Origin of the sequence: Sphingomonas sp. NIBR02145, assembly GCF_027359115.1 — a bacterium.
Classification (GTDB): domain Bacteria; phylum Pseudomonadota; class Alphaproteobacteria; order Sphingomonadales; family Sphingomonadaceae; genus Sphingomonas; species Sphingomonas kyeonggiensis_A.
Genome location: NZ_CP114791.1, coordinates 4,564,782 through 4,620,610, shown reverse-complemented (window position 1 = coordinate 4,620,610; position 55,829 = coordinate 4,564,782). Strand labels below are relative to the sequence as shown.

Genomic DNA, 55,829 nt, shown 5'->3' with positions numbered 1-55,829 from the left:
TGCCCGCCCGCGTAGTCTGGCAGGGTGAGGGCCGCTGCGGCGTCGCCTTCGATCACAGTGCCGTCACCGTCGACGAATGGATCTCCGGCAACCGCATCGCCAGCTTCGACGGCTATCGCGGCCAGGCACGGGTCGACGCGATCCAGGATGCGGTGCGCAGCGGCGCCGCGCTGCCCGCCGAGCCCGCCCCGCCGCCGGCCGCGCCCGCCATGGCCGATCTCGGCCAGCGGCTGGTCGAGGAAGTCTTCCATGTCCGCGAGCTGCTCGACAGCCTGGGCGGACGGCTGGTCGAGGACCCCCACGTCATCGCCCAGCATCTCGAGGCGCTGCAGAATCTCGATCGCGCCAGCCAGATCCTCGAGCATCTCGGCTCGATCCTCAGCGCCGAAGACCCCGGCGCCGCGGCCCAGGCGGTGGCGATGCAGGACCTGCGCGCCCGCCTGATGCGCCCGTCGAGCGCGAACGACGGCTAACAACCACCTTGGTTCCCCGGCGAAAGCCGGGGCCCAAGGTCACAAGCGACACGACAGAGAAACCCTGGGCCCCGGCTTTCGCCGGGGAACACCATTGTCAGGGAAACGACGCGCCGACGCGCGCCCTACTTCTTCCGCTTGAAATCCACCGAGACGACGTTCGAGCCGTCCTCGACCGGCTTTGCCGCCGGGCCGTCATTCTCCGCTTCCTCATGCTGCGGATCGGGCTCGTCGCCATTTTCGGCCGCCTGGAAGCGCAGCTCGAAGTTCACCGCCGGATCGTGGAAGCCGGTGATCGCCGAGAAGGGGATGTTGAGCATCGCCGGGATCTGATTGAAGCTCAGCCCCACCGAGAACTTGTTGTCGTCCACCTTCAGGTCCCAGAATCGGTGCTGCAGGACGATGGTCATCTCGTCCGGGAACCGATCGATCAGCCGCTGCGGGATGTCGACACCCGGCGCATGCGTCTTGAAGGTGATGTAGAAATGATGCCCGCCGGGCAGGTTGCCGCCCGAATCGGCAACCGAGCCGAGCACGCGGCCGACGACTGCGCGCAGGGCCTCCTGCACGATCTCATCATAGGGAATCAGGCTATCGGGCACGTTGCCGGTCATGCCCCTTGGGTAGCGCCTGCCGCCGCACGGTCAAGATTGCATGCGCGGCAAGCTTCGTTATGGGGGTCGCGATGCGCACCGCCACCGTAAGCCGCAAGACGAGCGAGACCGCCGTCGACGTCACCGTCAACCTGGACGGGACGGGAGCCTATTCCATCTCCACGGGAATCGGCTTCTTCGATCACATGCTCGAGCAGCTCAGCCGCCATTCGCTGATCGATCTCGACGTGAAGACGGTGGGCGACCTCCATATCGACCAGCACCACACGGTGGAGGATACCGGCCTCGCGATCGGCGAAGCGATCCTCAAGGCGCTCGGCGACAAGAAGGGCATCCGCCGCTACGCCGATGCGCTGTCGCCGATGGACGAGACGCTCACCCGCGTCGCTATCGACATTTCCGGCCGCCCTTATCTCGTCTGGAAGACCGAATTCTCGCAAAAGCGACTCGGCGAGATGGACACCGAGATGTTCGAGCACTGGTTCCACAGCTTCGCCCAGACCGCCGGCCTGACGCTGCACGTCGAGACGCTGTACGGCACCAACAACCACCATATCGCCGAAGCCGCATTCAAGGGCCTCGCCCGGGCGTTGCGCGAAGCGGTCGAGATCGATCCGCGCAAGGCAGGCGTGGTCCCTTCGACCAAGGGCGTACTGTGAGCGCCGTCGCGCTGATCGACTACGGCGCGGGCAATCTCTATTCCGTCCACAACGCGCTGAAGGCCGCCGGCGCGACCGATATCGCCGTCACCGCCGACCCCGAGGCCGTGCTGAACGCCGACCGCGTCGTGCTGCCCGGTGTCGGCGCCTTCGGGGCATGCGCGGCCGGGCTGCGCAACATCCCCGGCATGGTCGAGGCGCTGAACACCCGGGTCCGCGCCCAGGGCGCCCCCTTCCTCGGCGTCTGCGTCGGCATGCAGCTGATGGCGGACAAGGGCGAGGAAATGGGCACGCACCCAGGCCTCGGCTGGATCCCCGGCACCGTCCGCGCGATCGTGCCCGCGCCTGCCGTCCATGTCCCGCACATGGGCTGGAACGACGTGATCCCCGCCGCGCCGCACCCGCTGATCGAGCCGGGCGAGGCCTATTTCCTCCACAGCTTCGCCTTCACCGGCGAGGATGTGCTGGCCACCACCGATCATGGCGGCCCGGTCACCGCGGCGATCGGCCGCGACAACATGATCGGCGTCCAGTTCCACCCCGAAAAGAGCCAGCGCTACGGCATCGCGCTGGTCGAAAGGTTCCTGCAGTGGCGTCCGTAGACAATGGCCTGATCATCTTCCCCGCGATCGACCTCAAGGGCGGGCAGGTCGTCCGTCTGGCCGAAGGCGATATGGATCGCGCCACCGTCTATGGCGACAATCCCGCCGCCCAGGCCGAGCTCTTCGCCGAGGCCTGCGCCGAATGGCTGCATGTGGTGGACCTGGACGGCGCCTTTGCCGGCGAATCGGTCAACGGCGCTGCCGTCGCCTCGATCCTCGAGAGCGGCTTTGGCGGCCATATCCAGCTCGGCGGCGGCATCCGCAACCGCGAGTCGATCGACCGCTGGCTCGATCTCGGCGTGAAGCGCGTGGTGATCGGCACCGCGGCGCTGGAGAATCCCGAACTGGTCAAGGCAGCCGCCCGCGACAATCCCGGCCGCATCGTCGTCGCCGTCGACGCGCGCGACGGCATGGTCGCCACCCATGGCTGGGCCGATGTGTCGGATGTCTCGGTGGTCGATCTCGCCCGCCGCTTCGAGGATGCCGGCGTCGCCGCGCTCCTCTTCACCGATGTCGGCCGCGACGGCCTGCTCAAGGGCTGCAATGTAGAGGCGACCGTGGCGCTCGCCCGCGCCGTCGCGATCCCCGTGATCGCCAGCGGCGGCGTCACCGACATCGCCGACATCCACGCGCTCCGCCCCCACGTCGCGGACGGCGTCGAGGGCGTGATCACCGGTCGCGCGCTCTATGACGGCCGGCTCGACCTGAAATGGGCGATCGAGGTGGGCAAGGCATGACCGTCCGCGCCCGCGTCATTCCCTGTCTCGACGTCGCCAATGGCCGCGTGGTCAAGGGCGTCAACTTCGTCGACCTGGTCGATGCCGGCGATCCGGTGGAACAGGCCCGCGCCTATGACGCGGCCGGGGCCGACGAGCTCTGCTTCCTCGACATCACCGCATCCCACGAGGCCCGCGGCACGATCCTCGACGTGGTCCGCCGCACCGCCGAGGTCTGCTTCATGCCGCTTACCGTCGGCGGCGGCGTGCGCAGTGTCGAGGATGCCCGCGCGCTGCTCCTCGCCGGCGCCGACAAGGTCGCGGTCAACTCCGCCGCCGTCTCGCGCCCCGAAGTGGTGGCGGAGATCGCCGAGAAGATGGGCAGCCAGTGCGTCGTCGCCTCGGTCGATGCGCGCCGCACCGCGAATGGCTGGGAAGTCTTCACTCATGGGGGCCGCAAGCCGACCGGCATCGACGCGGTCACCCACGCCCTCGCCCTCGCCCATCTCGGCGCCGGCGAGCTGCTGATCACCTCGATGGACCGCGACGGCACCAAGGACGGCTACGACCTCGAGCTGATCCGCACGATCGCCGACCAGGTGACCGTGCCCGTGGTCGCAAGCGGAGGCGTCGGCAACCTCCAGCACCTGGTCGACGGCATCACCCAGGGCCATGCCAGCGCCGTGCTCGCCGCCTCGATCTTCCATTTCGGCGAGGCGAGCATCGCCGACGCGCATGCCGCGCTGGCCGCGGCGGGCATCCCCGTCCGGTCTTAATTTGTTAGCAATCTCGGCTAAACTCGCATCGCCCACCCCGGGCATGCGAGGAGATGCCGCATGTTCAAGCCTCTGTTCTTCGCCGCCGCCCGCCGGAACGAGACCGCGAAATACACGCTCACCGTGAGCGTGCGCTGATGCGGGCACTGGCCTTCACCGCCGCGTTGCCCCTGCTCTGGGCCAGCCCCGCGCTCGCCCAGGGGGCCAAGGCCAGCTCCCCCGTCGAGTTCGCCCGCGACGTCGCGCAGCTCAAGCCCGGCGAATGGGTCTGGGCGCCCGAAGTCGCGCCGGCCGGACCGATCCTCGTCTATGTCGATCTCTCCGCCCAGCGCGCTACCGTTTACCGCAACGGCGTCCGCATCGCGGTGAGCACCGTCTCCTCGGGCAAGGCGGGACACGAGACGCCCACCGGCGTGTTCACCGTGCTCCAGAAGGACGCGAAGCACCGCTCGAGCAAGTACAACAACGCCCCCATGCCCTTCACCCAGCGCCTGACCTGGGACGGCATCGCGCTGCACGCCGGGGGATTGCCCGGCTATCCCGAGAGCCATGGCTGCGTGCACCTGCCCTATGACTTCGCCAGGGCGCTGTTCGCCGAGACCAGCCTGGGCGTGACCGTGGTGGTCGAAGGCAATGCCGCAGACCATATCGAAACCACCGAGGCCAGCCTGCTCGCCCCGCTCGACGCGAAGGGCAAGCCCCTTGCCGGCCAGCCGCTCTCCGACAGCCAGCAATATCGCTGGCAGCCCGAGCGGTCGCCCGCCGGCCCGCTCACCATCATCGTCTCGAAGAGCGACCAGCGCATCGTCGTGCTGCGCGGCGGTGTCGAGATCGGCCGCAGCGCCGCCCATATCGACGACAGCGATCCCGGCTCGCACGTCATCACCCTCACCCATGGGCCAGACGGCGCGGATTATTGGGTCTATGTCGGCCTGCCCGGCCACAGCGAGGATGCCGGCCGCACTCTCGACGAAGCGACCCGCAACCGCGTGCGCATGCCCCGCGCCTTCTACGAGGCGGTGAAGGCCGAGCTCGTCCCAGGCGCCACTATCCTCGTCACCCAGTCCGGCGTCGGCGCCGAACCGGGCAAGCGGATCACGATCATGGACGCGGTGAACCCCGCGCCCTGATTAACATTCTGTCGGGACTTTTCTGCCAGTATCGCCGCATGCGCATCGCTCTCCTGCCCCTGGCCCTGCTCGCCGCGATCCCGGCGTTCGCCGCCGACGAGCCGCCGCACACCGGCCGCGCCGGCACGCGCTCGATGCCCGAGCTTTCGGACCTGGCGCTCGCCGCCTGCGCCGCCGGCGGCATCTGGTTCGTCCGCCGCCAGCTGCGCGCGCGCTTCCGCAAGACATCGCCCAAAGACTGACGGCGCAGGATTGACGTCTCAGGATTGACAGCAGCGCCTGCCTCCCGCAGCCGGAAACCATGGCCGATATGCTCGATACGCTGGAACAGACGATCCGCGCCCGCCGCGGCGCCGATCCCTCGACTTCCTATGTGGCGAAGCTCACCCATCGCGGCCGCGCCAAGATCGCGCAGAAGCTGGGCGAGGAAGCTACCGAGACGGTGATCGCCGCGATCCAGGATGATCGCGAGGAGCTGACCAAGGAAGCCGCCGACCTCGTCTTCCACCTGATCGTGCTGCTCGCCGATGCCGGCCTCGGCCTGGACGACGTCCGCGCCGAGCTCGCCCGCCGCGAAGGCGTGTCGGGTATCGAGGAAAAGGCGAGCCGCACCATCTAAGGTGAGAATACAGGCAAGCCCTGGAATACCGCCGTCATCCCCGCGAAGGCGGGGATCCATTCTGGCTGACCGTGATGAGTCCCATTCTCCGCAGCGGCAATGGATCTCCGCCTTCGCGAGGATGACGATGAGAAGATCGAGTCCCAACCGACCATCTTCCCGGCTTCCGCCGGCATGACGGTTTGCTATTTGGATAGGGAAAAGGAGCCGCGCATGCCCATCGACGCCACCCAGCCCTATGACGACCAGAACATCTTCGCGAAGATCCTGCGCGGCGAGATCCCGTCGAAGAAGGTCTTCGAGAACGAGTTCGCCCTCGCCTTCCACGACATCAATCCGCAGGCGCCGCACCATATCCTGGTGATCCCCAAGGGCCCGTACGTCTCGTGGGACGATTTCTCGGCCCGGGCGAGCGAGGCGGAGATCGCCGGCTTTGTCCGCGCGGTGGGCCAGGTCACGCGCGACGCCGGCTTCGTCGCGCCGGGCTACCGGCTGCTCGCCAATACCGGGCTCGACGCCCATCAGGAGGTGCCGCACCTCCATGTGCACATCTTCGCCGGCAAGCCGCTCGGCCCGATGCTGGCGCGCTGAGATGCGACGCACGGCGATACGGGTTCTCGCCGTGGTCGCCGTGCTGCTCGTCATTGCCGGCGGCGCGGCCGCGTTCACCTGGCCGGAGATCCGCTTCCTGCTCGTGTCGAAGCAGGATCAGCCTTTCGTCGATCTTACCTACCGGCGCGCGGGGAGCCTGGGCGGAGCGCCCTTCGGCACGCCTTCCAGCGGCAAGCCGGATCCGCGTTTCGAGGCCCGGTGGAGGGAAAGCCATTATCCGGTGGTTCGACGCGAGCTGGCTCAGGTCTGTGTCACCCTGCACGCAAGGCAATCGCTCGGCGCCCTCTACGAGTCCTGCTTCGACGCGCGCATCCGTGCGCCTCTGCGGGAAACGATAATCGCTTTCTAGCCCCACCACTCGCCGCTTTCGTGCGCGAAAGCTGGGCTTTGGTCTACTAAAGCATTGCCTCCCCCGGTTTTGCGGCTAGGCTCCGCGCTTTCATCCAAACGGGGCGGCGGGATCAGCCCGCCGTAGAGGGGACCATCCAATGATCTTCGGGCGCGTAAAGCCACTCGATGCCATCCTCGCCACCGCCGAGAAAAAATCGCTCCACCGTTCGCTGGGAGCTTTTCAGCTCACCATGCTCGGCATCGGCGCGGTGATCGGCACCGGCATTTTCGTTCTCACCGCCGAAGCCGCGCAAAAGGCCGGCCCTGGCATGATGGTTAGCTTCATCATCGCCGGCGTGGTCTGCGCCTTCGCAGCCCTTTGCTACGCCGAGATGGCGTCGATGGTCCCGGTCTCGGGTTCCGCCTACACCTATAGCTATGCCGTGATGGGCGAGCTGATCGCCTGGATGGTCGGCTGGGCCCTCATCCTCGAATATGCGGTAGCCGCGGGCGCGGTCTCGGTCGGCTGGTCCGGCTATGTGATCGGCCTGATCGAGCATACCTTCCATGTCGACATACCCGCCTCGCTGGTCACCGGACCGTTCGATGGCGGCCTGATCAACCTGCCCGCGATGCTGATCGCCGCGCTGGTCACGTGGCTGCTGGTCATCGGCACCAAGGAGAGCGCCACGGTCAACGCCATCCTGGTCGCGATCAAGATCACCGCGCTCACCGTGTTCATCATCCTGGCCGTGCCGGTGATGAACAGCGCGCAGTTCTCGCCCTTCGCGCCGACCGGCGTCATCGGCGTCTCGATGGCGGCGGCGTCGATCTTCTTCGCCTATGTCGGCTTCGACGCGGTCTCGACCGCGGCCGAAGAGACCAAGAACCCGCAGCGCAACATGCCGATCGGCCTGATCGGCTCGCTCGCCATCTGCACCATCTTCTACCTGCTCGTCGCCGCCGGCGTGATCGGTGCCCCGGGTCTCAGCACCCAGCCGGTTACCGACGCGATGGGCCATGCGCTCGAGCCGGGCAGCCGCGAACTGGCCGCCCAGTGCGCCAGCCGCGCCGCCGAAGGCTTCAAGGACGTGGTCTGCTCGAAGGAAGCCCTGGCCTTCACCCTGCGTGAAATCGGCTGGCCGCAGATCGGCAACCTGCTCGGCCTCGCCGCCGGCCTGGCGCTGCCTTCGGTCATCCTGATGATGATGTTCGGCCAGACCCGCATCTTCTTCGTGATGAGCCGCGACGGCCTGCTCCCCGCCGCCTTCTCGAAGATCCACCCGAAGTTCAACACCCCGCACGTGATCACGATCATCACGGGTATCGCGGTGGCGCTGTTCGCGGCCTTCTTCCCGGTCGGCCAGCTCGCCAACATCTCCAACTCGGGCACGCTGTTCGCGTTCGCCGCGGTGTCGATCGCAGTGATGGTGATCCGCAAGACCGACCCGACCCGCAAGCGCCCGTTCAAGACGCCGTTCGTGTTCATCACGGCGCCGATCGCGATCCTGGGCTGCCTCTATCTGTTCATCAGCCTCGATCACAAGAGCATCATCCTCTTCCTGATCTGGGCAGCGGTCGGCCTGCTCGTCTATTTCGGCTACAGCCGTTCGCGCAGCCATGTTGGCCGCGGCATCGTCGATGTGTCCGAGCATCAGGCCTATGAGGAACTGGACCCGCCGGTCCCCGGCACCCACTAAGGGCGCCGGTTTCCAGGCAAAGAGAAAGGGCCGGAGGAGCGATCCTCCGGCCCTTTTTCCATCTGAAGCCCCTCCCCTGAAGGAGAGGGGCCTTTAAGGCTCAGCCCAGCTTCTCTGCCGCCAGTGCCTTGAGGTCCACCTCGGCGCGTGCGCCATAGTGCTGGATGATCTCGGCGGCGCACAGCGCGCCCAGGCGCAGCGAGTCCTTCACCGAGCGGCCCTGGGCCTGGCCGTGGAGGAAGCCTGCGGCGAAGCTGTCGCCGGCGCCGGTGGTGTCGACCAGCTTCGCGATCGGCTCGGCCGGAACCTCGACGCGCTCCTCGCCGACCAGCGCCATCGCGCCGTTCTCGCTGCGGGTGACGACCAGCACCGGCACCTTACCGTGGATGTGCTGCACCGCCGCCTCGAACTCCTCATGCTGGCACAGCGCCAGCAGCTCGTTCTCGTTGGCGAACAGGATGTCGATCATCCCGTCCTCGATCAGCTTGCGGAAATCGTCGCCATGGCGCGAGATGCAGAACACGTCCGACAGCGTGAAGGCGACCTTGCGGCCATTGGCGCGCGCGATCTCGATCGCCTTGCGCATCGCGGCGCGCGGTTCTTCCGGATCCCAGAGATAGCCTTCGAGGTACAGGATCGCGCCGCTGGCGATCAGCGTCTCGTCCAGCGCCGAGGCCGGCAGGAACTGCGAGGCGCCCAGGAAGGTGTTCATCGTGCGCTGGCCGTCCGGCGTCACGAAGATCAGGCAGCGTGCGGTGGTCGGCTGGCCGGGGCGGACTTCGGTGTCGAAATGCACGCCCGCGGCGCGCAGGTCGTGCGCGAAGACTTCACCGAGCTGGTCGTCGGCGACCTGACCGATAAAGGCGGTCTTGCTGCCCAGCGCGGCGAGGCCGGCCACGGTGTTGCTCGCCGAGCCGCCCGAAACCTCGCGGCCCGGGCCCATCTTGGCATAGAGCGCATCGGCTTCTTCGGGCGAGAACATGAGCTGCATCGAGCCCTTGGCCACGCCGATCTCCTCGATGAAGCTGTCCTCGGCCTGGGCGAGGATGTCGACGATCGCGTTGCCGATGGCGACGACGTCATAGGTGGGGCTGGTCAAACGAATGCTCCAAAAAGATTGCGTCGTCGCCGTAGAGACGGGCAAAGGATAGCGCAATGATTCACGCCTTCTTCCTGTCCTTGGGCCAGCTGTTCGACCGGCCGATACTGGCGGTCTTCGTGAAATCGGTGCTGTTGACCCTGGTCCTGTTCGCCGCGGCGAGCGTCGGCCTGTGGTTCGGCATGCACGCGCTGGCCGACTGGATCGCCGGATGGATGGGCGGCTGGAGCGGATCGGACGCCTTTGCCGATATCGGCACGATCGTGCTGGTGGTCTTCTTCCACTGGCTGATGTTCCGCGCGATCGCCGTCGCCGTGATCGGCGTCTTCGCCGACGAAGTCGTCGCCGCGGTCGAGAAGAAGCATTATCCCGGCGCGCATGCCCAGGCGATCGACGTGCCGCTCGGTCGTTCGATCGCGATGGGCCTCGGCTCGGCGGTGCGGCTGATCGCGACCAACCTGCTGCTCTCGCCGCTCTACCTGATCCTGCTGGTCACCGGCGTGGGCACCGCGCTCGCCTTCTTCCTGGTGAATAGCTGGCTGCTCGGCCGCGACCTGGGCGACATGGTCGCCGCCCGCCACATGCCGCGCGGCGACCTGCGCCTCTGGCGCGGGCGAACCAGCATGAGCCGCTTCGCGCTCGGCGCCGTGGGCACCGGGCTTCTGCTCGTCCCGATCCTGAACCTGGTCGCCCCGGTGCTGGGAGCCGCGATGGCCACCCACGCATTTCACCGCGGGAGGCGGGCATCATGAAGAAACTCATCCTTATCACCACCCTGGCGCTGGGCGCGTGCGGCGAAGGCGGCGTAATCCCGCCGCCGCGCGCCGGCTATGTGCCGGTGCCGAGCGCCCGGCCGACGCCGAGCACCGCGCCGATGCCGGCCAACCTCGCGGCGATCCAGGGCGCCACCGCCCCGCGCCTGATCGCCCGCTTCGGCAAGCCCCAGCTCGACGTCAGCGAGGGCACCGCCCGCAAGCTGCAATTCTCCGGGCCGATCTGCGTGCTCGACACCTATCTCTACCCGCAGAGCCGCGGCGAGCCGGTGGTCACCCATGTCGATGCCCGCCAGCGCGACGGCCGCCCGATCGACGAAGCCAGCTGCGTCGCGGCGCTTAGCGGAGCGCGGGCGCGGTGACTTCAAAAGCCCCTCCCCTTCAGGGGAGGGGTTTGGGGTGGGGCAGTGTCTCACCGAGAGCATCGCCCGCGGATAGCCCCCACCCCAACCCCTCCCCTGAAGGAGAGGGGCTTAGTTTCCCCAAGGCCCATTCCGCCGCTTCGCGCACCGTCTCGTCGGCATCCCCCAGCAACGCCCGCACCGGCGCGACCAGCGCGGCATCCCCGCTGTTCCCCGCCGCGATCAGGCAGTTGCGCATCATCCGGTTGCGCCCGATCCGCTTGATCGGCGAGCCCGAGAAGACCTCGCGGAACCCCGCGTCGTCCAGCGCCAGCAGGTCCGCGAGCGCCGGCGCGGTCAGCTCGGCGCGCGAGGTGAAGGCCAGGTTGGCCTGCGCCGCATGGGCGAACTTGTTCCACGGGCACACCGCCAGGCAATCGTCGCAGCCATAGATGCGGTTGCCGATGCCTTCGCGGAATTCCTCCGGGATCGGCCCCTTGTGCTCGATCGTCAGGTACGAGATGCAGCGCCGCGCATCGAGCGTGTAGGGCGCCGGAAAGGCGTCGGTCGGGCATGCCGTCTGGCACGCGTCGCAGCTGCCGCAGGTGGTTCGCACCGGCCCATCGGGTTCCAGCTCCAAAGTGGTGTAGATAGCGCCCAGGAACAGCCAGCTTCCATGCGAACGGCTCACCAGATTGGTATGCTTCCCCTGCCACCCCAACCCCGCCGCTTCCGCAAGGGGTTTCTCCATCACCGGCGCGGTGTCGACGAACACCTTGAGCTCGGCCCCCGGCGCCTCGGCGACCAGCCAGCGCCCCAGCTCCTTGAGCCGGCGCTTCATCACATCGTGATAGTCCTGCCCCTGGGCATAGGTGGAGATCCGCCCGATCCCGCCATGCCCGGCCAGCGCCAGCGGATCGCGCGCCGGGGCATAGCTCATGCCGAGCGAGATCACCGACTTCACTTCCGGCCACAATCCGGCCGGCCGCTCGCGGTGATGCGCGCGCTCCTCCATCCACAGCATCGAGCCGTGGCGCCCCTCCTCCAGCCATTGCCGCAGCCGCTCGGCGGTCTTCGGCGCGGCATCGGCGCGCGCGATCCCGCAGGCCCCGAACCCGATTTCCTCGGCTTTGGCCTTTATTAGGGCTTCAAGTGGCTTGTGCGTTTCCACGCGGACCCGCTACCACCAAAGCCACAACGGAGGGACTCTCATTTGACGAGCGAATTGGCCGTAAGCGCCCGGGGGCTGGTCAAATATTTCGGGGATCGTCGCGTCGTCGACGGAGTCGACATCGCCGTGCCCAAGGGCCTCGTCTATGGCGTGCTCGGCCCGAACGGCGCCGGCAAGACCACGACGCTGCGCATGCTGCTCGGTATCATCGAGCCCGACCAGGGCCAGCGCTCGATGCTCGGCTACAGCCATCCGCGCGACGCCAGCGACCTGGTCGGCTATCTCCCCGAGGAGCGCGGCCTCTATCCCAACATGAAGTGCCGCGAGGCGATCGCCTTCATGGGCGCCCTGCGCGGCCTGCCCTGGGCGACCGGGCGCAAGCGCGCCGACACGCTGATGGACAATGCCGGCCTCGGCCATGCCAAGGACGAGAAGATCCGCAAGCTCTCCAAGGGCATGGCCCAGCTCGTCCAGCTGCTCGGCTCGGTGGTCCACGAGCCCGACCTGCTCGTCCTCGACGAACCTTTTTCCGGTCTCGATCCGGTCAACCAGGAAAAGCTCGAAAAGCTGATCCGCGCCGAGCGCGATCGCGGCGCGACCATCCTGTTCTCGACGCACGTCATGGCCCATGCCGAGCGCCTCTGCGACCATCTCTCGATCATCGCCGGCGGCAAGGTCCGCTTCGAAGGCACGGTCAACCAGGCCCGGGCGATGCTGCCGATGAAGGCGCACTACACCCCGCACCACAATGTCGAGGGCGCCGCCAGCCTGCTCCCCGCCGATGCCTTCCGCGAAGGCGATGGCTGGCGCTTCACCCTGCCGGAAAGCGGGATCGAGGCGCTGCTCGTCAAGCTGATCGACGGCGGCTACGGCGTATCCGGCCTGGCGATCGAGCGGCCCGGCCTGCACGACGCGTTCGTCAGGATCGTCGGCGCCGATGCCCTCAAGGACGAGGAGGAAGCGGCATGAGCAAGTTCGCGCGCATGCTGCGCCAGGCGTTCACCGTCGCCCGCCGCGATTTCACCGCAACCGTCTTCACTCCCACCTTCCTGCTCTTCCTGCTCGCGCCGGTGCTGATGATCGGCTTCGGCGCGGTCGGCGGGATCGGCGCCCAGTCGATCGTCGGCGACGATTCGCAGATGAAGATGGTGGTGATCGCCCCGCCCGCCCAGGCGCCAACCCTGATCGAGACCGACCAGCAGCTCCGCAGCCTCTTTCCCAAGAAGAGCGAGCTCGCCCCGCCGCCGCTGACGATCGAGGCGCCCACCGCCGATCCGGCGGCCCAGGCCCGCGCCTATTTCGACAGCGACAAGTTCGATGCCGCCGCCGTGCTCTACGGCCCGCTCGACAAGCCCGAGATCCTCTACGCCCGTCGCGGCTGGACCGAGGCGCAGTACCTCACCCAGCTCGCCGAGCAGAGCCTGCGCGCGCAGAAGCTCGGCAAGGCCGAACCGATCGCCACCGTCACCCAGACGGTCGTCCAGCGCGGCCAGGGCTCGCCCACCGGGCGCGGCCAGGCCGCCTCGATCGGTGTGTTCGCGATCTTCTTCCTCACCCTGTTCCTCTCGGGCCAGGCCGTCGGCACCATGGCCGAGGAGCGCTCGAACAAGGTGATCGAGATCCTCGCCGCGGCGGTGCCGCTCGAAAGCGTGTTCTTCGGCAAGCTGATCGGCATGTTCGGCGCCGCCGTGCTGTTCGTGCTGTTCTGGGCGACTGTCCTCATCAACGCGACCCGGCTGCTCCCGCCCGAAGTCGCCGGCAGCTTCCCCAGCCTGATCGCCGCGATCGGCGCGCCGACCTACGCGTTCCTGTTCATCGCCTATTTCACCATGTCCTACATGCTGCTCGGCGCCACCTTCCTCAGCATCGGCGCGCTCACCTCCACCCAGCGCGAACTGCAGATGCTGTCGCTGCCGATCACCATCTTCCAGATGATGATGTTCGGCCTGGCGCTCGCCGCCGCGAATCGTCCGGGCAACTGGGTCGAGACCGTGGCGCAGATCTTCCCGTTCAGCTCACCCTTCACGATGATCGGACTGGCCGGCAGCTCGCCGGTGCTCTGGCCGCATCTGCTCGCGCTCGCCTGGCAGGCGCTGTGGGTTGCGATTATCATCACCGTCGGCGCCCGCCTGTTTCGCCGCGGCGTGCTCAAGTCGGGCAGCCCCAAGCGCCGCTCGAAGATCGAGGCGACGGCGTAGCAAGCTGCAAATCCCCCTCCCTGAAAGGGAGGGGTTAGGGGTGGGTCGATGACCGCGATACGGCCAGCGCATCGCGCAAGGCTTCCGTATCGCCAGGCACCCACCCCCGCCCCTCCCTTTCAGGGAGGGGAGTGTCGCACCCCCTATCACCTCTCACTATTGACACTTCTGTCAATTAGGTATTCCCTCTCCGAAAAGGCAGGAGAGGCAGCATGGCTACGCTTGCGACGGAAACCGCGGCACCCGGCAGCATGAGCGTCGATCCGCTCGACGTCAGCCGCCCCGAGCTCTACCGCGACGACACCTGGCACGAGCCCTTCCGCGAGCTGCGTGCCCGCGGCGGCATCCATTATACCGAGCAGAGCGCCTTCGGCCCCTTCTGGTCGATCACCACCTACAAGCCGCTGGTGCAGGTCGAGTCGCTGCCCGACATCTTCTCGTCCGAGGCCGGCGGCATCACCATCGCCGACATGGCGGAGGGTGACATCAAGATGCCGATGTTCATCGCGATGGACCGGCCCAAGCACACCGACCAGCGCCGCACCGTCGCCCCCGCCTTCACGCCGAGCGAGATGGTGCGGATGACCGACAATATCCGGATGCGCACTGCCGAAATCCTCGATTCGCTGCCGGTGGGCCAGGAATTCGACTGGGTCGACCGGGTCTCGATCGAGCTGACCACCCAGATGCTCGCGCTGCTGTTCGACTTCCCCTGGGAAGAGCGCCGCAAGCTCACCTACTGGTCCGACTGGGCCGGCGATATCGAGATCGCCAAGGATCCGGTCCGCAAGGAGGAGCGCCGCCAGATCCTGTTCGAATGCGCCGCCTATTTCGGCAATCTCTGGCAGGGCAAGGTCGGCAAGGAGCCGACCCCCGACCTGATCTCGATGATGATCCATTCGGACGCGATGAATCACATGGACCAGATGGAGTTCCTCGGAAACCTCATCCTGTTGATCGTCGGCGGCAACGACACCACGCGCAATTCGATGAGCGCCTATGCCTGGGGGCTCAACCAGTTCCCCGAGGAGCGCGCCAAGCTCGAGGCCAATCCCGGCCTGATCGGCAATGCCACGCAGGAGATCATCCGCTGGCAGACCCCGCTCTCGCACATGCGCCGCACCGCGACCCAGGATACCGAGCTCGACGGCCACAAGATCCGCGAGGGCGACAAGCTCGGCCTCTGGTACATCTCGGCCAATCGCGACGAGAGCGTCTTCGCGGATGCCGACAGCATCATCGTCGACCGCGAAAATGCCCGCCGCCACCTCGCCTTCGGCCACGGCATCCACCGCTGCGTCGGCGCCCGCCTGGCCGAGTTGCAGATCGGCGTGCTGATGGAGGAAATGGCGAAGCGCCGCCTGCGCGTGAACGTAACCGGCGAACCCGAGCGCGTCGCCGCCTGCTTCGTCCACGGCTACAAGAAGATGGCGGTGGAGCTGAGCCACTATTGAGCCATTGTCGTCATCCCGGCGAAAGCCGGGATCTCAGGCGAAGGCGCGATACGGCACGAGATCCCGGCTTTCGCCGGGATGACGATGTGGGGCTGGACGCGGGCCCACGCCCTCCCCACATCCCTTCCATGGAAACCAACCGCCGCAGCTTCCTCACGATCGCCGGCCTCGGCGCCCTGACCGCAGCCTGTGGCGGAACGCCCGCAGAGGCGGCGCAGAAATTCCCGTTCACGCTCAGCGATGCCGAATGGCGCAAGCGGCTCAGCCCCGCCGCCTATCGCGTGCTCCGCCAGGGCGCGACCGAATACGCCTATTCCAGCCCGCTCAACAAGGAACACCGCGCCGGCACCTTCACCTGCGCCGGCTGCGCGCTGCCCTTGTTCAGCTCGACGACCAAGTTCGACAGCGGCACCGGCTGGCCGAGCTTCTGGCAGCCGCTACCCAACGCGGTGGTCACCCGCGGTGATAACACGCTCGGCATGAGCCGCACCGAGGTCCTCTGCCGCCGCTGCGGCGGGCATCTCGGCCATGTCTTCGACGACGGCCCCCGCCCCACCGGCAAGCGCTACTGCATGAACGGCGTCGCGCTCGCATTCGTGGCAAAGGGGTAGCCCCTTCTATTCTCCTCCCTGGAAGGGAGGGGAGTAAAAACGAAAAAGCCCGGCAGTGCCGGGCTTTTCCAATTCCGATCCTCACCGACCAGATCAGCCCGCGTCGGGCATCTCGTTCTTGGCGTCGGCGATCACGTCGCTCATGTCGAGGTCGAGCGACGGCTTGAAGTCGTCTTCGTCGAAGTCGCGCGGCGCGCCGCCCGAATAGATGAAGCCGTTGACCGGATAGACCGAGGTGCCGAGGCCGCCGACCGGCGCGAACCAAACTTTCACTTCGCTCCAGTCGCCCGCTGCCGACACGTCCACGGCGCGGACGTTACGCTCGATGCCGCCGGCGCGCGACCAGTTGGCATGGGTGAGCAGGACTTCGCGGTCGCTGACGATCTGGCTGACCATCGCGACATGGCCGAGCGGCATCTTGCCGGTGCGCTGGAACGACATCACCGCGCCGACCTTCGGGGCTTCGCCGCGCTGGTAGCGGCCGGCGGCCTGGCTCCACCAGGTCCAGGCGTTGCCGTGGATGTTCACGCCCGAGATCTCACGGGCATAGGGCGCGCACTGCCAGAAGGTACGGCCCTTGGCCGAAGCCGCCTGCGGGGCGGCCATCATCAGGGTGCAAACAGCCATCAGCGCAAAACGCGCTGCGAGAACACGGAAATTCATGGACCCCCCGGTCAGGAAGCAGTCAGATGTTGAGTGCGACTGACCAGATCATAGGACGTAAGTATAGGCCTGCGGTTCACCGATCCGACGAACCGTTGCGACGAGCCGATGACTTGCAGATGAACGGCGATTCCGGGGGAACTTTGCCCCTGTCCGCGCCCCTCCATGCCCCGCAGCAGCGAAGGCCGCCCCGTCCAGCCTCCGTACGAACCCCGATCCGGATACGTCCCGAATGGGCAATATCCTGTCGCAAGGCCATCAGGTGGCGTGGTTTTCCACAAGCGCCCCTTCGGTTCATCGCATCGATGTTGCGCTGCGGAATCACTTGGTCTCCTATAATGAACAGGGGACGACGGCAGGTTAAGCAGCCCGTTAACCATAAGGGCGCATGATCTGCTTTGGAGGGTCACGATTGGGGTGGGAGTTTTGAACGATGGGAGCACGAGCTAAACCGGCAGAAGGCGCGATGACGCTGGCCGAAATGAAGGAATTCGCGGGTTTCAGCGCCGCCACGCAGCGCTACATCCGCCGCTCGCTCGATATCGGGCTCGAGCGGGAAGACGCGATGCTCCGCTGGTCGCGCGACGTGGTCGAAGCCGCCAGCATCCGCGCCCAGGCCCATATCTATGAGCGCCTCCAGGAAGTCCGCGCGCTGATCCCCGACGACAGCGACCTCGATTCGATCGAGCCGTTCCTGTCGCCGCTGATCGCGATCGCCGCGTTCGACCTCAGCCAGGGCCGCCTCACCAGCTTCTCGGCCTTCCGCTTCCTCTACGAGCGGCTGATCGGCGCCGAAGTGCGCCCCTGGCTGCCCTCGGCCTTCTGCGCCGCCGCCGCCCTGCCGCACCTCCACCCGGACCTGCGCCGCAAGCTGCTCCAGTCGATCAGCGAAGCCGCCGCAACCGCCTCGGGCTGGTCGAACCGCCAGCCGAGCTTCTACCCGGCCTGGGTGGAGAAGGTGGACTCGGCCGCGCTGCCGAACTGATTCCGGATTCCCCTCCCTTCCAGGGAGGGGCGTTACCGGCAGGCCCGCCACCCCATCTCGCCGCGCTCGGCCTCGTCGAGATGCAGGTGATCGCGGTGCGCCGCGTTATAGTCCGGCGAGAGCACCGTCGAGAACAGCTTGCACGCCCCGCTGCGCACCTCGCGCAGGAACGCCGCCTTCTCGCCGCCCTCGCCCCAGTCCTTGAGCACGCTGATCCGCGTCCCGTCCGCCAGCCGGAACCCCGCCACGTCGAGCGCATCCGCCGTCGCATGCTCGCTCCAGTCGCCCGCGCTGCGCCCGTACATCCGCCGGCACGAATAGCTGCCGAGATGCTCGATCTGCGCCACCTGCACCCCGAAATGCTTCTGCGCCGCCGGCTGGACGATCTCCCATTCCCACAGCGACAGCGCCGCCGCGACCGGGCAGGAAGTGCCGAGATTGGCCGGGCTCATCGCGATCCCGCGCGAGCCGCCCGGCGTCAATCGCACGCCGTCGCCATAGCCGCAGGCAGGATCGCTCCCCTTCACTTCGGGCAGCGCGGTGTAGCGCACGCCCGCCGAGCGCAACAGCACCCGGCATTCGGCATAATCGTCGCTTAGCCCCGCCAGCTTGCGTCCGGTGAACACCCCGATCGGCTGGCTCAGGTCGAGCCGCGTCCAGGGCAGGTCCTGCGGCCGCCCGCGCAGCACCGCCCAGCCGAGGAACAGCCCGAACAGCAGCAGCGCCGCCAGGATCGTCCAGCCGATCGCCCGGCGCAACCGCCTCAAATGCGAACCGCGTCTTCCAGCCGCTGCGATGTGACCGGATAGCCGAGGTCGTCGGGGATGCAGAGCCGCCGCTCGCCGTCCCGCTCCTCGATCCACGGCGTCACAGTGCGGATCGGATGCGCCCGCGCGTCGGCCACCGCTTCGTCGTAGCTCGCGTACAGCGCCAGCCGGTCGAGGTTGCGCCGGGTCGGGAAGATGATGTGCGCCTCGCCCCGGTCCGCCGCGTCGAGCACCGCCCGGGCGCTCGCCCAGAACACCCGGACATTCTCGTTGCCGTCGACCAAAGGCTCGGCACCCTTCGGCGCCCGCGCCAGATAGAAGCGCGTGTCGAACACCTTGTGGTGCACCCCCGCCGGCAGCCAGCGCGAGAAGGGCACCAGCGCGTCGAGGTCGAGCGCCGCGCCCGCCTCGTCAAGCAATTCCCCCATCGCCTCGCCGGCATAGAGCCGGTCGCGCAGCGCCAGCATGTCGCCCGCCGGCGCCAGCCCGACCGCGACGCCGGCTTCCTCCAGCGTCTCGCGGATCGCCCCGATCCGCGCGGCATTCTCGTCGACATCCCCCGCATGCAGCGCCGCCAGCGCGAAATCGCCCGGATCGACCCGCCCGCCGGGAAACACCAGCGCCCCGCCGGCAAACGACATCGCCGCCGCCCGCTCGACCATCAGCAGCTCGGGCGGCCCGTGCTCGGCCTCGCGCATCACGATCACGGTCGCCGCGGGAATCGCCTGTTCGTCGGTCATGGGGGAGAGTTTAGGGCGCGCTGGCGCAAATTACATCGTCATGCTGAACTTGTTTCAGCATCCAACCCACCCCCAGCGATACCGCCCGTGGAAAGTTGGACCCTGAAACAAGTTCAGGGTGACGGAGCTACCAGCCCGCCACCTTCAACCGCACCTTCACCACCATGTCCGACGACGTGATGAACAGCGTCTTCCCATCCTCGCCGAAGCAGCAATTCGCCGCCGCCTTGCCGGTGGAGATCACGCCCAGCTTCCTGCCGTCGGGTGCGATCACCCAGATCCCGCCCGGCCCGCTGGCGAACAGATGGCCGCTCTTCGCCACCTTCATCCCGTCGGGCAGCCCCGGCAGCTTCCTGGCCACCTCGGCCGAGAAATCGAAGAACGGCACCAGCTCGGTGCTCGCCGAGCCATCCGCCGCCAGCTCGCAGGTGAAGATCTTCGCCGCATCGGGATCGGACTGGCTCACATAGAGCCGGTCGAATCCCGGCGAGATGCCGATCCCGTTCGGCCGCTTCAGGCTCTTGTCGATCAGCGACACGTCGCTGCCGTCCGCATTCACCCGGTAGACCCCGTTGAACGCCAGCTGCTTGAGCGGCGATTCATCGCCTTCGCTCAGGCCATAGGGCGGATCGGTGAAATAGATGATCCCGTCCCGCCCGATCACCAGATCGTTGCAGCTGTTGAACTTCTTCCCCTCATATTCGCCCGTGACGATCGTCTTCTTCTTCGTCGCCAGGTCGACCCGCGCGATCGCCCGGGTGCCCGAATCGGCCATCAGCAGCGCGCCCGTGCCGTCCAGGATCATCCCGTTCGATCCCGCCTCGCGCACCCCCGCCGGGATCGGTCCGGCCAGCCCCGAAGGCTTGAGGAACGGCTTCGCGCCCTCCCCCGCCTTCCAGCGATAGGCGATGTTCATCGGCACGTCGGAGAAGAGCAGATAGCCGCCCTTCTTCACCCACACCGGCCCCTCGGCCCATTTGAACCCGCTCGCGACAACCTCGATCGGACTGTCCACATCGATCAGCGCGTCGAGCCCCGGATCGAGCCGGGTGATGCGCCCGACCGCCTGGCCCAGCGCCACACCGGGCAGGAAAGGCAAGGCAGCCATGCCGGCCAGCAGGCTGCGGCGGGTCGTCTCGATCATCATTCTACTCCGTCACGCGAGCTGAATTGCCCGCCCCTCGCGCGCCGATCGATAGATCGCCTCGATCAGCCGCATGTCGCGCAAGCCTTCCTCGCCCGACGCCCGCAGGGGTATGCCGCTGAGCACGCTTTCCGCAAGATGATCGAGCTGCGCGACGAACTGGTTCTTGGCGGGCGGCGGCAGCATGACCTGCTCGGTCTTGCCGTTCGCCCGCGCCCACATCTGGTGCCCCTCATAGGATGTGGCCGGCTCCATCCCCACCCAGCCCTTGGTCCCGCTCACCCGGAAGGCGTTATGGCCGGAGGAATAGCTCGACACGCAATTGGCGATCACGCCCGAGGGGAAGCGCATCTGCCAGTCGATCCGATCCTCGACATTCTTGAAGCGCGGGTCGCTGCGGTCGGTGAACTCCATCGCGCTGACCGCCACCGGCTCCTCGCCGGCCAGGTAGCGCGCCGCGTTCAGGCTGTAGATGCCGATGTCCATCATCGATCCGCCGCCGGAGAAGGGCCGGTCGAGCCGCCACTGGTTGGGCTGGGCATAGAAGCCATGCTCGGCGGTGATCAGCGTCGGCCGCCCGATGAACCCGGTCTTCACCAGCTCGACCGCGCGGAGGTTGTACGGCTCGAAATGGCAGCGATAGCCGATCATCAGCTTGCGCTTGGCCTTGTTCGCCGCCGCGATCATCGCCTCGGCCTCGGCCGCTGAGACCGCCATCGGCTTCTCGCACAGCACATGCTTGCCGGCCTGGCTGGCGCGGATCGAATATTCCGCATGCAGGCTGTTGGGCAGCACGACATAGACCAGGTCGATGTCGGGATTGTCCTTGATCCGGTCGTAGCTCTTGTAGTCGTACCAGTGCGTTCTGGGCACGCCGTACTGCGCGCCGAACTTCTCGAGCTTGGCCGGCGTGCCGCTCACCAGCGCCTTCAGCTCGGCGAACTCGCAATCCTTGATCCGCGGCAGGATCTGGTTGGTCGCGTAATTGCCCAGGCCGACGATCGCATAGCCCAGCTTGCGCTTGCCCTGCGCCCAGGCCGGCAGGCCCGCCACGCCCGTAATCAGCCCCGCGCCGATGCCACCCAGCACCGTGCGCCGCGTTCCCATGGTCGTCATTGCCCGGTTCCCTCTCCGATTGGCGATTGCCCAAGCCCCGTCGCCGGCACGTCATCCGCCGGTCGCTCCGCGTTAGCGCTATCATGGATGGTGGGAGGCGCCTAGGCAGCTACGACTTTGGTCGCATGGGGGCCCGATCTCCAAATCCTCCCCCGGAGGGGGAGGGGGACCAGCGAAGCTGGTGGAGGGGGCCTGCCACGAGCGATATCGCCTGAGGCGTTCCCTCTCCACCACCGCCTGCGGCGGCGGTCCCCCTCTCCCCCCGGGAGAGGATTTGATACTTACCCAAATATCCCCCGGAACCGCGCATGCAGCCGCGCATGCGTCTCGCCCGCCCGCGCCAGCAGCCCGGCATCCGCCACCGCTTCCCGCAAATCCGGCGCCCGCAGCGCGGAGGGGTCGATCGGCGCCTCGACCATTACCGCCAGCCGCGGCCCATAGACCCGCGGCGCCGCGCACAGCGCATCATAGTCCAGGAAGAATTGCCGCTCCTGCACCGCCGCCGGCGCCGCCAGCAGCGCGCGGTGCACCGCGTCCCACAGCCTCAGCCAGTAATCGACATGGCCGGCATCCTCGCCCGGCTCGGGCGCGCCGTCGAAGCGGAAGGGCCGCTGGTCGGCGCCGAACTCGTGATGCCCCAGCCAGCTCATGAACCGGCGCCGGAACGGGTCCTCCGCCGCCAGCGCCACCGCGCGCCGGTGCTGAGTCAGGAGCGACAGCGCCTGTTGCAACGGTTCGCGGAACGGATGGAGCAGAACCGCGTCGGGGAAGCTGCTCGCCAGCCCCTCCAGCCGCAGGATATTGTTATTGTTCTTAGACAGATAGCGCGTGCCACCCTGGCTCAGCAGCACCAGACGGATATAGTCCCGGAACGCAGCAAGCGTCTCCTTTTCGGGCGCGATCGGCAGCAGTTCGCCCCGCTTCAGGTAGCGATTGCCCTCGAACGCGCGCCAGAAAACCTCCTCGATCGCCTCCGGGCTATCGAGATCATGGGTCAAACCGTCGCCATGGCCGCGTTCCCGGGCCTCGACATGCCGCTTGCCGCCCAGCCGCGCCCAGCTGTTGGGCGCAAGTGGAAACGGAAGTTGGCGATAGGCCGGGGCGGCAAAGTCGCCGCCCGCATGCAGCAGCCGGGTCAGGATCGAGGTTCCGGCGCGCGCCAGCCCGGCGATGAACACCGGACGATGAATCTCCAGCGCTTTCAGCTGCTTGCCATGGAGTGCCCGCTCGATGTCGAACGTCGCTTCGAGCAGTGCGGGCGAGCCCAGGGCGATGCGGTGGAGGAGCTTGTCAGCGCGCCCGTACACGGCGAACCTGCCAGCGCAGCGCCGCATAGCCGAGGGTGAGCGGCATCAGTGCCAACTTCGACGTCCAGTCCGTCCGGAAGGCGTCAACTTCGGACAGCAAGGCGTTCAGGGCGAGCAGACCCAGAAGCGGCGAAGCGGTCGCCACCAGCAGGCCGCCGGCACGGACCGAGTGCATGAACATCCGCCCCGAAAGGATACGCAGCGCCCGCTCCTTGCCCCATTCGGAAACGCCCCTCCTGGCAAGCAGCCGCATGGCATGCTGGCTGCAGGCGGCAAGCTCCTGAAAAGCCGGGACAAGCGGCAGGGCGCGGGCCAGTTCGAGCACCGCGATGATGGCTAGGAAGGCGAGGATCACCGGGCGCGCCCGCGGATGCGGCGGACCAGCCGCTTGACCGGGTACCAGACGACCGAGACGATCGCGAGCAGGATCGAGCCGATCAGCCCGAAGGCAACGCCGATCGCGCCCAGGCCAAGTCCGGGGCCGGTATAGGCCTGGGCGGCCAGCGGTGCCGTAAGGGCGAGCGCAAGCGACAGGAAACGAAGGGTTTTTATGAGCATTTTGCAGTCACCGTAGCTTGAATGGCCGGGCCATCGGTGGTGGGATCGAGGTAGCGCGCCCAGCTAAGGGCCATGCGCCGCTCGGCGGAATCGGCGGAGATGTACCGCCAGCGAAGGTCGCCCCCGGGGGACATGCGGACGAGGCGGCCCTGCTCGGTCTCCTCGATCATCGCATCGCCGCCCGGCAGCGGCGTGCCGCGGCCCTGGGCGCGCGTGGCGATCCGGTTGGCGGCGAAGCCGCGCTCCCAGGGCGAGCTGGTGTCGCCGCTCGAAAGATCGTGGACCAGCAAGCGGTTATGCCCGTTCACCCGCTCGTCGGGATAGCCCATCAGCGTGTTGTTATCGAACACCGAGATGCGGTGGTCGTCGAGGATGCTCACGTCATGCTGGAAGCGCCACGGGCCGATCTTCCACCACAGGATCCTGCCGGTCTCGGGCCGGTAGAGCGCGATCAGCGAGAGGTTGCGCAGGCTCAGGAACAGGTCGCCCTTCTTCCAGAAGCGTCCGTCCGCCATCGCTGGCTGGATGTCGTTGAGATGGAAGGGATCCTGCACATAGGGACGCCCCCGCCACAGCCGGGCGAGGCCGTTGCGCTCGAGAATCTCGGCGATGCGGTCGACCTGCAGCAGCGCGCCCTCGGGCGAGACCTTGGCGACGCTGTCGTCCCAGAAATCGGCCTTCACCCCGGGCTCGCGCGGCACCGGGTAGCGATAGGGCACCCAGAGGTTGCCGTCCGGCCCCTGCTCGGTCGAATGGGTGAAGATGCCGTCCAGCGACCAGAGCAGCTTGCCGCAGGCGTCGTAGCGGGCGAGCGGCGAGCTGTCGTGCAGCACCAGGCTGCCGTCGGCGAGCAGCAGCGGGTGCATCAGCCGGTTGCGCGCGGCGTCCTTGTCGCGGTGCACATCGGTGAGTTCGGAGGCGAATTTCGACCGTGCATTGGCCGCGTCCACATCAGGCACGAAAGTGTGCACGGCCTGCCCGTCGGAGAGGCGCAGGAGCTGGACGATCGAGCGTTTGCGCTTGGGATCGAAGGGCGAGATCAGTGCATAGCCGCTGTCGGTGAAGCCCGGATCGCGGGTGAAACCGCCCGGCAGCTTCTCGTAGCTGCCGCCGAAATAGGGTGCAGGGCTCTTGAACATGCCCTTGATCGTGTCGGGCACCCGCGCCACCGCGATCGCCGCCCGCCCGACCGCGCCCGACTTCTCCCAGCCATCGACGATCGCGCCCATGCCGATCGCCGCAAGCGGCAAGAGCAGCAGTACCAGGACGAGGCTCCACAGCGGCACCGGTCGCGCCAGCGCGCGCTCGAGCACATTGGTCTCGCCCTTGATTTCAATGTCTAAACTTCGATCCTGCCCCATGAACCCTCACAGCATGTGAAGGAGTTCGACGGGATCGATGTCGGGGTGATTTCGCTTCTTCGCAGAAACGTTTCCGGTCTGTGGCCGTACTAGACGGGCAGCGTCACCACCGCGGAAAGTCCGCCCTCTTCGCGGTTGCGCACGGTCAGGTCGCCGCCATGCGCGCGGGCGACGGCGCGGGCGCTGGCCAGCCCCAGCCCGATCCCGCCGGTATCCCGGTTGCGCGAGCGCTCTCCGCGGAAAAAGGGCTCGAACACGCGGTCCAGATCCTCGGGCGCGACGCCCGGGCCGTCGTCGCGCACCTCGATCACCGCCTGGCCGTCGGCCTGCCCCAGCGACACCTCGGCGCTGCCGGCGTATTTGATCGCGTTGGTGACAAGATTGTTGAGCATCGCCTTGAGCGCGGGGGAATTCCCCTCCACCACCACCGGCTCGCCCGGCGTCAGCGTCACCGGTTCGCCGCGGTCGCTCATGTCGTCGGTTACCGTCTCGGCGAGCGAGCGCAGGTCGAGCGGCTTGCGGACCCCCTGCTTGGTTGTGTCGCGCAGATAGGAGAGCGTCGCGGAGATCATCGCCTCCATGTCGCGGATATCGCCCTCGCAGGCCCTGCGCAGGTCGTCGGGCGCCGCCTCAAGCCGCAGCCCCAGCCGCATCAGCGGCGTACGCAAATCATGCGCGACGGCACCGACCACGGTCGCGCGATCATCGACATAGCGGTTGAGCCGCGCCTGCATCCGGTTGAACGCGGCGGCGGCATCGGCGATCTCGGTGGGCCCGTCGATCGCGATCGGCGCGGCGCGCGGGTCGCGGCCCAGCCGCTCGGCGGCGGCGGCAAAGGCGCCGATCGGCTTGGCGATCCGGTGCGCCAGCGCCCAGGCGAAGGGCGCCACGGCCGCCGCCGAGACGATCAGCCACCACAGCACGAACCAGCGCCACGGCTCGAACGCCGAGCCGGTGGTGACAGTGACCCACTGGCCATCCGCCCCGCGATAGCCGGCGGTGAAGTCCCCCGTGATGATGACGTCGCGCGCCGATTGCACCGTGGCCGGCGGCACCGGGCGCGGCACGCTGGCCCGGTCATAGGTCTTCTCGCGCGTCAGGATCGGGGTCGGGAAGCTGATGAGAACGCGCTCGACCGGCACGTTCATCGCCTTGGCCATGGCGATCTCGGTACGTTCGCCACGCGGGTTCCAGGGCTGCTCGATAAAGTGATCGGACTTGGAGACCGAGAAATCGTCGTCGATCAGCTTGTTCTGCAACGCATCGACCGCCTGGCCGACCGTGTAGAGCTTGGCCGTCGGAGTCTGCACCGCGATCAGCAGGGCGAAATTCATCAGCTGCGTCACCGCGACGCAGACAACCATCAGCGCGAAGATCCGCAGGAACAGCGGCGATCCCGCCGCCCTGCCGCGCAATGTCACGCGCGCACGACCTTCGGCACGAACAGATAGCCTTCGTTGCGGACGGTGCGGATGATCTCGTCCCCGCCCGAGCGCAGCTTGCGGCGCAGGCGGCTGACCTGCACGTCGATCGCACGGTCATAGGCGTCGGAATCCGGCCCGCGCGCCGCGGCAAGCAGCGCCTCGCGGCTCAGCACCCGGCGCGGCCGCTCGATGAACACGCGCAGCACCGCGAACTCGCCATCGGTCAAGCCGACGAGCACGCCGTTCGGATCGAACAGCTCATGGCTGCCCAGGTCGATCCGCCAGCCCTCGAAGGTATAGACGTCGCCGCTCTCGCTGGTGACGACCGCGCCGCGCTTGCGCAGCGCCGCGCGCACCGTGGCGAGGATCTCGCGCGGGCTGCACGGCTTGGGCAGATAGTGTCCGGCGCCGACCTCGAGGCCGAGGATGCGGTCCTGCTCCTCGCCGAGCGCGCTCAGGAAGATGATCTCGGGCCCGTCGGTGCGGGCGATGCGGCGGCAGGCCGAAAGCCCGTCCTCGCCCGGCATCATCACGTCGAGGATCACGAGATCGACCGGCGTGCGCGCCAGGATCTGGTCCATGTCGCGGGTGCTGGAAGCCGTCTCGACGCGGTAGCCGCGCGAGCCGAGGCTGTTCGCCAGCAGCATGCGGATGTCACGGTCGTCGTCTACGACGAGCAGGGTCGCCGAATCGTCCTGAGGAGTCGCGGTAGCAAGCATGTTGCGGCTTCTACGACAAATTGCGTCCGGGATGTTGCGCGAAATTGTAACAAGATTTACCCGAGCCGTGTTTCGATCGGAACGCCCCGCTTCAGGGTGAGCGTAACCGGCGTCTTTTCCGCGATTTCGGCAAGACGGGCATTCTGCTCGGCATCGGTTCCGGTGATCGTCAGCACGCGCTCGATGTTGAGCGTCTCGCCCTGTCCGTGGAGGAACAGCGCGACGTCGATCTCCTCGACCGTCCAGCCCTTGCGCTCGGCATACATGCGCAAAGTGATCGCGGTGCAGGCAGCCAGCGAGCCCAGCAGCAGCTCATAGGGCGCCGGCCCGGTGTCACCGCCGCCGCGCGCCTCCGGCTCGTCGGCGGTGAGCGCGTGCGTGCCGAAATCGATGGCGGTGGCATAGGGCGCGCCGCGCCCGATCTTTGCATGAGCCTGGGTCATGGGCAGGAGACTAGCGGCTCTGCGAGGCCGCACAATGCCCATACGGGTGAGGCGCTCCCGCTGAACCATCTCCCCTGCCCCCAAAACCGTCATCCCCGCGCTGGCGGGGATCCAGAGTCAAAGGCGCTGTCCTTCCCGGCTCTGGATCCCTGCCTGCGCGGGGATGACAAATAAAGGGAGCGTCAGCTCTTCTGCCAGCCGCCACCCAATGCGCGGAACAGGTCGACCTGCGTCTCGGCGATGAACGCATCGGCCTGGGCCAGCGCCGCCTCGGCATCCGCGAACGTCCGTTCGGCATCGAGCAGCGCCAGCGAGTCGATATCGCCTTCGCGCTGGCGGGCCCGGGCGATGTTGACCGCCGCTTCCGCTTCGTTGCGCGCCGCCTGAAGCGCGGTGCGCCGCTCGAGTGCATGGCCATAGGCTGAAAGCGCCGTCTCGGTTTCCTGCAGCGCGTTGAGCACGGTGCCGTCAAAGGTGGCGAGCGCGACCTTGGCATCGGCCTCGGCACCCGCGACCCGCGCACGCGCCGGACCCGGGTTCACCGCCCAGTTGAGCAGCCCGCCGACCAGCCAGCGCAGCGGCCCCGCGCCGAACACGTCGCCGAAATCGGTGCCGGTCGAGCCGCCCGAAGCGCCGAGCGTGATGCGCGGATAGAGGTCCGCGGTCGCCACGCCGATCCGCGCGGTGGCGGCGGCAAGGCGACGCTCGGCGGCGCGGATGTCCGGACGACGCGCCAGCAGCGCGGCACCGTCGCCAACCGGGATCGGCTGGCTGAGGCGCAGCGTGGTGTTGCGCTCGCCCACCACCGCCGGCAGCTCGGCCGGGGTGCGGCCGGTCAGCGTGGCAAGCCGGAACAGCGCCGCATCGCGGGCCGCCTTGAGCGCCGGCACATCGGCCTCGCGCTGGTTGCGCAGCGCGCCGATCCGGGCGGTATCGAGCCGGGTCGCGAGGCCGACACCACGGCGGCGTTCGGTCAGTTCGATCGACTGGTCGAGCAGCTGGACGATATGCTCGGCCACGCCCAGCCGCTCGGCCGAGGAGGTGGCATCGGCATAGGCGCGCGCCGTCTCGGCGGCGACGATCACGCGCACCGCATCGGCGTCCGCCTCGGCAGCACCGACATCGCCGCGCGCCGCTTCGGTGCCGCGGCTCAGCCGACCGAACAGATCGGCCTCATAGCTGACGCTCAGCCCGGCATCGATCTGCCAGTCGTTGAGCGGTGCGGCAGGCTGGCGCTGGCCCTCAGGCAGGCGGCCATAATTGGCGCCGGCGCCCAGGGTCGCCTGGGGCAGCTGATTGGCCTTGGCCCCGCGCAGGGTCGCACGGGCCTTCTCGATCCGGGCCACGGCGACGCGGATATCGGTGTTGGCGGCGAGCGCGTCGGAAACGAGCTGGTCGAGCACCGGGTCGTTATAGAGCCGCCACCAGTCGCCCTGGACGGGCGCGACGGTGACTGCGGGATTGGCCGCGACGAAATTGCCCGCGGCGGTCTGCGGCGGCGTCGGCGCGACATAATTCGGACCGGCGGCGCAGGCGGCGAGCGCCAGTGCCGAAGCGGTTGCGAGGAAAATACGATAGGTCATTTTCATTCCTCCGCCTGCTCCCCGGCGAAAGCCGGGGTCCAGGGTTACAGAGCGAGATCGTTCGTGGCTCTGGCCCCCGGCTTTCGCCGGGGAACCAGGACTTATTCCGCCGGCACCAGCTCGGGTGCATGGCCCCCTTCGTCATGCGCCTTCCGGTTGCCGCGCATCCTGGCGATGCGGTCCCCGAGTGCGCGGCACACGACGTAGAAGGTCGGGGTGAACAGCAGGCCGAAGGCAGTCACGCCCATCATCCCGAAGAACACCGCAGTACCGAGCGCCTGGCGGAGCTCTGCACCCGCACCGCTCGCGATCAGCAGCGGCACGGCGCCGAGGATGAAGGCGAACGACGTCATCAGGATCGGACGCAGGCGGTCACGCGCGGCACGCACTGCCGCCTCCACCGGCGACAGGCCATCCTGCTCCTCGGCCTGCTTGGCGAACTCGACCACGAGGATCGCGTTCTTCGCCGCCAGCGCGATCAGCACGACCAGGCCGATCTGGGTGAGGACGTTGTTGTCCATGCCCCGCAGGTTCACGCCGGCCATTGCCGCAAGCAGACACATCGGCACGATCAGGATGATCGCCAGCGGCATGGTCAGGCTCTCATATTGCGCTGCCAGCACCAGGAAGACGAACACCACGGCCAGGGCGAAGACGAGACCCGCAGTGCTGCCGGCCATCTTCTGCTGGAAGGCAATGCCGGTCCATTCGGCGTCATAGCCGGGAGGCAGATCGGCAGCGAGCTTCTCCATCGTGTCGAGCGAGGCGCCCGAGCTGTAGCCCGGAGCGGTATCGCCATCCACTTCGACCGCCGGGAACAGGTTGTAGCGCGTCACGCGGTACGGACCGGTCTTGTTCTCGAAGGTCGACACGGAACCGATCGGCACCATCGCGCCACTGTTCGAACGGGTCTTGAGGTTGGCGATATCCGCCTCGGTCGAACGGAACGGTGCGTCAGCCTGCGCGGTCACGCGATAGGTGCGGCCGAGCATGTTGAAGTCGTTCACGAAGGCCGAGCCGAGATAGACGTTCAGCGCCTCGAACACCCGCTCCGGGGGCACGCCGAGCATGTCCGCCTTGCGACGGTCGATATCGGCGAACACGCGCGGGGTGGCGGTGTTGTAGAAGGTGTAGATCTGCTTCAGGCCGGGAGTCTGGTTGGCCTGGCCGATCAGCCCGAACGCGGTCTTGCCCAGTTCGTCATAGCCATGCTCGGCGCGGTCCTCGATCATCATCCGGTAGCCACCGGCCGAGCCGATGCCCTGGATGACGGGCGGGGGGACGACGAGCAGCATAGCCTCGTTGATATCGGCAGTGCGCTTGCGCGCCTCGCCCATGATGTCCTCGATGCTGACGCCCAGCTTCTTGCGCTCCTCGAAGGAGAGCAGCGGGACATAGGCGGCGGCCGAGTTCGGGGCGAGCGTCTGCGACGGGCCGTCGAAGCCGGCGAGCATGACCGAGCCCTTCACGCCCGGGATCGGCAGGATGCGGGCGACGACCTTGCGCATCACTTCGTCCGTACGCTCGAGCGACGAGCCCGGCGGCAGCTGGATGACGGTGAGGAAGTAGCCCTGGTCCTGCTGCGGGATGAAGCCGACCGGCGTCACCCAGAACATGCCCACGGTGGCGGCGATCAGGCCGACATAGGTGAGCATCATCCGCTTCGGACGGGTGACGAGCACCTGGGTGAGCTTGGCATAGCCGACGCTCATCCGCTCGAAGCCGGTGTTGAACGCATCGGCGCCGCGCTTGAACTGGCGCCCGATCGGGCCCTTGGCCTCGCCCTCGTGATGCTTGAGCAGCACCGCCGCCATTGCCGGCGAGAGGGTGAGCGAGACGAGCAGCGAGATCGCGGTCGCGGCCGAGATCGTCACCGCGAACTGCTTGTAGAAGGCGCCCGACAGACCGTTCAGGAACAGGGTCGGCAGGAACACCGCGAGCAGCACCAGCACGATCGCAACGAGCGCGCCGGAGACTTCGTCCATCGAGGTCTTCGCCGCCTGGAGCGGCGTCATGCCCCGCGCCAGGTTGCGCTCGACATTCTCGACCACGACGATCGCGTCGTCGACGACGATGCCGATCGCCAGCACCAGGCCGAACAGCGAGAGGTTGTTGAGCGAGTAGCCGAGCGGCAGCAGCACCGCCATCGTGCCGATCAGCGAGACCGGGATGGCGAGCACCGGGATGATCGCCGCGCGCCACTTCTGGAGGAAGACGATGACCACCAGCACGACGAGCAGGATTGCCTCGCCCAGCGTGTGATAGACCGCGTCGATCGACTGCGAGATGAACTCGGTCGGGTTGTAGATGACGCGATATTCCAGTCCCTTGGGGAAGTTCTTGGACATCAGCTTCAACTGGTCCTGCACCGCGTTGGCAGCGGCGAGGGCGTTGGAGCCCGGGCGCTGGAAGACGGCGAGGATCACGGTCGGCTTGTTCGAGAGATAGGTGTTGGACGAATAGTCCGCCGCACCCAGCTCGACGCGCGCCACATCGCTCACCCGCACCTGGTGCCCATCGGCATCGGTACGGATCACGACCTGGCCGAACTGCGCCGGGTCCTTCAGGCGGCCCTGCGTCTCGATGTTGAGCTGGAAGGCATTGCCGGTCGGGGTCGAGCCCGGCTGGCCGAGCGTGCCGGCGGCAACCTGGACGTTCTGCGCGCGCAGCGCCTGGACGATGTCGCCTGCGGTCAGGTTGAGCGCGGCGGCCCGGCCCGGATCGATCCACACGCGCATCGCATAGTCGCGCGCACCGAACATGCGCACGTCACCCACGCCTTCGACACGGGCAAGGCGGTCCTTCACCTGCGTGAGCGCGTAGTTCGAGATGTACTCGCGATCGACCGAGTTGTCCGGCGAGATCAGGTTGACCACCAGCAGGAAGTCCGGCGTGGTCTTGCGCGTCACGACGCCAAGGCGCTGCACTTCCTCGGGAAGCCGCGGAATGGCGACCGCGACGCGGTTCTGCACCAGCACCTGCGCCGCATCCAGGTTGGTCCCGGACTTGAAGGTGACGGTGATGGTGACGTTGCCGTCACCGGTCGACTGCGACGACTGGTAGAGCATGTCGTCGACGCCGTTGATCTCCTGCTCGATCGGCGCGGCCACGGTTTCCGCGACCGTCTCTGCCGAGGCGCCCGGATAGGAAGCGGTGACTGTCACCGTCGGCGGGACGATGTCGGGATATTGGGAAATCGGCAGCGCCAGATAGGCGATCGCGCCGATGATCGTGATGATCACCGCGATCACAGCCGCGAAGATCGGGCGCGTGATGAAGAACCGTGAGAGGCGCATCGGGCCACTCCTCGTGAATTGAGTTCGGAAAAAGGGTCAGCCGCCGGCCCCTGGGGAGAGCCGGCGGCTGATGGTCAACGGGCGAAGGTAGCTTCGCCGGTGACCGGCGCCGTGAGGGCCGGCGCCTGACTGGTTGCGGTGGGCTCGATCTTGCCGGCCTTGGGGGTCACCTTGCCCCCGGGCTGCGCGAACTGGGTGCCCGAGATCACGACCTTGTCCTGGGCGGTCAGGCCCGAGCGGACGACACGCAGGCCGTCGACCACGGGACCGAGCGTCACCGGCTTCGGTGCGACCGTGCCGTCCTTGCCGACGACCAGCACCAGCTTGCGGGCCTGGTCGGTCTGGATCGCGGCATCGGGCACCATCAGCGCCTGGGTGGTGCCGCCGGCCGAGAGGCGCATGTTGCCGAACATGCCGGGCGTCAGGAACATGCCCGGGTTGCTCAGCACCGCGCGCCCGCGGATCGTGCCCGACTTGGGATCGAGGCCGTTATCGGTAAAGTCGAGCTTGCCCTTCCACTTGTAGTCGGTCTCGTCCTGGAGACGGATCTCCACCGGCGATTCCTGGGCACCCGCTTCCTTCGCGCGCTTGGTCTTGAGGAACAGCGCCTCGGAACCGTCGAAGGTGAAGTAGATCGGATCGAGCGCGTTGATCGTGGTCAGCAGCGAACCGCCCTGCCCCTCGCCCGCGGCGACCAGGTTGCCCGGATCGACGCGGCGGTCCGAGATGCGGCCGGCGATCGGCGCGCGGACCTGGGTGAACTCCATATCGAGCGCGCGGCTGCGCACCCGGGCCTGGGCGGCCGACACCGCCGCACCGGCGGCGCGGACACGTGCCTGGAGCCGCTCGACATCGCTCTTCGACACCGCTTCCACGGAGACCAGCCGCTCGGCGCGGCCCAGGTCGGAACGGGCAAGCGCGAGATCGCTCTCGGCGCTGGCCAGCCCGGCGCGTGCCTCGGCAAGCGCTGCGGCGAAGGGGCGCTGGTCGATCGTGAAGAGCAGCTGGCCCTTCTGGACGATCGCGCCGTCGGTGAAGTGGACGCCGGTGATCGCACCCGAGACGCGCGGACGCACCTCGACGGCGCGGCTCGGCTCGAAGCGGCCGACATAGTCGTCCCACTCGTTGATGTCGCGGGCGAGCGGCGCCGACACGGTCACCACCGGCGGCGGCGGTGCTGCCATCGCGGCGGGTGCGTCCTTGCTGGCAATGCCCAGCCCGGCGGCGACGAGCACCACCGGGATCGCGACCAGGCTGCCGCGCTGCCACAGCGGCATGCGGCGGATACGGTCCGAGACGCCCGGCTTGTTGTCACCGGTCTCGGTTTCGATGCGCGAGATCATGTTCATTGGAATCGCTTCCCCTGATTCAGGGCTGCACGGCCACGGCTGATGGAGGCGAGCAGCGTTTCATATTGGTCGGGCGTGAAGCCCGCTTCGTGAAAGGCGCGGATCTCGTGGCGCGGCAGGGCATAGCCCTTGTGCCAGGCGAGCACTGCGACGCGCCGCAGCGCCTCCAGCTTCTGATCCGCCAGTTTCGGATTGGGGCTCTCTCCCCCGAAGATCATGCCCAGCGCCATCGACAGGCGCCCGGGTTTCTCCAGCGAGGCAAGCCGGTCGTGCTGGGCGATCGCCACGACCTGCCATTCGAGCGCGGAGAAGCCGCTGACCGGAAGCACATCTGCGGGCGCCGCGACCGGGCTGCCCTGGAGCTCCGAAAAGTTGAGATAGGCCATCATCTTTCCTCCTGCGTGTTGCCCGGCGGAAGGCAAAAACCTCCCCGTGCCGCGCGGAACCCCTTCCGCCGGCATTTCCGGTCATCCCCAACCGGCACGAGACGATGCTGTCGCGCAGACGCATGTGTCTGCGGCGCACCGGCTCGGTCCTGTCCAAATTTCAGCGCTGCTGGAGTTTCGGGGCGGGGCCCCAGCCCCATTCCCTCGCTTCGGCAACTTCCCTCATTTCTATACTGACTGGTATAGAAATCGTGCTGCGTTGCGTCAAGGGCTTTTTATACTGGTCGGTACTTTTTGTCGAGCTAGGGGTGAAAAAAGTTCCAGATCCGCCCGGGCTCTTTCCCGTCATCCCGGCGAAAGCCGGGATCTCAGGCGATGGCAGGAAAAGAGCCGCACGAGATCCCGGCTTTCGCCGGGATGACGGCCTTCTCTTCCGCTTGCGCTTATTTGCTCGGCCAGCAGGCCAGGCTGGTGTCGATCAGCTTCTTCAGGTCGACGCACGACGTCCCGCTGCCCGCCTGCAGCGCGATGCCCTGCAGGAGGGCGAACAGATAAGCGGTCAGGCCGATCACGTCGGTATCCGCCGGAAGGTCACCCTCGGCCTTCGCACGCTCGAACCGGTCGATCAGGCTCTGCTTCACGATCGCCCCGCGCGCGAGCACCTCGGCGCGGATCGACTCGGCTTCGGTGCCGCAGGCCACCGAATTGATCACGCCCATGCATCCCTTGGGGTCGCAGGTGCTCATCTGCATCTCGAGCGCGCCGGTCAGCAGTCGCTCGGCCACTCCGCGCGCGGTCGGCGCGTCGAGCGCCTTGCCCATATAATCGAGCTTTTCACGCTGATAGAGGTCGAGCGTCTTCTTGAAGAGCGCTTCCTTGTTGCCGAACGCCGCATACAGGCTCGGCCGGGTGATCCCCATCGCCTCGGTCAGATCGCTCAGCGAGGCACCCTCATAACCCTTGGTCCAGAAGACGCGCAGCGCCGAGGTCAACGCCGAGTCGGTGTCGAATTCGCGGGGGCGGCCCTTGGTGGGCTGGCAGGCGGTGATTTCCATAATGACCGGTACATAATAGCAAAAGCGCAAAAAGCCAATGCCTTGCCGCATGCTCCGGTTCCAGCCCCTGAACCACTGTATTTTCACGGGTGTGAACTTATCGGCGGGCAGTATTAGGCGGATGTAATGGTTAACTCTGGCCGACTCGCCAATTGTCGAACGTATCGCGCGCTTGCTCCGCAAGTAGCCGATGCACGCGATCAATATAGGTGGAGATCGGCGGTCATCGGAGCCTGAGATGAGAGCTGGGGCGCTCCATCGAGGACTGGACCGGTACGGTATAACCTTGCTGGCGGTGACAATCGCATGCGGGCTTCGCGCCCTGATCGATCCCTGGACCGATGACCGGCCCTATTATCTGATCTTCCTCCTGCCGATACTCGTCGCAGCGATCCTGTGCGGGCTCCTCCCCGGCCTGCTGGCGGTGCTGTTGTCGCTGGTCGCGGAGAACCTCGTTCGCCCCGCGCAAGGAGATTTCCCCGATCTCCTGCTGTTCCTGCTCGCGTCCGGGCTCCTGCTTCTTTTCGTCAGCTGGTTCCGGACCGGCCGCGGCACGACGCGTCCGCCGACGGATTCGCAGCAGGAAACCGAGCGCCAGCTCAAGGCGAGCGTCAATCAGTTCCGCTCGGTGCTCGCCACCGTGCCCGACGCGATGATCGTGATCGACGATCGCGCGCACATCCTGTCCTTCAGCGCGGCGGCCGAGCGGCTGTTCGGCTTCAGCGAGGCCGAAGTCGTCGGCACCAACATCAACCGGCTGATGCCCAACCCCGATCGCGAGCGGCATGACGACTATATCGCCCGCTATCTGACGACCGGCGAGCGCCGCGTGATCGGCCGCGGCCGCACCGTGATCGGCCAGCGGCGTGACGGCTCGACCTTTCCGATGGAGCTCTCGGTCGGTGAAGCGATCACCGATGGCGACCGGGTGTTCACCGGATTCATCCGCGATCTGACCGAGAAGCAGAAGGCCGAGGACCGGATCGAGCAGCTGCGCGGCGAACTGGTCCATGCCGCGCGTGTCAGCGCGATGGGCACCATGGCTTCCACTCTGGCGCACGAGCTCAACCAGCCGATCACCGCAGTGGTCAACTATGTCCGTGGCGCCGGCAATCTGATGCGCGGCAACGAGAGCCCTGACCTGTCGGTGATCCAGCACGCGCTGGACGAAGCGACCAACGAAGCGATGCGCGCAGGCGGGATCGTCCGGCGCCTGCGCGAATTCGTGGCACGCGGCGACAGCGAGAAGAGCGTCGAGGACCTCGATGCGCTGGTCGAGGAGGCCGCCAAGCTCGCGCTGATCGGCGCACGCGAACGCGGCGTCGACTCCTTCTTCGAAATCGATCCCGCCAGCTCGGTCGTGCTGGTCGACAAGATCCAGACGCAGCAGGTGCTGATCAACCTGATGCGCAATGCCGTGGATGCGATGTCCGCATCGCCGATCCGGCGCCTCACCATATCGAGCAGGGCCGAGCCGAACGGCTATGTCCGCGTCACCGTGGCCGACACCGGCACAGGCATCGCCCCCGATATCGCGGAGAATCTCTTCCGCGCCTTCAACAGCAGCAAGGACGGCGGAATGGGGCTTGGCCTCTCCATCTGCCGCACCATCGTAGAGGCCAATGGCGGAAAGATCTGGATGGAGGCCTGCCCCGGCGGCGGCACTGCATTCCACTTCACGCTTATCCGCATGGAAACGGAGCAGTCCGAATGAATGACCGCCGGCTGGTACACATCATCGACGACGAGGACAGCGTCAGGAACTCGATCGGGTTCATGCTGCAGACGACGGGCTATTCCGTGCGCACCTGGCCTTCCGGCGTCGCCTTTCTGCGCGAGCTGCGCAATGTCGAGCCCGGCTGCATCCTGCTCGACATACGCATGCCGGAGATGGACGGGCTGCAGGTGCAGCACCAGCTCAACGAGCGCGGCGTGACCATGCCCGTTATCGTGCTTACCGGGCATGGCGACGTGACGATCGCGGTGAAGGCGATGCGCAACGGCGCCTTCGATTTCCTCGAGAAGCCGTTCGAGGCCGATCAGCTGCTCTCGGCGATCGAGAACGGGTTCGAGCGTGCCAACGAAGCGAACAGCGCCACCCGCACCGATGCCGCGCGCACCCAGCTCGCCAGCCTTTCGGCGCGCGAGCGCGAAGTGCTCGACGGGCTCGCCGCCGGCTTCCCGAACAAGACCATCGCCTATGATCTCGGCATCTCGCCGCGCACGGTGGAAGTCCACCGCGCGAACCTGATGCAGAAGCTCGGCGCGCGCAGCCTGTCCGAGGCACTGCGCGTGACCTTCACTGCGGAGATGGGCGCCTAGGCTGCTGCGGATGCCGCTTTCGGTTCCCCGGCGAAGGCCGGGGAACGCGCACGACATCCTTGCAATGTAGGATTTCGCCTGCTGCGATCGAGCGGCCAGCCCATGGCAGGCCGCTCTTTGACCCCGGTAAAAATAGGATCACGCACACGCAACAATGTTGCGAGAGGCGGCCGGTTACCGAGGAAATGGGGAAAATAGTGGCCCGCAAAACCCACTCTTGGCCTGTACTTTGTGTACTTTCGCGAGTCGGCGCACCCGCGGTGTTGGAGCCCTAGAACCAGCCCGCCGTCTCGCCGAGCATCCAGATGCCGGCGGCGAGGAACAGCACTGCGGCAATGCCGTGGACCAGCCTGAGCGGCACCCGCTGCAGCAGCGCATTGCCCAGGAACACCGCCGGGACATTGGCCAGCATCATGCCCAGCGTGGTACCCGCCGTGACCGCCCAGACATTGTGGAAGCGCGCGCCCAGCGCCACGGTCGCCAGCTGGGTCTTGTCGCCCATCTCGACCACGAAGAAGGCGATCGCAGTCGTCAGGAATGCGCCGAACCGCGCCGGCTTGTCCTCCAGGTCGTCGATCTTGTCGGGGATCAGCGTCCACAGGCCCATGGCGATGAACGACGCGGCGATCAGGTAGCGGAACCAGGTGCCCTGCAGCAGCTGCGCCGCTTCGGAGCCGACCAGCGCGGCGAGGAAGTGGTTGGCCAGCGTCGCCGCCAGGATGCCGAGGATGATCGGCACCGGCTTCTTGAAGCGCGTGGCGAGCAGGATGGCGAGCAGCTGGGTCTTGTCGCCGATCTCGGCGAGCGCGACGAGCGCAGTGGAGCTGAACAGGGCTTCGAACAAGGGAATACTCCGGGCCGGACGGAGACGAAATCCAACGACATCGCACCTCCCCGCCCGGCTGGAGCGGAGATGCGACGCCATTGGTCTCGCCCGAACGGTGCTCCCGTCCCTCCCGCGCCATGGCCTCTCGACCAAGTATGTTGACGCGGGAGCCCGCGCGATTTGCGCGGCTGGCTACTCCCCAAATAGCGAGTTGCTGCGTGAAGCAGCACAGCGCGGCCCCTACGGCACGCGCCTGCCGAAATCCAGCGTTTTGTGTTCAGCCCGCCAGGCTGAGCAGTCGATGCTCCGTGCCGGGCTCCTCGCCCGGCTCCCCGCGCAGCGAAGCCAGCAGATCGCTGATCGAGCGCACCGGCGAGGAATCGAGGAAGCGACTGCCCCAGTCCCGCGCCAGCGCCGCGGCGTCCGCCCCGGTGTCGGCCAGGATCGAGGGAAAGGCGATACGCAGCCTGGGACCGGCGAACAGCTGGTCCGGCGATGCCGTCACCGCCGATCCAAGCGGCCGGACGAACACGGCGCCCGCCACCTTCTCGACATAGGAAGCCGGCGACAGCCGCGCCCACCAGGTCACCGCGAAACAGCCAATGCCATGTGCGACCAAAATCACGGGGCGCTCGGTAAGCCGCACCGCCTCGTCGAGGCGCGCCGCCCACAGGTTGCGCCCGCCACCACCGGCGCCAAGCTCGATGATCTGCCCGGCATGGGCAAGCAGGCCACGCGCGGGTCGGTCGGCACGATCATAGATCGTCAGGGTCGGAAGCGACGAATCGAAGAGGCCATTCTCGGGCATTCGGTATCTCCCTTGATAAGGGGAAAGCACGCTCAACGAGTCGCCAGCGTATTCCTACTGTACCGCTATGCAATTCGCCCTGCGCCAGAATGAGTGCGCCGCGCGCCGAAATCGCATGGTACCGCTTACATGCTCTCGACCTGCCCCGCCCCGGCGGTCGGATTTCATCGCAAAACGCTCCGACTCGGACGCTTATGGCGCGATCCGGCGCGCCTCGCCCCGCAGCGTCGCCCGCGTGCCTGTTCTCCAATCCGGAGGCGGCGCAGCGGGGCAGGCTGCAGGCAAATGCCTGGACGATCGGGTCGGCAGGGGTTCTCAACGGAATTGACCGAGCGCGATGCAGCCCGCCGCGCGAGCGAAAGAGGGAGTGGCCCGCCACCGAGTGACCCGAGCACGGGCACCGCCGCGGCCCACCAACAAAAGGGCAAGCAATGATAAACCGAACCAAGACCATGACCCGCTTCCTGCGGGGCTCGACGGCGCTTTGCGGCGCGATGCTGATCGCCATGCCGGCCCATGCGCAGGAAGCCGCCGCGCCGGCAGCGCAGGACAGCACCACGGTACCCGCGGCGCCCGTCGCACAGGAAGAAACCGGCGAAGCGATCGTCGTCACCGGCTCGCTCTTCCGCCGCGCCAATGCCGAAACGCCGTCGCCGGTCACCGTGCTTTCGGCCCAGACGCTGGAGGAGCGCGGTCTGAACACCGTTTCGGAGGCCTTGCAGCGTGTCTCGGCCGGCAACGCCGGCACGATCACCGCGGGCTGGAACAATGGCAACAACTTCGCCTCCGGCGCCACGGCGATCTCGCTGCGCGGCCTGACCGTGCAGGCCACGCTCACCATCTTCGACGGCCTGCGCATGGCTCCCTATCCGCTCGCCGATGACGGCCAGCGCAACTTCGTCGACCTGAACACCATCCCCAACGCGATCGTCGAGCGCATCGAAGTCCTGCGCGACGGTGCCTCCTCCACTTATGGTGCCGACGCGGTCGCCGGCGTGATCAACGTGATCACCAAGAAGCAGGTTACCGGCCTTCATCTCAACGCATCCGCCGGCATTTCCCAGCGCGGCGATGCCGGGGAGCGCCGCTTCGATGCGACCTGGGGCTTCGGCGACCTGAACGAACAGGGCTTCAACTTCTACGTCAGTGGAGAATACCAGAAGCAGGATCCGCTCTGGGCGCGCGACCTTGGCTATCCGTTCAACACCGCCGACTGGAGCAAGATCTGCAAGGCGGACGGCATCTGCCTGCAGAACCGAAACCTCAACGGCGTCAGCGCCAATGGCAGGGCGCGGACATTCTTCGAGGCTCCCGGCATCACCTATACCCGCCCGGTCACCACGCCCGGCTCGGATGCCGGCACCGGACGCGTAACCCAGCTCAACCCCGCGCTGGGCTGCGGACGCTTCTCGCCGATCCAGCTGACCGCGGCGCAGATCGCCGCATCGACGCTTGCACCTGCCGATGGCCGTGTCTGTGAAGTCAACAACGTCGCGGCCTACCGGATGCTGCAGCCGGAAATCGAGCGCATCGGCGCATCGGCCCGCTTCACCGCCAATATCGGTGAGCATCATCGGCTCTATGCCCAGGCCAATTTCTACCAGACGAGCAGCTTCGCTTCGGCCGCGCCCTACGCCTTCGTCGGCCAGCCGACCCCGCCGACCGGTGATGCGGGCGTGTATGAGCTTATCGCGCCGGTCTATGTCTGCCCGACGGGCGTGGGCACCCTGAACGGCGTCGGCACGGGCTGCAACGCCACCAACGGGACGCTCAACCCCTACAACCCCTATGCGGCCGCGGGGCAGACCGCCCAGCTGTTCTTCACGCCGGACAGCCCAGTAACCGACGAGCCGAAATCGCGTGCGTTGCGCGGCACCATCGGCCTTTCGGGAGACATCGCCGAGGGCTGGAACTATTCGGCCGACTTCACCGCGTCGAACGTCCGGCTGCGCCGCGTGCAGGGCAACTACATGATCCCGCAGCGGCTCATGGATGTCGTCGCACGGGGCACGTTCAACTTCAGCAACCCGAAGGCAACGCCCCAGGACGTCTGGGACTATATCATGCCGAGCCAGACCACGATCTCGGAGTCCAACCTGTGGCAGGCAACCGCCAACGTCACGCACAAGCTCTTCACCCTGCCGGGCGGCGATCTCCAGGTGGCAGGTGGCGTCGCCTATCGCCACGAGTCGATCGACGCGCCCAGCGCCAATCCGCAGAACGATGCCCATCCCTATGATCGCTACTATGGCATCAACGCAGTAGGCACCGCGGGCAATCGCAACGTCTTCTCGGCATTCGGCGAAATCGATGCGCCGATCATCAAGCAGTTCGAGATGAACCTGTCGGGCCGCTACGACTCCTACTCGACCGGCCAGAAGAACTTCTCGCCCAAGGTTGGCGCCAAGTTCACGCCGATCCCGCAGGTGGCGGTGCGTGGCACCTGGTCAAAGGGTTTCCGCATCCCGAGCTTCAACGAAGCGTTCGGCCTGCCGACCACCGGCTATGTAACCATCGGCGGCGAAGGCTTCTGCGACAGTCAGCCCGCGTTCTGCGCGGCGCATGGCAACAACAACTATGCGAATACGTCCTTCTCGATCGGCCTGGTCAACAAGGGCAATCCGAACCTGAAGCCGGAACGGTCCGAAAGCATCACTGCCGGCTTTATCTTCGAGCCGATCCGCAACGTCAGCTTCACCGTCGATTTCTGGCGAATCAAGGTGCGCGACCTGATCGTCGGCGTGACGGACTCCGGGCCCGCCGTGGAGCAATATTATGCGAACAACGGCGTCGTGAACATTCCGGGCTTCGTCGTCCGCCCGGCGCTGCGCGACCAGCAATTCCCGAACGCGCTGCCGCATATCGGCTTCATCGAGACCTCCTACGCCAACGCCAACCAGCAGCTGGTCGAGGGCATCGACCTGGGCGTAAACGCGAACTTCAAGGTCGCGGACGGCGTCAAGCTGATTAGTTCGTTCGAAGCCTCGTATCTCAACAAGAACCATCTGACCCCGGTCGATCCGATCACGGGCAAGCCGGGCAAGGCGCAGGAATATGAGGGCACGCTGAGCCCGTGTAACACCACCTCCTGCTCGGGTTCGCCGCGCTGGCGCGCCAGTTGGCAGAACACGCTGGACCTGGGCAGCACCCTCGTGTCGGTGACCGCCTATTACACGTCCGGCTACGACGTCGCCCGCGTCGACTTCGGCGGCAAGCCGGGCGATTGCGCCAGCGCGATCGCCACCGGTTCCAAAGCCTATACCGACGGCTCGCCCTATGCCTGCCGTTCCAAGGCGGTCTGGAACGTCGATATGACGGCATCGCAGAAGATCAGCGACCAGTTCTCGATCTATCTGAACGTGCTCAACCTGCTCAACACGAAGCCGCCGTTCGATCCGACCGCGGCCTATGGCCTCTACGGCTACAATCCGGCCTGGGCCGGGCCGAATGCCCTTGGTCGCTATTTCCGGATCGGCGCCAAGGTCGACTTCTGATTGCCCTCTCGAGGGGTAATCGCTGGGGGAGCGGCATGCCGCTCCCCCTTTTTGCGCGCACCACCCGCGCTTTCGCTAATGCGATTGACTCGCAATATAGCCTTCCCTAACGAGCCCCCGAACGATCCGCTTCTGGGGAACCGGGATGAACAGCCTTTTCCGTGGCGCATTGCTCGCCAGCGCCATGCTCCTGCCTTCGGCCGCCTGGGCCCATGGTCCCGACGGGGAGGACGACCAGGACAAGGCGCGCGACGAGATCGTCGTCACTGGCACGGTCGAGCAGAAGACCCCCTCCGCCACCGGCCTGTCGCTCACGCCGAAGGAAACCCCGCAGTCGATCACGATCATCGATCGCACCCGCATCGACGATTTCGCTCTCAACAACGTCAACGACCTGCTCACCCAGACCGTCGGCATCAATGTCGAGCGGGTCGAGACCGACCGCACCTATTTCAACGCGCGCGGCTTCGACATCACCAATTTCCAGTTCGACGGCATCGGCATGCCTCTGGTCGCCGGCATCCAGTTCGGCGACCTCGACACCGCGCTGTTCGACAGGGTCGAAGCGATCCGCGGCGCCAATGCGATCATGACCGGCATCGGCAATCCGTCGGCCACGATCAACTATGTCCGCAAGCGCCCGCTCGACGAACTCAAGGCCAGTGCCAGCATCCGCTATGGCAGCTGGAACAGCCGGCGCGCCGAGGGCGATGTCTCCGTACCGCTCAACGACGCGATCGGCGTCCGCCTGGTCTATGCGCACCAGGAAGGCGACAGCTACCTGGCCTATAACCGGGTCAACCGCGACGTGTTCGGCGCGACGATCGAAGCGAAGCTCCTCGACGGCCTGACCTTCACCGCCGGTTACAGCCGCCAGGACAATGATGCCTCGGGCGTGATGTGGGGCTCGCTCCCGCTCAGCTATACCGACGGCACCCGCATTCCCTATGCGCGCTCGGCCTCGACCGCAGCCGACTGGACCTATTGGAACACGCTCGACCAGACGGCCTTCGCCGAGCTGGCCTATGACATTGGCGGCGGCTGGTCGGCCAAGACGATCGCCACCTATCGTCGGCTCAGCTACGAAGCGAAGCTGCTCTACGCCTATGGCAATCCAGACAAGGCTACCGGGCTTGGCCTGGGCGGCATGGCCGGCATCTACCCGTCGGTCTACGACCAGTATCTCGGCGATTTCTACGTCTCGGGCCCGGTCAAGCTGTTCGGCCGCGAGCATCAGCTGGCGTTCGGCGTGTCGAGCGGCCGCACCGATGTGCACGAATGGGAGAATTTCTCGCTCGACGCGATCGACTATCCGCCGGTGCTCAGCCTCGGCCAGGTCGATATCGCCGAACCGAGCTATCCGGGCGAATATCTCGCCGCCGATTATTCGGACCGACTGAAGCGCGCCTATGGCGCCGCACATCTCAACCTTTCCGACCAGCTCAAGGCCGTGGTCGGCGTCAGCGCGATGTGGCTGGAGTCGCTCGGCGATTCCTACGGCACCGATCAGTCGCGCAAGAACAGCAAGGTCAGCCCCTATGTCGGCGCGCTGTTCGATCTGACCCCGAACCTCTCGCTCTATGCGAGCTATACCGACATCTTCAATCCGCAGAGCGAGATCCTGATCAGCGGCCAGCGGCTCGATCCGGCGGCGGGCAGCAGCCTGGAAGGCGGCATCAAGAGCGAGTGGTTCGGCGGCAAGCTCTACGCCACCGCCTCGCTGTTCCGCGCCAAGCAGAAGGGGCTGGCGGCTTTTGCCGGAACCTGCGCCGCCACCGATCCCTGCCGCACGGGCGACAGCTACTATACCGGTGTCGATACCACCTCGAAGGGCTTCGAGATCGAACTCGCCGGCAAGGTGACCGACAACTGGTCGATCAGCGGCGGCTATACCGGCCTCAAGATCGAGGACGAGGCGGGCAACCCGGCGCGGACCTTCCTGCCGCGCAGGACGCTCAAGCTCGCCACCACCTATACGGTGCCCCAGCTCAACGACCTCAAGCTCGGCGCGCAGTTCCGCTGGCAGGGCGACATCACCTATGCCGATAGCGGCGTCCAGGCTTATGGCATCGTCACCGGCGACGTGATCCTGCGCCAGCCCAGCTATGCGGTGGTTGACCTGATGGCCAGCGTCCGCCTGGTCGACAAGGTCCGCGCCAGCGTGAACGTGCGCAATGTCGGCAACGAGAAATATCTCGGCAGCCTGATGTGGGGCCAGGCCTATTATGCGGCACCGCGCAACGTCAGTGTCGCGCTCAGCTTCAACTATTAAGACCGGGCGCGTGGCAGGGGCAGCACAACAAAGACAGGGCTGGCGCTATCGCGCCAATGTCGCCGCGCGCGTGGTGGCGGGGACGATCGGCGCCTATGCCGTCGCCGCGCTCGCCGCCGCGGCGCTTGCACGCGTGCTGCCGATGCCCAGGGTCGAGGCGATCATCCCCGCCACCCTGATCGCCCTGCTGATCGGGCCGGCGGTGACGATCTGGGCATTCCTGGCTCGCGGTCCCTGGCGCGCCTGGGCCGGTATCGTCCTGGTCGGCGCGGCCCTTGCCGCGATCGTCTGGGCGACGGGAGCCCCGGCGTGAGCGCGGCAGTACGCGAGGGCGTTCGCCAGGTCATGGCCTGGCTGCACGGCTGGGTCGGGCTGCTGCTCGGCTGGGTGTTGTTCGTCATGTGCCTCGCCGGCACGCTCAGCGTGTTCAAGCCCGAGATCGGCCAGTGGATGCGCCCCGAGACCAGCGCCAAGGCCGACCCGGCCGACGCGATCCAGGCCGCCGCGACCTGGCTCACCGCGAACGCGAAGGATTCCAACGCCTGGTTCTTCACCGTGCCCAGCGACCGGATGAACACGGTGGAGGCGACCTATGATACCGGCGGCAAATATCTCTATCGCGCGCTCGATCCGGTGACCGGCGCGCCCGCTCCGCGCGAGACGCTGGGCGGCGAATTCTTCTACCGCCTGCATTTCGAGCTGGAGCTGCCCTATCCCTGGGGACGGTTGCTCGCATCGATCGCGGCCATGGTGATGCTGGTCGCGCTGATCACCGGGATCATCGCGCACCGGCGCATCTTCAAGGACTATTTCACCTTCCGCCCGGCCAAGGGCCAGCGCTCCTGGCTCGACGGGCACAACGCGCTGGGCGTGCTCGCCACGCCCTTCCACCTGATGATCACCTTCACCGGGATCGTGACCCTGGCCTCGCTCAACATGCCTTGGGCGATCACCGCGACCTATGGCAACGACCTGGAGGCCGTGTACCACGACCTCTCGCCGGGCATCGCCGAGCGCGCGCGCGCCAATGTGCCGGCGCCGCTCGCCCCGATCGCACCGATGCTGCGCGAGGCCCAGCGCCAGCTCGGCGGCACGATCGGCCGTGTCTATGTACTCAATCCGGGCGACAAGGGCGCAGTGGTCAGTGTGTTCCGCTCGGATGCCGACCAGCTCGGCTTCAACATGGCCGAGATGAGCTTCGACGGCGTAACCGGCCAGCCGCTCCGCAAGTGGCGCGAGAACCGGGCAGCGGTCCAAACTTACAATGTCGTCTACGGCCTGCACATGGCCCGCTTCGCGCCGATCTTCACCCGCTGGCTCTATTTCCTCGGCGGCGCGATGCTCACCCTCGCAATCGCCACCGGCATGGTGCTGTGGATCGTCAAGCGCCGCGAGCGTGCGCCGCTCTCGATCGGCAATCGCATCGTCGAGCGCCTCAACGCCGGGGTTCTGGCCGGCGTACCACTGGGCTGCGCCGCCTATCTCCTCGCCAACCGCCTGTTGCCGCTCGGCATCGAAGGCCGGGCGGAGCTCGAGGTCTCGATCGCGCTCTACACCGCCGCCGCCGCGCTGGTGGTCGGCGCCGCACTCAAGCCGCGCTGGTCCTGGCCGCTGCTCACCGGCATCACTGCGCTGGCCTGCATGCTCGCCGCGATCCTCGGCCTTTCGGCCAGCGTCATGTCGGCCGTGCTGCTGGCCACTGGCGCCGCGCTCGCCTGGCTGGCGGTGCAGCAGAGCCGCGGGCCGAAGCAGCGGCCCCAGCGGCGGAGGCGCACGGCATGATCCTCGCCATCACCGGCCTGCTCTATCTCGGCATGTTCGCGCTCGCCGCCGGCATGTCGCGCCACGCCGATCCGCTGCTCGGCCTGCAGGCGAAGCTGACCACGCTGCGGCACCCGGCTCGCTATGGCTGGGGGCTAGTCGCATTGTCGCTGCTGCTTGCGATCTTCGCGCATGATGGCGGCCAGGCGCTGGTGCTCTGGTTCGGGGTGATCCCGCTGGCCAGCGCGATCATCCTCCTCGGCCTCACCTATCGCCCGGCGGCTGCGCGCGCCGTGGTGCCGGTGGCGGCCGTGATGGTGCTGCTCGCGCCCTTCTTCTGATTCGGAGAAATCCGCGACACGACAGTGCTCGGCGGTTGGCGCTGGCTATGCTGTTGGGAAATATGGGCGGCTGGTGGAGCTGAGGGGAATCGAACCCCTGACCTCTGCAGTGCGATTGCAGCGCTCTCCCATCTGAGCTACAGCCCCGCCGCCTGTCTCCGGGGAACCCGGAGAGGCGCTGCATTAGCGGCGCTTTTTCCCCAATGCAACCGGCTTGCAACGCGCGCGGCAAAACGCTTCGCCAGTGCGGCGAACAGCACTGAATAAGCTGGCTTTTTCCGGAACCATCATACCCGCTCGTCCGCTGAATCCGCACCAACTCAGCCCAACCTGCAGTGGAGAGGATTCGATGAACGACCGTTACGGCGATCCCCGGTATTTCGGCCCCGAGGACCAGTATCAGGTGAGCGGCGCCCGACGCGCCGGAGGTGAGCATTATTCGAGCGCCCGCGAATATGCGGCGGCTGGCGCGTTCGGCAAGGGACGCGGCTATCGCGGCAACCACGGCTATGGCGGCGGCTATGGCAACGACTGGGATCGCGGCGGCCGTGACTATCGCACCGATAGTGGCAACTGGGATACGCCGCGCGGCTACGGCGAAGATCGCGAGTACCGCGCGGGCTATGATTCCGATCGCGGCTTTTTCGACCGCGCCGGTGACGAGGTCCGTTCCTGGTTCGGCGATCGCGAGGCGGAACGTCGCCGCGAAGCCGATATGCGCTACGACGCTCGCCAGGGGCGCGAAGAGCGCTGGGCGCAGGGGCCTGACGACCATTATTCGGGCTGGCGCCGCCAGCGCATCGCCGAGCTCGACAATGACTATGACGAATATCGCCGCGAGAACGCCCAGCGCTTCGAAAACGAATTCAACAGCTGGCGGACCGACCGCCAGGGTCAGCGCGATGGCCTGCGCCGGGTAAGCGAGCATATGGAAATCGTCGGGTCGGATGGCGCGCATGTCGGCACGGTCGACAAGATCCGCGGCGACCGCATCGTCCTGACCAGGAACGACAGCGATGCCGGCGGCCATCACCACTCGATCCCGTCGCGCTGGATCCAGTCGGTCGATGACAAGGTAACGCTGCGCAAGACCGCGGACGAGGCGCATGCGGCGTGGAAGGACGAGGAACGCTCCGGCGCGCTGTTCGGCGGGCGCGACGATCAGGACTGGAATCGCGACCGGAACCTGAACCGGAGCTTCCCCGGGACCTATTGATCCCCAGATAACAGATGTGAGCAGAACTGGGCCCGGGCATGCTTCCCGGGCCCTTCTTTATCGGCTCAGCCCGCCAGCCACGCAGTCAGCGCCGCGCGGAACGCATCGGGCTGGTCGAGCATGACGAAGTGCCCGCTGTCGCCGACCCCGGTGAGCGCGAGCTTCGCCGTGCCGGCATATTCGCGCTTGTAGAAATCGAGCGTCACCGTCTCGCCGCCACGTTCCGGCGACCAGGGAACGATCACCGTGACCGGCGTGGCGATGTCCTTGAGCTGCGGGCGCAGGTCGACCTGCATGTCCTCGAACAGCGCCTGGCCCGAGACGCGCATGTCCGCCTTCGCCATCCAGGCGGCGACCTGCGCCTGCGAGGCCGGCTTGAGCGCGTTCTGGCGCGCGATCGCCTGCCCCACCGCCTCGGGCAGCGGCTTGCCGTAGAGCCCCGCCATCTGGACGCGCATCGCCTCGGCCTGGGGCTTCACTGTCGCCACCGTCGAGCCCGGCACGAAGGCCGAACCGACAAAGGGCAGCGCATCGACGATCAGCGCCCTGCCGACATCGCCAGGATGCGCCTGGGTGAGCATCAGCGCGAGCAGCCCGCCCATCGAATGGCCGACCACCGCGGCACCGGCGATCCTCTGCTCCGTGACCAGCCTGTGCAGATCGGCGACCATCCCCGGCAGGATGGCCTGCCCCAGATTGCCCCCCGGCGCATCGCCGCCAAAGCCGTTGACCTGGACGAGATAGACGGTGTGGGTCTTCGCCAGCTCGGGCGCCACGCCGTCCCACACCGCACGCGGGCTGGAGAGGCCAGGGATCAGGATCACCGGGCTGCCCTTGCCGATCACCTGCACCGAAATGTGATCCATCTGGATCAGGCTGGCCGGGGCGGCCACGGCATGCGCAGCGGGAGCGTGCAGGATCATCGGGATGCTGGCGGTTGCGAGCAGGGCGAAGGCAATGCGACGGATCATGGTCAGTCCTTGCGGTTGGGATTGGTGAAGATCTCTTCGATGGTCAGGCCGAACAGGTCGGCGATCTTGAAGGCGAGCGGGAGCGAGGGGTCGTAGCGGCCGGTCTCGATCGCATTGACACTCTGGCGGGAGACCTCGAGCCGCTCGGCCAGGTCCTGTTGGCTCCACGCCCGCTCGGCGCGCAGCACGCGGAGGCGATTGATCATTCGCCGCCTCCCGCCAACCGGTCGCGCCAGGTCATCACGCACTGCGCGATCCCCCAGGAACCGCACCAGAGCGGGAAGCCCCAGATCGCGATATCCGGATCGGGCTGAACCGCGCCGCCATTGGTGAGGAAGCCATATATGGTGACCGCGGCCAGCAGCACGCCGGTGCCGAACAACATGCAGGCGGCGATGCGCTGGCGCTGGAACTCGTCGGTTTCCTCGAGAAGATAGAGCCCCATCACGACGATCACGCCGATGACGGGGAGCGCCGGCAGAACCGAGAGGGTGACCAGCGCCACGCCGGTCGGATGCAATTCCTTGAGCGCCCAGACGCAGGCGAACAGCACGACGACATAGGCGATCATCGTCGGAACGAACCGCTTCAGATAGCGGCGGCCGGCAACCGTACTTGTCTTCATGTCAAGCGTCCTTTCGAATTAGTCAAGGACGCTTTACTCAACAAATGACAGGCATGTCAATGGGACTTTCCATATCGGAAAGCATCCACGACTAACTGCTAATGCTGTTTTCCAACGGGAGGGTCGGGATCAACGCTCCAGCCCCGCATGTCGCGGATCATCGGCTTGCCGCAGCCCTCGCACCAGGATCGAAAGGTCGAGCCGTCATTCCATGCGCGCCCACGGCTGCGATGGTGTTTGCCGAACACGCAAAAGACTGGCTGCAGCAACCGCATATGCCGCCTCCCCGGAATCTGAGGGGAAGGTGACATTGCAGCGCACACAAAGTCTACAACTTTCTGAATATACGGAGAATTATTGCCTATTTTTAATGTGTGAGCCGCCCGAGCATTTCGGCTGCCAGCTGGCTGAGCGTGTCGTCGCGCGCGCCCATCACCACGATCCGGTCCCCCGGTCGTGCGATCGCCACCAGATGCGCCGCTGCCGCCGCCCGGTCAGGAATGTGCACCGCGTTGCGCCCCGTAGCCGCGACATCGGCGATGATGTCCGCGCTGGTCACTTCGCGATTGGTCGTGCCGCCCTGATAGACCGGGTCGGGCATTACCAGCACGTCCTCGGCGCCCAGCTTCTCGGCGAACATCGCCACCAACTCGCGCCGCATTACCCGGAGCGGGCCATAGCCATGCGGCTGGAACAGCAGCAGCAACCGCCCTTCAAAGGTGTGGAGCGTGTCCAGCGTCGCGGCGATCTTGTCCGGGTTGTGCCCGAAATCGTCGATCACCGCGATCTCGTTCGCCTCGCCGACGAGTTCGAAGCGGCGCTTGAGCCCCTGGAATCCCTGGATCGCCTGCGCCGCATCCTCAAGCGCGATCCCCGCCGCCAGCGCCGCGCTGATCGCCGCCAGCGCATTCGAGACATTGTGCTTGCCCGGCACTTGCAGCGTCACCGGGATCGAGGGCTCGCCCTCGCGCGCCAGCTCGAACGCGATGCCATAGCGCTGCTCGCGCAGGTTGATCGCCGTCAGGTCCGCAGCCGAGCCGATCGCGAAGGTCACCAGCCGGTCACGCGGCATCGTCGCCGCCAGCAGCGCGCCCTCGCCATTGTCGAGATTGATCACTGCCTTGCCCGATCGGGCGATGAACGCGCCGAACAGCTCGATCAGCTTCTCCATCGGGAGGTGATCGAGGCTGACATTGTTGAGTACCGCGACATGCGGGCGATAGAGCGCGATCGATCCGTCGCTCTCGTCGACTTCGCTCACATAGGCGGCGCCGCTGCCGACCAGCGCGCTGGCAAAGGGCGCATCGGGGGTGACGAAATTCTTCATCACCGCACCGTTCATCACCGTGGGATCGCGGCCCAGCGCATGGAGGATCCAGCCGATCATACCGGTGACGGTCGACTTGCCGCTGGTGCCTGCCACGCCGACCGACGCCGGCGAGCCGTTGAACAGCGCGGCGTTGAGCTCGGCCCGCGTCATCCGCGGATTGCCCAGCTCGGCGGCGCGGCGGGCATCGGGCACGGTCTCCTCGATCGCGGCGGAGGCGACGACGATCTGCTCGCTTGAGCTGATCCCGCTCCCGTCCTGCGGGAACACGCCGATCCCGCTGGCCTTCAGGAAATCGAACTTGGCCGGCAGCCGCCCCGAATCGAGGCTGCGGTCCGATCCTGCCACGCTGGCGCCCTGCCCGGCCAGGATCATCGCCAGCGGCATCATCCCCGATCCACCGATGCCGACGAAGAAGTAAGGTTTGCGATGCTCCATGGCCTCGCGCTATCGGCAATTCGAAGCAAAGGGGCAAGGCATGCGCATCGGAGTCGTCGCACCAGCAAGGACAGTCAGCCGGGAATCCTCGGCCAGGCTATCCGCGTTCATGGCGCTGACCTACCCCGAGCACGAGATCGTGTTCCATCCGCAATGCTATCTCGAATGGGGCCATTTCGCCGGCACCGACGAACAGCGCGCCGCCGCCTTCCTCGAATATGCCAATGATCCGGCGTTCGACGCGATCTGGTTCGCGCGCGGCGGCTATGGCTCCAATCGCATCCTCGACATGGTGATGCCAAAGCTCGGTTCGGCCGCGCGGCACAAGACCTATATCGGCTTCTCGGACATGGGCTTCATGCTCGGCGCGCTCTATGCCGCGCGGGTCGGCCGCGTCGCGCACGGATCGATGTCCTCGGGCCTCGGCCAGCATGATGAGGGCGTTTCCGAAGGCTGGGTGCTCGGCTGGCTGATCGACGGCGACAAGCGCGGCCTGGAGCCGGCGCTGGCCGATGGCCGCCCCGCCGCCGCGTTCAACCTGTCGATCCTCAATGCGCTGATCGGCACCAAATACCTGCCCGACCTGACCGACCATGTCCTCTACATCGAGGAAGTGGACGAGCCGCTCTACCGGATCGACCGGATGATGTTCCAGATGGCGCACGCTACCCAGCTCAAGGGCATTGCCGGCGTGCGGCTGGGCGCGGTCTCAGCAGTCAAGGACAATGGCGAGGCCGCAGGCAACTACAGCTTCGGCGAGACGATCGACCAGATGATCCTGCGCTGGTGCCATGACATGGGCGTGCCCTATCTCGGCCGCGCCGAGATCGGCCATGTCCGCCTGAACCGGGTGGTGCCCTTCGGGCTGCTCTAACCCTACCCGTACGGGTCTTTCGCGCGCAGGCGCTGCTACCTATCTGCCGGGCTCGACAAGGCTTCGGAAAAGGGCAGCGCGACATGGCGATCAAGGACATCCTACCCGGCAAGCTCGGCTTCGGCGCCGCGCCGCTCGGCAACATGTTCCGCGACATCCCCGAGGAGGAAGCGCTCGCCACCGTCGATGCCGCCTGGAACCAGGGCATCCGCTATTACGATACCGCCCCGCTCTACGGCGCCGGCCTGGCCGAGATCCGCATGGGCGAAGTGCTGGGCAGCCGCCCGCGCGACGAATATGTGATCAGCACCAAGGTCGGCCGCGTCATCCTCGACGAGCTAGAGGATGTCAGCGCACGCGACCAGGGCGAGAAGGCCGGCGTCTTCGCCCATGGCCGCGCCAACAAGGTAGTGAACGACTATTCGGCCGACGCGACGATGCGCTCGATCGAGGACAGCCTGAAGCGGCTCAAGACCGATCGCATCGAGATCGTCTTCGTCCATGACCTCGCCCAGGATTTCTACCGCGACGAATGGGTCGACCGCTTCGCCGAGGCGCGCAAGGGCGCTTTCCGCACGCTCGACCGCTTGCGCGACGAAGGCGTGATCAAGGCCTGGGGCCTGGGCGTGAACAAGGTCGAGGCCTGCGAGCTGCTGCTCGACCTGGAGGAACCGCGCCCGGACGGTTTCCTGCTCGCCGGCCGCTATACGCTGCTCGACCACGAGCGCGCCCTGCAGCGGCTGATGCCCAAGGTCGCCGAACGCGGCCTCGGCATCGTCGTCGGCGGGCCTTACAGCTCGGGCGTGCTCGTCGGCGGTGCGCATTTCGAATATGCCCCGGCGCCCCAGGCGATGCTAGACAAGGTCGCCCGGATCAGGGCGATCGCCGACCGCCATGGCGTGGGCATGAAGGCGGCGGGCCTGCAATTCTCGCTGGCCAATCCAGCAGTCGCTGCAGTGATCCCCGGCGCGAGCAAGCCGAGCCGCCTCGCCGAGGACCATGCCGCGCTCAACGAAGCGATTCCCGCCGATTTCTGGCGCGAACTGCGCGAGGCAGGGCTGGTTTCGCCGGATGCCCCGTTGCCGATCGACGGGTGAGGTGGGAGGCCGGGCAATCCATACCTGCCATCCCGGACTCCAACTCGTCATCCCCGCGAAGGCGGGGATCCAGGGTAGTTTGCGATGCCGAAGCAATCGAGGCCATCCGCTGCCGGAAACCTCTGGCAGGGCCGCGAACCTTTCACCCTTGGCTCTGGATCCCCGCCTTCGCGGGGATGGCGGAGAATAGAGTTTTGCGGGAAACCTTTGGCGGTTCGCTATCCGGCCACCCGCTTCGCCCACAAATGAAACATCCCCGCGAACAGATGCGGCGCAGTTGCCTCCACCTGGTCCCATAGGGCGAGGCTGCGCCGGTCGCCGCCGGTCCCGAAGAGCCGCGTGAACAGGCCCTGCGCATCGGGCGGAGCATCGAGCATCAGCAGCTCCAGCCCGGCGGCGGCGAGCATCTCGCCGATCGCGGGCAGCCGGTACCAATGCTCGCGGACATGGAAGCACAGGTCGCGGCACCCGCTCAGCGTGTAGAAGTCGTCACTTTCCCGCAGCCGGGAAAGCGGCTGTTCCGGCGGCAGCGCCAGCACATGCGCACGGAACGCGCGGATGCCCTCTGCACTCGCATCCCAGCTATGCTCGGCGATCACCCGGTGCGCCTCGGCAACCCAGCCCCGCGCACGCTCGCTGTAGAGCGCAAGCCGCACCACCCCACCCGATTCCAATACGCCGGTCAGCGCGGCCAGCCCGTCCTCGGGCCGCTCCATATGGTGTAGCACGCCGGTACAGTTCACCAGCCCGAAGCGCTGGCCCAGTTCGGCAATATCGAGGATGTCGCCCCGCACGAAGCGTACCGCCTGCACGCCCAGCGTGCTGGCCATGCGCTGGCCATAGGCGAGGCTGGCGCCGCTCAGGTCCAGCGCGGTGATCGTCAGAGACGGGTCCATCCGCGCCAGGTCGATCGGCTCGAACCCGGTGCCGCAGCCGGCGACCAGCACCGCGAGCGGCTCGGCCTGCGGGGCGCCCAACGCGGCGAGGTGCGCGGCTACCGACACGCGCTGCCGGCCCGCAGGCGCGCGCCAGCGCGGATAGGGATTGGCCTCGTACTGCGCACGCACCCTATCCGATACGGCGTCCCCCGATGGGCCGAGCGACGGCATCGCCTCAATCAGCGCCTGCTCCTCGGCCAGCGCGGCGACTGCCTCGGGAGGAACGCCCAGCCCCTCTCCGCCCCACACATACTCACCGGCAAAGGCCTGCACCGCCAGCGCCGCCCGCAGCCCTTCCGGCAGCGTCTCTCCCGCCAACCAGGCCAGCCGCGCCTCCATCGCCGGATCGACGTTGATGCAGCGCGTGAGGAACGCGATCCACAGCGCGTCCTCCGCCACTATCGGCTCGGGATATTTCACCAGCAGCATGCGTGCCGTCGTCCGCGCCAATGCCTGCGGATCGACCGTGCGCGCATGCAGACAGGTCACCAGGTCCGCCTCCAGCTGGGTCGGCCAGCCGGTCAGCGACAGGTGCGACAGCAGCTCCGCATAGGCCGGCGCCGTCGCCTCGGAATCGAGCGCCAGCGCATGGCTCAGCATCGGCAGCGCCTGGTTGAACGCGCCTTGGTTGGCGGCATCGGCCGCCATGCGCAGCAATTGCCCGGCTTCAGGATGCAATGCGGCCGATCCTCACCAGCGTGCCGTCCGGATCGCTCACCGCGAACTCGTAGCAACCCCAGGGCTTCAGGCTCGGCCCCTCCTTCTCGATGATGTGCTCGCGCACCCGGTCCGCCACCGCGTCGACGTCATCGGTGTAGAGATAGATGCCGAAGGGATTATGCCCCGGCACCACCCAGCCGAGAACCGCCTTGTTCAGGTGCAGGTGCCACCCCTTGCCGTCGTCCAGTATCTTGTAGTCGCCGTAGTCACTGGCCAACCGGAACCCCAGCCGCTCGTAGAACGCCATGCTGGCATCCAGGTCGTTGCAGGGCAGGATCGTGGTCGCGCGCTGACTGTCCATCTCGACTCTCTTTCGTTCGTGTCCGGCCCTACGCCATCTCGAAACCGGCTTCCAATGTAGGATTTCGTCTGCCACGCCGTTCGGCATGGCCAGGGCGCGATTTTTTCGGACGCACCGGAAAGCATCGTTCCCGTCCAGCGGCCAAAGTGAAATGATTTGCCCCGACTCCCTTCACTTTGGGGCTTCGCACAAGCAATTTCACGAGTGCTTGCCTATATCGCACCCGCGAAGGCATAAGCCGCGCTCCAATCACCCCTTCACGAAAGTCAAACCCGTGTCCGAGATGTTCCGCATTACGCTGCCCGACGGTTCCGTCCGCGAGGTAGCCCCGGGGACTACCCCGGCGGACATCGCCGCGGCGATCGGTCCGGGTCTGGCCAAGGCGGCGCTCGCCGCGCGCGTCGATGGCGAGCTGCGCGACATCGGCCGTCCGTTCGAGGGCGACGCCCAGCTCGCTTTGGTCACCGCGAAGGACGAGAAGGACGCGCTCGAGCTCGCCCGCCACGACTTCGCACATATCCTGGCGGAAGCGGTGCAGAACCTCTTCCCGGGCACGCAGATCACCTTCGGCCCTGCGACCGACGACGGCTTCTATTACGACTTCGCCCCCAAGGACCGTCCCTTTACCGAAGAGGACCTGCCGGCGATCGAAGCCGAGATGCGCAAGATCATCGGCAAGAACGAGCCGCTGATCCGCGAGGTCTGGTCGCGCCAGCAGCTGATC

At 66.9% G+C, this 55,829-nt stretch carries 57 protein-coding genes, 1 tRNA gene and 1 riboswitch (2 of these 59 cut by a window edge); of the genes, 29 read left to right on the top strand and 29 right to left on the bottom strand.

The features are described 5' to 3' along the window. Positions 1-473 carry the 3' portion of a PilZ domain-containing protein gene (locus O3305_RS21235; protein WP_269574314.1) on the top strand. 208 nt of this gene lie to the left of the window's left edge, so the window shows 473 of its 681 coding nt (coding positions 209-681); its start codon lies beyond the left edge, outside the window; its stop codon occupies positions 471-473. A gap of 125 nt (positions 474-598) precedes the next feature. Here the strand turns inward: O3305_RS21235 and O3305_RS21230 are convergent, their stop codons facing one another. Further along, the gene (locus O3305_RS21230) at positions 599-1,087 is read right to left on the bottom strand and encodes an SspB family protein (protein WP_269574313.1); all 489 of its coding nucleotides are present in this window, start codon (positions 1,085-1,087) and stop codon (positions 599-601) included. 71 nt (positions 1,088-1,158) lie between these two features. On the opposite strand from O3305_RS21230, the gene hisB reads away from it, so the two are divergent. The 10 genes from hisB (at position 1,159) to O3305_RS21180 (ending at position 8,231) form a co-directional block, all read left to right on the top strand. Then, positions 1,159-1,746: an imidazoleglycerol-phosphate dehydratase HisB gene (gene hisB / locus O3305_RS21225; protein ID WP_184170212.1), complete on the top strand. Its 588-nt coding sequence runs from the start codon at positions 1,159-1,161 to the stop codon at positions 1,744-1,746. Next, positions 1,743-2,348, top strand: a complete 606-nt coding sequence (hisH, locus tag O3305_RS21220; RefSeq protein ID WP_269574312.1) for an imidazole glycerol phosphate synthase subunit HisH — start codon at positions 1,743-1,745, stop codon at positions 2,346-2,348. The genes hisB and hisH overlap by 4 nt, the downstream gene beginning before the upstream one ends. An 8-nt stretch (positions 2,349-2,356) precedes the next feature. Beyond that, the gene (gene hisA / locus O3305_RS21215) at positions 2,357-3,085 is read left to right on the top strand and encodes a 1-(5-phosphoribosyl)-5-[(5-phosphoribosylamino)methylideneamino]imidazole-4-carboxamide isomerase (RefSeq protein WP_269576579.1); all 729 of its coding nucleotides are present in this window, start codon (positions 2,357-2,359) and stop codon (positions 3,083-3,085) included. Continuing rightward, positions 3,082-3,840, top strand: a complete 759-nt coding sequence (gene hisF / locus O3305_RS21210) for an imidazole glycerol phosphate synthase subunit HisF (protein ID WP_269574311.1) — start codon at positions 3,082-3,084, stop codon at positions 3,838-3,840. Before hisA ends, hisF begins: the two co-directional genes overlap by 4 nt. A 137-nt stretch (positions 3,841-3,977) precedes the next feature. Continuing rightward, positions 3,978-4,970, top strand: a complete 993-nt coding sequence (locus tag O3305_RS21205; RefSeq protein WP_269574310.1) for a L,D-transpeptidase — start codon at positions 3,978-3,980, stop codon at positions 4,968-4,970. A gap of 38 nt (positions 4,971-5,008) precedes the next feature. Beyond that, on the top strand, positions 5,009-5,212 hold the full coding sequence (locus tag O3305_RS21200) for a hypothetical protein (protein WP_269574309.1): 204 nt from the start codon (positions 5,009-5,011) through the stop codon (positions 5,210-5,212). A gap of 59 nt (positions 5,213-5,271) precedes the next feature. Next, positions 5,272-5,589, top strand: a complete 318-nt coding sequence (locus tag O3305_RS21195) for a phosphoribosyl-ATP diphosphatase (protein ID WP_269574308.1) — start codon at positions 5,272-5,274, stop codon at positions 5,587-5,589. A gap of 213 nt (positions 5,590-5,802) precedes the next feature. Next, positions 5,803-6,180 carry a histidine triad nucleotide-binding protein gene (locus tag O3305_RS21190; protein ID WP_269574307.1) on the top strand — a complete coding sequence of 126 codons (378 nt, stop codon included), beginning with the start codon at positions 5,803-5,805 and terminating at the stop codon, positions 6,178-6,180. Position 6,181: 1 nt separating this feature from the next. After that, positions 6,182-6,550 (top strand): hypothetical protein, encoded by a 369-nt coding sequence (locus O3305_RS21185; RefSeq protein WP_269574306.1) that lies wholly within the window; start codon positions 6,182-6,184, stop codon positions 6,548-6,550. Between the two features lie 139 nt (positions 6,551-6,689). Continuing rightward, positions 6,690-8,231 carry an amino acid permease gene (locus O3305_RS21180; protein ID WP_269574305.1) on the top strand — a complete coding sequence of 514 codons (1,542 nt, stop codon included), beginning with the start codon at positions 6,690-6,692 and terminating at the stop codon, positions 8,229-8,231. 100 nt (positions 8,232-8,331) lie between these two features. On the opposite strand, the gene O3305_RS21175 is transcribed toward O3305_RS21180, so the two are convergent. Continuing rightward, complete coding sequence (locus tag O3305_RS21175) at positions 8,332-9,330, bottom strand: adenosine kinase (protein WP_269574304.1); 999 nt, start codon at positions 9,328-9,330, stop codon at positions 8,332-8,334. 56 nt (positions 9,331-9,386) lie between these two features. Here O3305_RS21175 and O3305_RS21170 point away from each other — a divergent pair, with 56 nt between their 5' ends. Next, positions 9,387-10,082, top strand: coding sequence for an EI24 domain-containing protein (locus tag O3305_RS21170; RefSeq protein WP_269574303.1), 696 nt, complete (start codon positions 9,387-9,389; stop codon positions 10,080-10,082). Beyond that, positions 10,079-10,465 carry a hypothetical protein gene (locus O3305_RS21165; protein ID WP_269574302.1) on the top strand — a complete coding sequence of 129 codons (387 nt, stop codon included), beginning with the start codon at positions 10,079-10,081 and terminating at the stop codon, positions 10,463-10,465. The genes O3305_RS21170 and O3305_RS21165 overlap by 4 nt, the downstream gene beginning before the upstream one ends. 19 nt (positions 10,466-10,484) lie before the next feature. Here O3305_RS21165 and queG read toward each other — a convergent pair whose 3' ends face one another. Beyond that, the gene (gene queG, locus O3305_RS21160) at positions 10,485-11,615 is read right to left on the bottom strand and encodes a tRNA epoxyqueuosine(34) reductase QueG (protein ID WP_269574301.1); all 1,131 of its coding nucleotides are present in this window, start codon (positions 11,613-11,615) and stop codon (positions 10,485-10,487) included. Between the two features lie 42 nt (positions 11,616-11,657). Between queG and O3305_RS21155 the strand changes: the two genes are divergently transcribed. The 4 genes from O3305_RS21155 to msrB all read left to right on the top strand — a co-directional run bounded on the left by O3305_RS21155 (position 11,658) and on the right by msrB (position 15,878). Continuing rightward, entirely contained in the window at positions 11,658-12,584 is a 927-nt protein-coding gene (locus O3305_RS21155; RefSeq protein ID WP_269574300.1) for an ABC transporter ATP-binding protein, read from the top strand. Continuing rightward, complete coding sequence (locus O3305_RS21150) at positions 12,581-13,813, top strand: ABC transporter permease (RefSeq protein WP_269574299.1); 1,233 nt, start codon at positions 12,581-12,583, stop codon at positions 13,811-13,813. The genes O3305_RS21155 and O3305_RS21150 overlap by 4 nt, the downstream gene beginning before the upstream one ends. Before the next feature lie 212 nt (positions 13,814-14,025). After that, positions 14,026-15,267: a cytochrome P450 gene (locus O3305_RS21145; RefSeq protein ID WP_269574298.1), complete on the top strand. Its 1,242-nt coding sequence runs from the start codon at positions 14,026-14,028 to the stop codon at positions 15,265-15,267. Between the two features lie 128 nt (positions 15,268-15,395). Next, positions 15,396-15,878: a peptide-methionine (R)-S-oxide reductase MsrB gene (gene msrB, locus O3305_RS21140; protein WP_269574297.1), complete on the top strand. Its 483-nt coding sequence runs from the start codon at positions 15,396-15,398 to the stop codon at positions 15,876-15,878. Between the two features lie 93 nt (positions 15,879-15,971). Here the strand turns inward: msrB and O3305_RS21135 are convergent, their stop codons facing one another. Continuing rightward, entirely contained in the window at positions 15,972-16,541 is a 570-nt protein-coding gene (locus tag O3305_RS21135) for a CHAP domain-containing protein (RefSeq protein WP_269574296.1), read from the bottom strand. A gap of 433 nt (positions 16,542-16,974) precedes the next feature. Between O3305_RS21135 and O3305_RS21130 the strand changes: the two genes are divergently transcribed. Continuing rightward, positions 16,975-17,526 carry a hypothetical protein gene (locus tag O3305_RS21130; RefSeq protein WP_269574295.1) on the top strand — a complete coding sequence of 184 codons (552 nt, stop codon included), beginning with the start codon at positions 16,975-16,977 and terminating at the stop codon, positions 17,524-17,526. Positions 17,527-17,558: 32 nt separating this feature from the next. Here O3305_RS21130 and O3305_RS21125 read toward each other — a convergent pair whose 3' ends face one another. From O3305_RS21125 to O3305_RS21050, 16 genes are all read right to left on the bottom strand, one after another. After that, positions 17,559-18,293, bottom strand: a complete 735-nt coding sequence (locus O3305_RS21125; protein ID WP_502958159.1) for an extensin-like domain-containing protein — start codon at positions 18,291-18,293, stop codon at positions 17,559-17,561. Next, entirely contained in the window at positions 18,290-19,033 is a 744-nt protein-coding gene (locus tag O3305_RS21120) for an NUDIX hydrolase (RefSeq protein WP_269574293.1), read from the bottom strand. Before O3305_RS21120 ends, O3305_RS21125 begins: the two co-directional genes overlap by 4 nt. Positions 19,034-19,160: 127 nt before the next feature. After that, positions 19,161-20,177, bottom strand: a complete 1,017-nt coding sequence (locus tag O3305_RS21115; RefSeq protein WP_269574292.1) for an SMP-30/gluconolactonase/LRE family protein — start codon at positions 20,175-20,177, stop codon at positions 19,161-19,163. 12 nt (positions 20,178-20,189) lie between these two features. After that, on the bottom strand, positions 20,190-21,284 hold the full coding sequence (locus O3305_RS21110) for a Gfo/Idh/MocA family protein (RefSeq protein ID WP_269576578.1): 1,095 nt from the start codon (positions 21,282-21,284) through the stop codon (positions 20,190-20,192). A 290-nt stretch (positions 21,285-21,574) separates the two neighbouring features. Beyond that, complete coding sequence (locus O3305_RS21105; protein WP_269574291.1) at positions 21,575-22,600, bottom strand: sulfotransferase; 1,026 nt, start codon at positions 22,598-22,600, stop codon at positions 21,575-21,577. Further along, entirely contained in the window at positions 22,584-22,955 is a 372-nt protein-coding gene (locus O3305_RS21100) for a hypothetical protein (RefSeq protein WP_269574290.1), read from the bottom strand. Before O3305_RS21100 ends, O3305_RS21105 begins: the two co-directional genes overlap by 17 nt. Further along, positions 22,952-23,158: a hypothetical protein gene (locus O3305_RS21095; protein WP_269574289.1), complete on the bottom strand. Its 207-nt coding sequence runs from the start codon at positions 23,156-23,158 to the stop codon at positions 22,952-22,954. Before O3305_RS21095 ends, O3305_RS21100 begins: the two co-directional genes overlap by 4 nt. Next, positions 23,149-24,519, bottom strand: a complete 1,371-nt coding sequence (locus O3305_RS21090) for an arylsulfotransferase family protein (RefSeq protein WP_269574288.1) — start codon at positions 24,517-24,519, stop codon at positions 23,149-23,151. Before O3305_RS21090 ends, O3305_RS21095 begins: the two co-directional genes overlap by 10 nt. An 89-nt stretch (positions 24,520-24,608) precedes the next feature. Further along, complete coding sequence (locus O3305_RS21085) at positions 24,609-25,940, bottom strand: sensor histidine kinase (RefSeq protein ID WP_269574287.1); 1,332 nt, start codon at positions 25,938-25,940, stop codon at positions 24,609-24,611. After that, on the bottom strand, positions 25,937-26,662 hold the full coding sequence (locus O3305_RS21080; RefSeq protein WP_184170282.1) for a response regulator: 726 nt from the start codon (positions 26,660-26,662) through the stop codon (positions 25,937-25,939). Before O3305_RS21080 ends, O3305_RS21085 begins: the two co-directional genes overlap by 4 nt. A 56-nt stretch (positions 26,663-26,718) precedes the next feature. Further along, complete coding sequence (locus tag O3305_RS21075; protein ID WP_269574286.1) at positions 26,719-27,105, bottom strand: OsmC family protein; 387 nt, start codon at positions 27,103-27,105, stop codon at positions 26,719-26,721. A gap of 182 nt (positions 27,106-27,287) precedes the next feature. Then, complete coding sequence (locus tag O3305_RS21070) at positions 27,288-28,694, bottom strand: efflux transporter outer membrane subunit (RefSeq protein WP_502958157.1); 1,407 nt, start codon at positions 28,692-28,694, stop codon at positions 27,288-27,290. Between the two features lie 95 nt (positions 28,695-28,789). Next, complete coding sequence (locus O3305_RS21065; RefSeq protein WP_269574284.1) at positions 28,790-31,984, bottom strand: efflux RND transporter permease subunit; 3,195 nt, start codon at positions 31,982-31,984, stop codon at positions 28,790-28,792. A 74-nt stretch (positions 31,985-32,058) separates the two neighbouring features. Beyond that, positions 32,059-33,333, bottom strand: coding sequence for an efflux RND transporter periplasmic adaptor subunit (locus O3305_RS21060; protein WP_184170294.1), 1,275 nt, complete (start codon positions 33,331-33,333; stop codon positions 32,059-32,061). Continuing rightward, positions 33,330-33,722 carry a hypothetical protein gene (locus O3305_RS21055; RefSeq protein ID WP_353739211.1) on the bottom strand — a complete coding sequence of 131 codons (393 nt, stop codon included), beginning with the start codon at positions 33,720-33,722 and terminating at the stop codon, positions 33,330-33,332. The genes O3305_RS21060 and O3305_RS21055 overlap by 4 nt, the downstream gene beginning before the upstream one ends. Positions 33,723-34,162: 440 nt before the next feature. After that, positions 34,163-34,774, bottom strand: a complete 612-nt coding sequence (locus O3305_RS21050; RefSeq protein ID WP_184170300.1) for a TetR/AcrR family transcriptional regulator — start codon at positions 34,772-34,774, stop codon at positions 34,163-34,165. 295 nt (positions 34,775-35,069) lie between these two features. Here O3305_RS21050 and O3305_RS21045 point away from each other — a divergent pair, with 295 nt between their 5' ends. Both O3305_RS21045 and O3305_RS21040 read left to right on the top strand, forming a co-directional pair. Next, entirely contained in the window at positions 35,070-36,488 is a 1,419-nt protein-coding gene (locus O3305_RS21045) for a sensor histidine kinase (protein ID WP_269574283.1), read from the top strand. Continuing rightward, a complete protein-coding gene (locus O3305_RS21040; protein WP_269574282.1) occupies positions 36,485-37,096 on the top strand; it encodes a response regulator transcription factor in 612 nt (203 codons plus the stop codon). The genes O3305_RS21045 and O3305_RS21040 overlap by 4 nt, the downstream gene beginning before the upstream one ends. A gap of 271 nt (positions 37,097-37,367) precedes the next feature. Here the strand turns inward: O3305_RS21040 and O3305_RS21035 are convergent, their stop codons facing one another. Together O3305_RS21035 and O3305_RS21030 are read right to left on the bottom strand one after the other, a co-directional pair. Continuing rightward, positions 37,368-37,940, bottom strand: coding sequence for a TMEM165/GDT1 family protein (locus O3305_RS21035; protein ID WP_269574281.1), 573 nt, complete (start codon positions 37,938-37,940; stop codon positions 37,368-37,370). 11 nt (positions 37,941-37,951) lie between these two features. Then, a riboswitch (yybP-ykoY riboswitch) is annotated at positions 37,952-38,136 on the bottom strand. A 63-nt stretch (positions 38,137-38,199) separates the two neighbouring features. After that, the gene (locus O3305_RS21030; RefSeq protein WP_269574280.1) at positions 38,200-38,730 is read right to left on the bottom strand and encodes an alpha/beta hydrolase; all 531 of its coding nucleotides are present in this window, start codon (positions 38,728-38,730) and stop codon (positions 38,200-38,202) included. A 452-nt stretch (positions 38,731-39,182) separates the two neighbouring features. Between O3305_RS21030 and O3305_RS21025 the strand changes: the two genes are divergently transcribed. From O3305_RS21025 to O3305_RS21005, 5 genes are all read left to right on the top strand, one after another. Continuing rightward, the gene (locus tag O3305_RS21025) at positions 39,183-42,224 is read left to right on the top strand and encodes a TonB-dependent receptor domain-containing protein (protein WP_269574279.1); all 3,042 of its coding nucleotides are present in this window, start codon (positions 39,183-39,185) and stop codon (positions 42,222-42,224) included. A gap of 145 nt (positions 42,225-42,369) precedes the next feature. After that, a complete protein-coding gene (locus O3305_RS21020; protein WP_269574278.1) occupies positions 42,370-44,496 on the top strand; it encodes a TonB-dependent siderophore receptor in 2,127 nt (708 codons plus the stop codon). 10 nt (positions 44,497-44,506) lie between these two features. Then, positions 44,507-44,809 carry a DUF3649 domain-containing protein gene (locus O3305_RS21015; RefSeq protein WP_269574277.1) on the top strand — a complete coding sequence of 101 codons (303 nt, stop codon included), beginning with the start codon at positions 44,507-44,509 and terminating at the stop codon, positions 44,807-44,809. Between the two features lie 32 nt (positions 44,810-44,841). Continuing rightward, on the top strand, positions 44,842-46,278 hold the full coding sequence (locus O3305_RS21010; protein ID WP_502958210.1) for a PepSY-associated TM helix domain-containing protein: 1,437 nt from the start codon (positions 44,842-44,844) through the stop codon (positions 46,276-46,278). Continuing rightward, complete coding sequence (locus O3305_RS21005; protein WP_269574275.1) at positions 46,275-46,598, top strand: DUF3325 family protein; 324 nt, start codon at positions 46,275-46,277, stop codon at positions 46,596-46,598. Before O3305_RS21010 ends, O3305_RS21005 begins: the two co-directional genes overlap by 4 nt. A 71-nt stretch (positions 46,599-46,669) precedes the next feature. On the opposite strand, the gene O3305_RS21000 is transcribed toward O3305_RS21005, so the two are convergent. After that, a tRNA-Ala gene (locus tag O3305_RS21000) sits at positions 46,670-46,745 on the bottom strand. A gap of 202 nt (positions 46,746-46,947) precedes the next feature. Between O3305_RS21000 and O3305_RS20995 the strand changes: the two genes are divergently transcribed. Further along, positions 46,948-47,814 (top strand): DUF2171 domain-containing protein, encoded by an 867-nt coding sequence (locus O3305_RS20995; RefSeq protein ID WP_269574274.1) that lies wholly within the window; start codon positions 46,948-46,950, stop codon positions 47,812-47,814. Between the two features lie 65 nt (positions 47,815-47,879). Here the strand turns inward: O3305_RS20995 and O3305_RS20990 are convergent, their stop codons facing one another. The 4 genes from O3305_RS20990 to O3305_RS20975 form a co-directional block, all read right to left on the bottom strand. Further along, positions 47,880-48,785 carry an alpha/beta fold hydrolase gene (locus tag O3305_RS20990; RefSeq protein ID WP_269574273.1) on the bottom strand — a complete coding sequence of 302 codons (906 nt, stop codon included), beginning with the start codon at positions 48,783-48,785 and terminating at the stop codon, positions 47,880-47,882. Between the two features lie 2 nt (positions 48,786-48,787). Next, positions 48,788-48,991, bottom strand: a complete 204-nt coding sequence (locus O3305_RS20985) for a helix-turn-helix transcriptional regulator (protein WP_269574272.1) — start codon at positions 48,989-48,991, stop codon at positions 48,788-48,790. Then, on the bottom strand, positions 48,988-49,410 hold the full coding sequence (locus O3305_RS20980) for a hypothetical protein (RefSeq protein ID WP_269574271.1): 423 nt from the start codon (positions 49,408-49,410) through the stop codon (positions 48,988-48,990). The genes O3305_RS20985 and O3305_RS20980 overlap by 4 nt, the downstream gene beginning before the upstream one ends. A gap of 367 nt (positions 49,411-49,777) precedes the next feature. Beyond that, positions 49,778-51,175, bottom strand: a complete 1,398-nt coding sequence (locus tag O3305_RS20975) for a glutamate ligase domain-containing protein (RefSeq protein ID WP_269574270.1) — start codon at positions 51,173-51,175, stop codon at positions 49,778-49,780. 40 nt (positions 51,176-51,215) lie between these two features. Between O3305_RS20975 and O3305_RS20970 the strand changes: the two genes are divergently transcribed. Continuing rightward, positions 51,216-52,049 (top strand): LD-carboxypeptidase, encoded by an 834-nt coding sequence (locus O3305_RS20970; RefSeq protein WP_184170348.1) that lies wholly within the window; start codon positions 51,216-51,218, stop codon positions 52,047-52,049. A gap of 83 nt (positions 52,050-52,132) precedes the next feature. Further along, a complete protein-coding gene (locus O3305_RS20965) occupies positions 52,133-53,146 on the top strand; it encodes an aldo/keto reductase (protein ID WP_269574269.1) in 1,014 nt (337 codons plus the stop codon). 218 nt (positions 53,147-53,364) lie between these two features. Here the strand turns inward: O3305_RS20965 and O3305_RS20960 are convergent, their stop codons facing one another. Both O3305_RS20960 and O3305_RS20955 read right to left on the bottom strand, forming a co-directional pair. Further along, entirely contained in the window at positions 53,365-54,762 is a 1,398-nt protein-coding gene (locus O3305_RS20960; protein WP_269574268.1) for a class I SAM-dependent methyltransferase, read from the bottom strand. Continuing rightward, a complete protein-coding gene (locus O3305_RS20955; RefSeq protein WP_269574267.1) occupies positions 54,752-55,105 on the bottom strand; it encodes a VOC family protein in 354 nt (117 codons plus the stop codon). The genes O3305_RS20960 and O3305_RS20955 overlap by 11 nt, the downstream gene beginning before the upstream one ends. 283 nt (positions 55,106-55,388) lie before the next feature. Here O3305_RS20955 and thrS point away from each other — a divergent pair, with 283 nt between their 5' ends. Continuing rightward, a protein-coding gene (gene thrS, locus O3305_RS20950) for a threonine--tRNA ligase (protein ID WP_269574266.1) crosses the window boundary here: on the top strand, positions 55,389-55,829 show its beginning. 1,551 nt of this gene lie beyond the right edge of the window; 441 of the gene's 1,992 nt are visible here — the first part of the coding sequence; it begins with the start codon at positions 55,389-55,391; its stop codon lies off the right edge, out of view.

Bases quoted from the DNA above. Each gene is read 5' to 3' on its own strand.
- O3305_RS21040 (WP_269574282.1), top strand. From the start codon at position 36,485: ATGAATGACCGCCGGCTGGTACACATCATCGACGACGAGGACAGCGTC.
- O3305_RS21200 (WP_269574309.1), top strand. From the start codon at position 5,009: ATGCGCATCGCTCTCCTGCCCCTGGCCCTGCTCGCCGCGATCCCGGCG.
- O3305_RS21135 (WP_269574296.1), bottom strand. From the start codon at position 16,541: ATGAATTTCCGTGTTCTCGCAGCGCGTTTTGCGCTGATGGCTGTTTGC.
- O3305_RS21230 (WP_269574313.1), bottom strand. From the start codon at position 1,087: ATGACCGGCAACGTGCCCGATAGCCTGATTCCCTATGATGAGATCGTG.
- O3305_RS21005 (WP_269574275.1), top strand. From the start codon at position 46,275: ATGATCCTCGCCATCACCGGCCTGCTCTATCTCGGCATGTTCGCGCTC.
- msrB (WP_269574297.1), top strand. From the start codon at position 15,396: ATGGAAACCAACCGCCGCAGCTTCCTCACGATCGCCGGCCTCGGCGCC.
- O3305_RS21130 (WP_269574295.1), top strand. From the start codon at position 16,975: ATGGGAGCACGAGCTAAACCGGCAGAAGGCGCGATGACGCTGGCCGAA.
- O3305_RS21185 (WP_269574306.1), top strand. From the start codon at position 6,182: ATGCGACGCACGGCGATACGGGTTCTCGCCGTGGTCGCCGTGCTGCTC.
- O3305_RS21110 (WP_269576578.1), bottom strand. From the start codon at position 21,284: ATGGGAACGCGGCGCACGGTGCTGGGTGGCATCGGCGCGGGGCTGATT.
- O3305_RS21075 (WP_269574286.1), bottom strand. From the start codon at position 27,105: ATGACCCAGGCTCATGCAAAGATCGGGCGCGGCGCGCCCTATGCCACC.
- O3305_RS20955 (WP_269574267.1), bottom strand. From the start codon at position 55,105: ATGGACAGTCAGCGCGCGACCACGATCCTGCCCTGCAACGACCTGGAT.
- O3305_RS21170 (WP_269574303.1), top strand. From the start codon at position 9,387: ATGATTCACGCCTTCTTCCTGTCCTTGGGCCAGCTGTTCGACCGGCCG.
- hisF (WP_269574311.1), top strand. From the start codon at position 3,082: ATGACCGTCCGCGCCCGCGTCATTCCCTGTCTCGACGTCGCCAATGGC.
- O3305_RS20990 (WP_269574273.1), bottom strand. From the start codon at position 48,785: ATGATCCGTCGCATTGCCTTCGCCCTGCTCGCAACCGCCAGCATCCCG.
- O3305_RS21020 (WP_269574278.1), top strand. From the start codon at position 42,370: ATGAACAGCCTTTTCCGTGGCGCATTGCTCGCCAGCGCCATGCTCCTG.
- O3305_RS20970 (WP_184170348.1), top strand. From the start codon at position 51,216: ATGCGCATCGGAGTCGTCGCACCAGCAAGGACAGTCAGCCGGGAATCC.
- O3305_RS21150 (WP_269574299.1), top strand. From the start codon at position 12,581: ATGAGCAAGTTCGCGCGCATGCTGCGCCAGGCGTTCACCGTCGCCCGC.
- O3305_RS21030 (WP_269574280.1), bottom strand. From the start codon at position 38,730: ATGCCCGAGAATGGCCTCTTCGATTCGTCGCTTCCGACCCTGACGATC.
- O3305_RS21055 (WP_353739211.1), bottom strand. From the start codon at position 33,722: ATGATGGCCTATCTCAACTTTTCGGAGCTCCAGGGCAGCCCGGTCGCG.
- O3305_RS21095 (WP_269574289.1), bottom strand. From the start codon at position 23,158: ATGCTCATAAAAACCCTTCGTTTCCTGTCGCTTGCGCTCGCCCTTACG.
- O3305_RS21195 (WP_269574308.1), top strand. From the start codon at position 5,272: ATGGCCGATATGCTCGATACGCTGGAACAGACGATCCGCGCCCGCCGC.
- O3305_RS21120 (WP_269574293.1), bottom strand. From the start codon at position 19,033: ATGACCGACGAACAGGCGATTCCCGCGGCGACCGTGATCGTGATGCGC.
- O3305_RS21090 (WP_269574288.1), bottom strand. From the start codon at position 24,519: ATGGGGCAGGATCGAAGTTTAGACATTGAAATCAAGGGCGAGACCAAT.
- O3305_RS20980 (WP_269574271.1), bottom strand. From the start codon at position 49,410: ATGAAGACAAGTACGGTTGCCGGCCGCCGCTATCTGAAGCGGTTCGTT.
- O3305_RS20965 (WP_269574269.1), top strand. From the start codon at position 52,133: ATGGCGATCAAGGACATCCTACCCGGCAAGCTCGGCTTCGGCGCCGCG.
- O3305_RS21165 (WP_269574302.1), top strand. From the start codon at position 10,079: ATGAAGAAACTCATCCTTATCACCACCCTGGCGCTGGGCGCGTGCGGC.
- O3305_RS21115 (WP_269574292.1), bottom strand. From the start codon at position 20,177: ATGATCGAGACGACCCGCCGCAGCCTGCTGGCCGGCATGGCTGCCTTG.
- O3305_RS21070 (WP_502958157.1), bottom strand. From the start codon at position 28,694: ATGAAAATGACCTATCGTATTTTCCTCGCAACCGCTTCGGCACTGGCG.
- O3305_RS21180 (WP_269574305.1), top strand. From the start codon at position 6,690: ATGATCTTCGGGCGCGTAAAGCCACTCGATGCCATCCTCGCCACCGCC.
- O3305_RS21025 (WP_269574279.1), top strand. From the start codon at position 39,183: ATGACCCGCTTCCTGCGGGGCTCGACGGCGCTTTGCGGCGCGATGCTG.
- O3305_RS20975 (WP_269574270.1), bottom strand. From the start codon at position 51,175: ATGGAGCATCGCAAACCTTACTTCTTCGTCGGCATCGGTGGATCGGGG.
- O3305_RS21080 (WP_184170282.1), bottom strand. From the start codon at position 26,662: ATGCTTGCTACCGCGACTCCTCAGGACGATTCGGCGACCCTGCTCGTC.
- O3305_RS20995 (WP_269574274.1), top strand. From the start codon at position 46,948: ATGAACGACCGTTACGGCGATCCCCGGTATTTCGGCCCCGAGGACCAG.
- O3305_RS21190 (WP_269574307.1), top strand. From the start codon at position 5,803: ATGCCCATCGACGCCACCCAGCCCTATGACGACCAGAACATCTTCGCG.
- O3305_RS21010 (WP_502958210.1), top strand. From the start codon at position 44,842: ATGGCCTGGCTGCACGGCTGGGTCGGGCTGCTGCTCGGCTGGGTGTTG.
- O3305_RS21145 (WP_269574298.1), top strand. From the start codon at position 14,026: ATGGCTACGCTTGCGACGGAAACCGCGGCACCCGGCAGCATGAGCGTC.
- O3305_RS21060 (WP_184170294.1), bottom strand. From the start codon at position 33,333: ATGAACATGATCTCGCGCATCGAAACCGAGACCGGTGACAACAAGCCG.
- O3305_RS20985 (WP_269574272.1), bottom strand. From the start codon at position 48,991: ATGATCAATCGCCTCCGCGTGCTGCGCGCCGAGCGGGCGTGGAGCCAA.
- O3305_RS21065 (WP_269574284.1), bottom strand. From the start codon at position 31,984: ATGCGCCTCTCACGGTTCTTCATCACGCGCCCGATCTTCGCGGCTGTG.
- hisB (WP_184170212.1), top strand. From the start codon at position 1,159: ATGCGCACCGCCACCGTAAGCCGCAAGACGAGCGAGACCGCCGTCGAC.
- O3305_RS21205 (WP_269574310.1), top strand. From the start codon at position 3,978: ATGCGGGCACTGGCCTTCACCGCCGCGTTGCCCCTGCTCTGGGCCAGC.
- O3305_RS21050 (WP_184170300.1), bottom strand. From the start codon at position 34,774: ATGGAAATCACCGCCTGCCAGCCCACCAAGGGCCGCCCCCGCGAATTC.